Source organism: Variovorax sp. M-6 (assembly GCF_052114385.1).
GTDB lineage: Bacteria > Pseudomonadota > Gammaproteobacteria > Burkholderiales > Burkholderiaceae_C > Variovorax.
Genome location: NZ_JBFREQ010000019.1, coordinates 1 through 55,478, shown reverse-complemented (window position 1 = coordinate 55,478; position 55,478 = coordinate 1). Strand labels below are relative to the sequence as shown.

General features: G+C 68.5%; 54 protein-coding genes and 1 tRNA gene (1 of these 55 running past the window's edge). 29 read left to right on the top strand and 26 right to left on the bottom strand.

What is annotated here, in order from left to right; all coding sequences use genetic code 11:
* A protein-coding gene (locus AB4Z46_RS20770; protein ID WP_442285430.1) for an ABC transporter permease crosses the window boundary here: on the top strand, nt 1–1,004 show its end. 1,513 nt of this gene lie to the left of the window's left edge; 1,004 of the gene's 2,517 nt are visible here — the last part of the coding sequence; the start codon falls outside the window, past its left edge; its stop codon occupies nt 1,002–1,004.
* A gap of 11 nt (nt 1,005–1,015) precedes the next feature.
* A complete protein-coding gene (locus tag AB4Z46_RS20765) occupies nt 1,016–1,579 on the top strand; it encodes a GNAT family N-acetyltransferase (protein ID WP_442285429.1) in 564 nt (187 codons plus the stop codon).
* Here AB4Z46_RS20765 and AB4Z46_RS20760 read toward each other — a convergent pair.
* Nucleotides 1,559–2,581, bottom strand: coding sequence for an isopenicillin N synthase family dioxygenase (locus tag AB4Z46_RS20760; protein WP_442285428.1), 1,023 nt, complete (start codon nt 2,579–2,581; stop codon nt 1,559–1,561). The genes AB4Z46_RS20765 and AB4Z46_RS20760 overlap by 21 nt on opposite strands.
* 39 nt (nt 2,582–2,620) lie before the next feature.
* On the opposite strand from AB4Z46_RS20760, the gene AB4Z46_RS20755 reads away from it, so the two are divergent.
* Nucleotides 2,621–3,040, top strand: coding sequence for a group II truncated hemoglobin (locus tag AB4Z46_RS20755; protein WP_442285427.1), 420 nt, complete (start codon nt 2,621–2,623; stop codon nt 3,038–3,040).
* 12 nt (nt 3,041–3,052) lie between these two features.
* Here the strand turns inward: AB4Z46_RS20755 and AB4Z46_RS20750 are convergent, their stop codons facing one another.
* The 4 genes from AB4Z46_RS20750 to radC all read right to left on the bottom strand — a co-directional run bounded on the left by AB4Z46_RS20750 (nt 3,053) and on the right by radC (nt 7,019).
* Nucleotides 3,053–3,709 carry a Smr/MutS family protein gene (locus tag AB4Z46_RS20750; RefSeq protein ID WP_442285426.1) on the bottom strand — a complete coding sequence of 219 codons (657 nt, stop codon included), beginning with the start codon at nt 3,707–3,709 and terminating at the stop codon, nt 3,053–3,055.
* 21 nt (nt 3,710–3,730) lie between these two features.
* Complete coding sequence (locus AB4Z46_RS20745) at nt 3,731–5,671, bottom strand: sensor histidine kinase (protein WP_442285425.1); 1,941 nt, start codon at nt 5,669–5,671, stop codon at nt 3,731–3,733.
* Nucleotides 5,581–6,252: a LuxR C-terminal-related transcriptional regulator gene (locus tag AB4Z46_RS20740; RefSeq protein ID WP_442285424.1), complete on the bottom strand. Its 672-nt coding sequence runs from the start codon at nt 6,250–6,252 to the stop codon at nt 5,581–5,583. The genes AB4Z46_RS20745 and AB4Z46_RS20740 overlap by 91 nt, the downstream gene beginning before the upstream one ends.
* A gap of 89 nt (nt 6,253–6,341) precedes the next feature.
* The gene (gene radC / locus AB4Z46_RS20735; RefSeq protein ID WP_442285423.1) at nt 6,342–7,019 is read right to left on the bottom strand and encodes a RadC family protein; all 678 of its coding nucleotides are present in this window, start codon (nt 7,017–7,019) and stop codon (nt 6,342–6,344) included.
* Between the two features lie 63 nt (nt 7,020–7,082).
* Between radC and AB4Z46_RS20730 the strand changes: the two genes are divergently transcribed.
* The 3 genes from AB4Z46_RS20730 to AB4Z46_RS20720 are packed head-to-tail and all read left to right on the top strand — an operon-like array spanning nt 7,083 to nt 9,465.
* Nucleotides 7,083–7,541, top strand: coding sequence for an FKBP-type peptidyl-prolyl cis-trans isomerase (locus AB4Z46_RS20730; protein ID WP_442285422.1), 459 nt, complete (start codon nt 7,083–7,085; stop codon nt 7,539–7,541).
* Nucleotides 7,538–8,503, top strand: a complete 966-nt coding sequence (gene ispH, locus AB4Z46_RS20725) for a 4-hydroxy-3-methylbut-2-enyl diphosphate reductase (RefSeq protein ID WP_442285421.1) — start codon at nt 7,538–7,540, stop codon at nt 8,501–8,503. Before AB4Z46_RS20730 ends, ispH begins: the two co-directional genes overlap by 4 nt.
* Nucleotides 8,500–9,465, top strand: a complete 966-nt coding sequence (locus AB4Z46_RS20720) for a threonine/serine dehydratase (RefSeq protein ID WP_442285420.1) — start codon at nt 8,500–8,502, stop codon at nt 9,463–9,465. The genes ispH and AB4Z46_RS20720 overlap by 4 nt, the downstream gene beginning before the upstream one ends.
* Before the next feature lie 6 nt (nt 9,466–9,471).
* Here AB4Z46_RS20720 and AB4Z46_RS20715 read toward each other — a convergent pair whose 3' ends face one another.
* Nucleotides 9,472–9,888: a VOC family protein gene (locus AB4Z46_RS20715; RefSeq protein WP_442285419.1), complete on the bottom strand. Its 417-nt coding sequence runs from the start codon at nt 9,886–9,888 to the stop codon at nt 9,472–9,474.
* Nucleotides 9,889–10,032: 144 nt separating this feature from the next.
* Here AB4Z46_RS20715 and serS point away from each other — a divergent pair, with 144 nt between their 5' ends.
* Nucleotides 10,033–11,364: a serine--tRNA ligase gene (serS, locus tag AB4Z46_RS20710; protein WP_442285418.1), complete on the top strand. Its 1,332-nt coding sequence runs from the start codon at nt 10,033–10,035 to the stop codon at nt 11,362–11,364.
* Between the two features lie 47 nt (nt 11,365–11,411).
* Nucleotides 11,412–11,501 (top strand) — tRNA-Ser (locus AB4Z46_RS20705).
* Nucleotides 11,502–11,733: 232 nt separating this feature from the next.
* Here the strand turns inward: AB4Z46_RS20705 and pip are convergent.
* The gene (gene pip, locus AB4Z46_RS20700) at nt 11,734–12,687 is read right to left on the bottom strand and encodes a prolyl aminopeptidase (protein WP_442285417.1); all 954 of its coding nucleotides are present in this window, start codon (nt 12,685–12,687) and stop codon (nt 11,734–11,736) included.
* Nucleotides 12,688–12,729: 42 nt separating this feature from the next.
* Nucleotides 12,730–13,251 carry an Lrp/AsnC family transcriptional regulator gene (locus AB4Z46_RS20695; RefSeq protein ID WP_442285416.1) on the bottom strand — a complete coding sequence of 174 codons (522 nt, stop codon included), beginning with the start codon at nt 13,249–13,251 and terminating at the stop codon, nt 12,730–12,732.
* Nucleotides 13,252–13,342: 91 nt separating this feature from the next.
* On the opposite strand from AB4Z46_RS20695, the gene AB4Z46_RS20690 reads away from it, so the two are divergent.
* On the top strand, nt 13,343–16,933 hold the full coding sequence (locus AB4Z46_RS20690; RefSeq protein ID WP_442285415.1) for an indolepyruvate ferredoxin oxidoreductase family protein: 3,591 nt from the start codon (nt 13,343–13,345) through the stop codon (nt 16,931–16,933).
* A gap of 16 nt (nt 16,934–16,949) precedes the next feature.
* Here the strand turns inward: AB4Z46_RS20690 and AB4Z46_RS20685 are convergent, their stop codons facing one another.
* Nucleotides 16,950–18,188 carry an MFS transporter gene (locus AB4Z46_RS20685; RefSeq protein ID WP_442285414.1) on the bottom strand — a complete coding sequence of 413 codons (1,239 nt, stop codon included), beginning with the start codon at nt 18,186–18,188 and terminating at the stop codon, nt 16,950–16,952.
* A gap of 111 nt (nt 18,189–18,299) precedes the next feature.
* On the opposite strand from AB4Z46_RS20685, the gene gcvA reads away from it, so the two are divergent.
* Both gcvA and shkS read left to right on the top strand, forming a co-directional pair.
* A complete protein-coding gene (gene gcvA / locus AB4Z46_RS20680; protein ID WP_442285413.1) occupies nt 18,300–19,241 on the top strand; it encodes a transcriptional regulator GcvA in 942 nt (313 codons plus the stop codon).
* Nucleotides 19,242–19,424: 183 nt separating this feature from the next.
* A complete protein-coding gene (shkS, locus tag AB4Z46_RS20675) occupies nt 19,425–20,861 on the top strand; it encodes a surface-behavior sensor histidine kinase ShkS (RefSeq protein ID WP_442285412.1) in 1,437 nt (478 codons plus the stop codon).
* Nucleotides 20,862–21,134: 273 nt separating this feature from the next.
* Here shkS and AB4Z46_RS20670 read toward each other — a convergent pair whose 3' ends face one another.
* From AB4Z46_RS20670 to AB4Z46_RS20640, 7 genes are read right to left on the bottom strand one after another with little or no spacing between them, the layout of a single operon-like run.
* Nucleotides 21,135–21,731, bottom strand: a complete 597-nt coding sequence (locus AB4Z46_RS20670; RefSeq protein ID WP_442285411.1) for a response regulator transcription factor — start codon at nt 21,729–21,731, stop codon at nt 21,135–21,137.
* A 57-nt stretch (nt 21,732–21,788) separates the two neighbouring features.
* Complete coding sequence (locus AB4Z46_RS20665) at nt 21,789–23,114, bottom strand: tryptophan--tRNA ligase (protein WP_442285410.1); 1,326 nt, start codon at nt 23,112–23,114, stop codon at nt 21,789–21,791.
* 7 nt (nt 23,115–23,121) lie between these two features.
* Nucleotides 23,122–23,793, bottom strand: a complete 672-nt coding sequence (locus tag AB4Z46_RS20660; RefSeq protein WP_442285409.1) for a site-2 protease family protein — start codon at nt 23,791–23,793, stop codon at nt 23,122–23,124.
* Nucleotides 23,794–23,826: 33 nt separating this feature from the next.
* Nucleotides 23,827–24,462: an L-threonylcarbamoyladenylate synthase gene (locus AB4Z46_RS20655; protein WP_442285408.1), complete on the bottom strand. Its 636-nt coding sequence runs from the start codon at nt 24,460–24,462 to the stop codon at nt 23,827–23,829.
* A gap of 28 nt (nt 24,463–24,490) precedes the next feature.
* Nucleotides 24,491–25,426, bottom strand: coding sequence for a DMT family transporter (locus tag AB4Z46_RS20650; protein ID WP_442285407.1), 936 nt, complete (start codon nt 25,424–25,426; stop codon nt 24,491–24,493).
* A complete protein-coding gene (locus AB4Z46_RS20645; RefSeq protein ID WP_442285406.1) occupies nt 25,426–26,280 on the bottom strand; it encodes a 3',5'-nucleoside bisphosphate phosphatase in 855 nt (284 codons plus the stop codon). The genes AB4Z46_RS20650 and AB4Z46_RS20645 overlap by 1 nt, the downstream gene beginning before the upstream one ends.
* A gap of 46 nt (nt 26,281–26,326) precedes the next feature.
* Nucleotides 26,327–27,340, bottom strand: a complete 1,014-nt coding sequence (locus tag AB4Z46_RS20640) for a transporter (protein ID WP_442285405.1) — start codon at nt 27,338–27,340, stop codon at nt 26,327–26,329.
* A 147-nt stretch (nt 27,341–27,487) separates the two neighbouring features.
* Here AB4Z46_RS20640 and ppk2 point away from each other — a divergent pair, with 147 nt between their 5' ends.
* The 7 genes from ppk2 (at nt 27,488) to urtE (ending at nt 36,081) form a co-directional block, all read left to right on the top strand.
* Nucleotides 27,488–28,405, top strand: a complete 918-nt coding sequence (gene ppk2, locus AB4Z46_RS20635) for a polyphosphate kinase 2 (RefSeq protein ID WP_442285404.1) — start codon at nt 27,488–27,490, stop codon at nt 28,403–28,405.
* A 120-nt stretch (nt 28,406–28,525) separates the two neighbouring features.
* The gene (locus AB4Z46_RS20630; protein ID WP_442285403.1) at nt 28,526–29,578 is read left to right on the top strand and encodes an extracellular catalytic domain type 1 short-chain-length polyhydroxyalkanoate depolymerase; all 1,053 of its coding nucleotides are present in this window, start codon (nt 28,526–28,528) and stop codon (nt 29,576–29,578) included.
* 149 nt (nt 29,579–29,727) lie between these two features.
* Nucleotides 29,728–30,996 carry an urea ABC transporter substrate-binding protein gene (urtA, locus tag AB4Z46_RS20625; RefSeq protein ID WP_442285402.1) on the top strand — a complete coding sequence of 423 codons (1,269 nt, stop codon included), beginning with the start codon at nt 29,728–29,730 and terminating at the stop codon, nt 30,994–30,996.
* 124 nt (nt 30,997–31,120) lie between these two features.
* Entirely contained in the window at nt 31,121–32,701 is a 1,581-nt protein-coding gene (gene urtB / locus AB4Z46_RS20620; RefSeq protein WP_442285401.1) for an urea ABC transporter permease subunit UrtB, read from the top strand.
* The gene (urtC, locus tag AB4Z46_RS20615; protein ID WP_442285400.1) at nt 32,698–33,906 is read left to right on the top strand and encodes an urea ABC transporter permease subunit UrtC; all 1,209 of its coding nucleotides are present in this window, start codon (nt 32,698–32,700) and stop codon (nt 33,904–33,906) included. Before urtB ends, urtC begins: the two co-directional genes overlap by 4 nt.
* Nucleotides 33,903–34,781 (top strand): urea ABC transporter ATP-binding protein UrtD, encoded by an 879-nt coding sequence (urtD, locus tag AB4Z46_RS20610; RefSeq protein WP_442285399.1) that lies wholly within the window; start codon nt 33,903–33,905, stop codon nt 34,779–34,781. The genes urtC and urtD overlap by 4 nt, the downstream gene beginning before the upstream one ends.
* Before the next feature lie 607 nt (nt 34,782–35,388).
* Complete coding sequence (gene urtE / locus AB4Z46_RS20605) at nt 35,389–36,081, top strand: urea ABC transporter ATP-binding subunit UrtE (protein ID WP_442285398.1); 693 nt, start codon at nt 35,389–35,391, stop codon at nt 36,079–36,081.
* Here urtE and AB4Z46_RS20600 read toward each other — a convergent pair whose 3' ends face one another.
* A complete protein-coding gene (locus AB4Z46_RS20600) occupies nt 36,082–36,759 on the bottom strand; it encodes an anti-sigma factor family protein (protein ID WP_442285397.1) in 678 nt (225 codons plus the stop codon).
* Entirely contained in the window at nt 36,746–37,483 is a 738-nt protein-coding gene (locus tag AB4Z46_RS20595) for a sigma-70 family RNA polymerase sigma factor (protein ID WP_442285396.1), read from the bottom strand. The genes AB4Z46_RS20600 and AB4Z46_RS20595 overlap by 14 nt, the downstream gene beginning before the upstream one ends.
* On the opposite strand from AB4Z46_RS20595, the gene AB4Z46_RS20590 reads away from it, so the two are divergent.
* Complete coding sequence (locus AB4Z46_RS20590) at nt 37,431–38,642, top strand: YVTN family beta-propeller repeat protein (protein ID WP_442285395.1); 1,212 nt, start codon at nt 37,431–37,433, stop codon at nt 38,640–38,642. The two genes, AB4Z46_RS20595 and AB4Z46_RS20590, sit on opposite strands and share 53 nt — an antisense overlap.
* Here AB4Z46_RS20590 and AB4Z46_RS20585 read toward each other — a convergent pair.
* Complete coding sequence (locus tag AB4Z46_RS20585; protein WP_442285394.1) at nt 38,623–40,047, bottom strand: MFS transporter; 1,425 nt, start codon at nt 40,045–40,047, stop codon at nt 38,623–38,625. The two genes, AB4Z46_RS20590 and AB4Z46_RS20585, sit on opposite strands and share 20 nt — an antisense overlap.
* A gap of 70 nt (nt 40,048–40,117) precedes the next feature.
* Nucleotides 40,118–40,948 carry an urease accessory protein UreD gene (locus AB4Z46_RS20580; protein ID WP_442285393.1) on the bottom strand — a complete coding sequence of 277 codons (831 nt, stop codon included), beginning with the start codon at nt 40,946–40,948 and terminating at the stop codon, nt 40,118–40,120.
* A 144-nt stretch (nt 40,949–41,092) separates the two neighbouring features.
* On the opposite strand from AB4Z46_RS20580, the gene AB4Z46_RS20575 reads away from it, so the two are divergent.
* Nucleotides 41,093–41,494: an OsmC family protein gene (locus AB4Z46_RS20575; RefSeq protein ID WP_442285392.1), complete on the top strand. Its 402-nt coding sequence runs from the start codon at nt 41,093–41,095 to the stop codon at nt 41,492–41,494.
* Nucleotides 41,495–41,509: 15 nt separating this feature from the next.
* Here the strand turns inward: AB4Z46_RS20575 and AB4Z46_RS20570 are convergent, their stop codons facing one another.
* The 5 genes from AB4Z46_RS20570 to AB4Z46_RS20550 form a co-directional block, all read right to left on the bottom strand.
* The gene (locus AB4Z46_RS20570; protein ID WP_442285391.1) at nt 41,510–41,824 is read right to left on the bottom strand and encodes an EthD family reductase; all 315 of its coding nucleotides are present in this window, start codon (nt 41,822–41,824) and stop codon (nt 41,510–41,512) included.
* Nucleotides 41,825–41,887: 63 nt separating this feature from the next.
* Nucleotides 41,888–42,658 (bottom strand): ABC transporter permease, encoded by a 771-nt coding sequence (locus AB4Z46_RS20565; RefSeq protein WP_442285390.1) that lies wholly within the window; start codon nt 42,656–42,658, stop codon nt 41,888–41,890.
* Nucleotides 42,659–42,665: 7 nt separating this feature from the next.
* Nucleotides 42,666–43,520, bottom strand: a complete 855-nt coding sequence (locus AB4Z46_RS20560; RefSeq protein ID WP_442285389.1) for an ABC transporter ATP-binding protein — start codon at nt 43,518–43,520, stop codon at nt 42,666–42,668.
* Nucleotides 43,517–44,548, bottom strand: a complete 1,032-nt coding sequence (locus AB4Z46_RS20555; RefSeq protein ID WP_442285388.1) for an ABC transporter substrate-binding protein — start codon at nt 44,546–44,548, stop codon at nt 43,517–43,519. The genes AB4Z46_RS20560 and AB4Z46_RS20555 overlap by 4 nt, the downstream gene beginning before the upstream one ends.
* A gap of 108 nt (nt 44,549–44,656) precedes the next feature.
* On the bottom strand, nt 44,657–45,193 hold the full coding sequence (locus AB4Z46_RS20550) for a helix-turn-helix domain-containing protein (protein WP_442285387.1): 537 nt from the start codon (nt 45,191–45,193) through the stop codon (nt 44,657–44,659).
* Nucleotides 45,194–45,419: 226 nt separating this feature from the next.
* Here AB4Z46_RS20550 and AB4Z46_RS20545 point away from each other — a divergent pair, with 226 nt between their 5' ends.
* Genes AB4Z46_RS20545 through AB4Z46_RS20505 form a run of 9 tightly spaced genes read left to right on the top strand, consistent with a single transcriptional unit; the run spans nt 45,420 to nt 52,902 of the window.
* The gene (locus tag AB4Z46_RS20545) at nt 45,420–45,704 is read left to right on the top strand and encodes a DUF3311 domain-containing protein (RefSeq protein ID WP_442285386.1); all 285 of its coding nucleotides are present in this window, start codon (nt 45,420–45,422) and stop codon (nt 45,702–45,704) included.
* The gene (locus tag AB4Z46_RS20540) at nt 45,701–47,188 is read left to right on the top strand and encodes a sodium:solute symporter family protein (protein ID WP_442285385.1); all 1,488 of its coding nucleotides are present in this window, start codon (nt 45,701–45,703) and stop codon (nt 47,186–47,188) included. Before AB4Z46_RS20545 ends, AB4Z46_RS20540 begins: the two co-directional genes overlap by 4 nt.
* 22 nt (nt 47,189–47,210) lie before the next feature.
* Nucleotides 47,211–47,708, top strand: a complete 498-nt coding sequence (locus AB4Z46_RS20535; RefSeq protein ID WP_442285384.1) for a VOC family protein — start codon at nt 47,211–47,213, stop codon at nt 47,706–47,708.
* Between the two features lie 47 nt (nt 47,709–47,755).
* Nucleotides 47,756–48,160: a RidA family protein gene (locus AB4Z46_RS20530; protein WP_442285383.1), complete on the top strand. Its 405-nt coding sequence runs from the start codon at nt 47,756–47,758 to the stop codon at nt 48,158–48,160.
* Between the two features lie 13 nt (nt 48,161–48,173).
* The gene (locus tag AB4Z46_RS20525; protein WP_442285382.1) at nt 48,174–49,112 is read left to right on the top strand and encodes a dihydrodipicolinate synthase family protein; all 939 of its coding nucleotides are present in this window, start codon (nt 48,174–48,176) and stop codon (nt 49,110–49,112) included.
* Nucleotides 49,109–50,314 (top strand): NAD(P)/FAD-dependent oxidoreductase, encoded by a 1,206-nt coding sequence (locus tag AB4Z46_RS20520; protein WP_442285381.1) that lies wholly within the window; start codon nt 49,109–49,111, stop codon nt 50,312–50,314. Before AB4Z46_RS20525 ends, AB4Z46_RS20520 begins: the two co-directional genes overlap by 4 nt.
* Nucleotides 50,307–50,597, top strand: coding sequence for a (2Fe-2S)-binding protein (locus AB4Z46_RS20515; RefSeq protein ID WP_442285380.1), 291 nt, complete (start codon nt 50,307–50,309; stop codon nt 50,595–50,597). Before AB4Z46_RS20520 ends, AB4Z46_RS20515 begins: the two co-directional genes overlap by 8 nt.
* The gene (locus AB4Z46_RS20510; protein WP_442285379.1) at nt 50,590–52,032 is read left to right on the top strand and encodes an FAD-dependent oxidoreductase; all 1,443 of its coding nucleotides are present in this window, start codon (nt 50,590–50,592) and stop codon (nt 52,030–52,032) included. Before AB4Z46_RS20515 ends, AB4Z46_RS20510 begins: the two co-directional genes overlap by 8 nt.
* Nucleotides 52,033–52,074: 42 nt before the next feature.
* Nucleotides 52,075–52,902, top strand: coding sequence for a cyclase family protein (locus tag AB4Z46_RS20505; protein WP_442285378.1), 828 nt, complete (start codon nt 52,075–52,077; stop codon nt 52,900–52,902).
* Here AB4Z46_RS20505 and AB4Z46_RS20500 read toward each other — a convergent pair.
* Complete coding sequence (locus AB4Z46_RS20500) at nt 52,899–55,199, bottom strand: NADP-dependent malic enzyme (protein WP_442285377.1); 2,301 nt, start codon at nt 55,197–55,199, stop codon at nt 52,899–52,901. The genes AB4Z46_RS20505 and AB4Z46_RS20500 overlap by 4 nt on opposite strands.
* Between the last annotated feature and the right edge of the window lie 279 nt (nt 55,200–55,478).

Below are 55,478 nucleotides of genomic sequence, written 5' to 3'. Positions count from 1 at the left end.
GCTGGCGCAAGGCCACGCCGCCCGATGCGCCGAACCGCTTCGTGATCAACGTGATGCCCGACCAGAGCGAGGCCTTCCAGAGGAGCCTGCGCGCGGGCGGGGTGCAGAAGTTCGACTGGTACCCGATGATCCGCGGCCGGCTGGTGGCGATCAACGACAAGCCGGTCTCGCCCGACGACTACAGCGAGGACCGCGCCAAGCGGCTGGTCGACCGCGAGTTCAACCTCAGCAACAGCGCCAAGGCACCGCCGCACAACCAGATCACCGCGGGCGCCTGGAAACCCGACGCGGCGGGCGAACTGAGCGTCGAAGAGGGGCTGGCCGAAACGCTGGGACTGAAGCTCGGGGACAGCCTGCGCTTCGACATCGGCGGCCAGCAGAACGAGGCCCGCATCACCTCGCTGCGCAAGGTCGACTGGGGCTCGATGCACGCCAACTTCTTCGTCATGTACACGGTCGCGGCGCTGGCCGACGTGCCCGTCACCTACATGGGCGCCTTCCGCGCGCCCGAGGTGAAGGGTTTCGACAACGCGCTGGTGCGCAGCTACCCGAACGTCACCAACGTCGACATGAGCGCCACCATCGGACAGGTGCAGCGCGTGCTCGACCAGGTGATCCGGGCGGTGGAGTTCCTGTTCGGCTTCACGCTGGCGGCCGGGCTGGTGGTGCTGTTCGCGGCCGTGACCGCGACGCGCGAGGAGCGGGCGCGCGAGTTCGCGGTGATGCGCGCCGTGGGCGCGCGGGCCAGCCTGCTGCGGCAGGTGCAGCGCGCCGAACTCGTGGGCGTGGGGCTGCTCGCCGGCTTCCTGGCCAGCATCGTTGCTTCCGTGATCGGCTGGGCGCTGGCGCGCTTCGTGTTCGACTTCACCTGGACCGCCTCGCCGCTGGTGCCGATCGCGGGCGCGCTCGCGGGCGCCGTGCTGGCGCTCGCGGCCGGCTGGTGGGGATTGCGCGAGGTGCTGCGGCGGCCGGTGGTGGCGACGCTGCGGCAGGCGGCGGAATAGGGCATCCCGAGATGGCGGAATGCATCGAGTTCGACACCGAGCGGCTTCGCCTGCGGCAGTGGCGGGCGGCCGACCGAGAAGCCTTCGCGGCACTCAATGCGGACCCGCGGGTGATGCGGTACTTTCCCGCGCGGCTCTCGCGCGAGGAAAGCGACGCGATGGCCGAGCGCTGCGCCGAGGGCATCGCACAATGGGGCTGGGGCTTCTGGGCGGCCGAAGAACGCGCCAGCGGGGCGCTGGCCGGCTTCGTCGGCCTCAACGTGCCGAGGCCGGACCTGCCGTTCTCGCCCTGCGTCGAGATCGGCTGGCGGCTCGCGCATGCCTTCTGGGGCCGGGGCTATGCGAGCGAGGCGGCGCGCGCGGCGCTGCGCGTCGGTTTCGAGCGCCTCGACCTGCCCGAGATCGTGGCCTTCACGGCGGTGCCGAACCTGCCCTCGGAGGCGGTCATGCAACGGCTCGGCATGCGGGCCGACGGTGTCTTCGAACACCCGGCGCTGCCGGTCGGCCATGCGCTGCGTCCGCACAAGCTGTACAGGCTGCAGCGCGCCGCCTGGCTACAGGACCTCGTCGCCTAGCTGGGGAAAGACCTTCGACACCTTGGCGAGCAGGTAGTCGCCATAGCGGCCGTTGAAGGCGTGCACGTTGGCGCGGTCCCAGCGCTGGGCGCTGTCGTCCGCGGCCGCGGCACCCGCCAGGCCCTCGATGCGCCGGACCCGGGCCTCGAAGTTCGGGTCGAAGAAGAGCGGGAACGACAGCCGGTCGCGGCCCGAGGTGTTGCGCGTCACGCGGTGGGGGGTCGACTTGTAAAGGCCCCCCGTCATGCGGTCGAGCATGTCGCCGATGTTGCAGACGAAGGACTGCGCGACCGGCGGCGCCTCGATCCAGCCGTCCGGCGTGCGCACCTGCAGTCCGCCCACCGTGTCCTGGCGCAGGATCGTCAGCAACCCGTAGTCGGTGTGCTCGCCGACGCCCCACTGCACGTCCATGCCCTCGGGCACCGCCTGGGTCGGGTAGTTGAAGATGCGAAACAGGATCAGGGGGTCGGCCGTGTAGCGTTCGGCGAAGTAGCCGGCGGGCAGGCCCAGGCTCAGCGCGATGCCTTCCATCAGCCGGTGCCCGAGCTGCGTGACCGCATCGATGTAGGCCAGCACGGTGTCGCGCAAGCCCTCGGTGTCCGGGAACAGGTTGGGGCCGTGCACCGGCGTGCCGGCGCGCACCTGCGGATGGTCGGCGGCCAGCTCGGTGCCCAGGTAGAGGCCTTCCTTCCAGTCGGGCCGGCCCGAGGTCAGTTCGCCGGCGAGCGGGAAGTAGCCGCGCCAGGCGCGGCCGCCGAGGGCCATGCGCCAGCGCATCTTGGTCGGCTCGTCCTGCGCGAAGAAGCGGCGGCTCAGGTCCTCGAGCCGCTGCGCGAGGGATTCGTCGACGCCGTGGCCCGTGACGTAGAAGAAGCCGTGGGCCCGGCAGGCGGCGCCGATCTGCGCGGCCACCTGTTCGCGCCTGGCGCCACCGGCGACCAGGGCCGAGACGTTGATCACGGGCAACTTTTCGCTGCTGGAGGAGGGGGATGAATCGGCCATGGCTGCGATGGTGCCTCAAGTCTTGGGACAATGGAGCCCATGCAAATCCAGGACAAACCGCCTTTCGACACCCCGTTCGAATGGATCGGCGGAGAACCCGCGGTCCACGCGCTGGTCGAACGCTTCTACGACCTCATGGACCTCGAGCCGGCCTACGCGCAGTTGCGCGCGGTGCACGGCAGCTCGCTCGACAACGCCCGCCAGCGCCTGTTCTGGTTCCTCTGCGGCTGGCTCGGCGGCCCGCAGCACTACACCGACCGCTTCGGCCATCCGATGCTGCGCGCGCGCCACCTGCCTCAGAGCATCGGCGGCCACACGATCGGCATCCGCGAGCGCGACGAGTGGCTGGCCTGCATGGACCAGGCGATGGGAGAGACCGGGGTGCCGGAGGATCTGCGCGAGCGCCTGCGCGGGTCGTTCTTCCAGACTGCCGACTGGATGCGGAACAAAGGCGGATAGTCCGCCCCCGCATCAGCGCCGCGACGGCGCCAGCAGCACCACCAGCGCCCCGCCGCCGCCTTCGGATGGCTTGGCTTGGACGAAGGCCAGCGTCTCGTTCTTCTGGATCAGCCAGCGCTGCACCTTGGCCTTGAGAACGGGTTGCTTGCCCGGCGAGCCCAGGCCCTTGCCGTGCACCACGCGCACGCAGCGCACGCCCTGCTTCCAGGCCTCGCGGATGAAGCCGCCGAGCGCCTCGCGGGCCTCGTCGCTGCGCATGCCGTGGAGGTCGATCTCGCGCTGGATCGACCATTCGCCGGCGCGCAGCTTGCGCGTGACGTCGGTGCGGATGCCGGGCCGTCGGAAGCTCATCGCATCGTCGGCGTCGAGCAGGGTGCTGACGTCGAACTCGTCGGACAACGACTCGCGCAGCACGCGTTGATCGTCCAGCTGCTGCTGGATCGGGATCGGCGCTGGCGGCTCCGGCGCCAGGGGCACCGTGGCGCTCTTGCGCAGCGGCTGGGTCGCACCGATGGCGCGCGCGAACAGGTCCTGTTCGGCCAGCCGCTGTGTCCGCGCGGCGGCCTGCGCGGCCGCTTCGACGGCCTCGCGCTCGCGCTGCTCGGCGAGCGCGCGCTGCACCTTCTTGAGGTCGGCGAGGCTCTTGAGGCTGCTGGGTTTGGCGGGCATGGGTAGTCGGCAGAAACGGGTTCAGGCGGTGACCGCGGAATCAATGGGACAGCGCAGCTCCAGCGTGGTTCCGGTGGCCCCGGAGCGGATCTCGAGCGTGCCACCCAGGCGCGCGGCGCGCGTTCGCATGTTCTGCAGTCCCATGCTGCCGCCCTGGTGCGATGCGGCGTCGGCCGCGAAGCCCCTGCCATTGTCGCGGATCACGAGCGTCAACTGCCCGTCGATGGTCTCGATACGCACGTCGACCCGGGTGGCGCCGCTGTGCTTGAGCACATTGGCCAGCGCTTCCTGAAGCACGCGCAGGAAGTCCAGGTCGCGCTTGCCGCCGAGGCGGCAGCTCTGCAGGCCCTGGAGCTGCCAGCTGCATTCGATGTCGGCGGCCTCCAGCAAACGGGTGCTGCGGTGGCGCAGCGGCGCCAGCCGCTCGGCCAGTTCGTCGGTGTCGTCGAAGGCCGAACTCTCGATGATCAGGCGCAGGTCGTCATTGACCTCCTTGAGCGCCCACAGCGCGACGTCGTCGTCGCCTTCGGACCGATTGCCCAGCGTGTGGATGTGGCTGCTCAGGGTCATGCCGAGCCCGTCGTGCAGATCGCGCACCAGGCTCAGCCGCTCCGTCAGCCGGGTCTGCACCAGCTCGGCCGCATGCTGGCGGCTCAGGCCATCGGCCAGGCGCCGGGTGGCCTCGTCGACGCGCTGGCGCAGCTCGGCATTGAAGTGCTCCACCAGCCGCATGCCCTTGACCATGCGCCAGGTCAGTGCGAACGAGATGCCCAGCAGCGTGGCGCTTGACGACAGCGCGACGTAGTAGCGGGTGCCGGGCAGCCACTCGAGAAAGATCAAGGTGTCGTGGACGCCGGCTGCGACCGGCAGCAGCAGGCAGACCGCGAGCACCGCGACCTCGAGCCGGCGCGAGGCGAAGGCGTGCTTCACGATGACCGCGCAGCTGGCGAAGTAGATGAGCAGCGCGCCCAGCACGGTGGCGTCGCGGACCGGGCCCAGCCAGGCCGACGGCATGGCCATGACGGCCGCCAGCGCGGCGCCGCCGGCCAGCAGCACCCGCCGTTGCAGCCGTGGGCGTGCCAGCTCGCAGAAGTGGAGCGCGAACAGGAAGAAGCAGAGGATGCTGGCCAGCAGCGCCACGTGGTTGGCGCGCTGGAAGGCTTCGGTGCTGGCGAACGGCCAGGTGTCGAGCGCGACGTAGTTGCAGGAGTAGAGCACCCAGAGCAGCGAAAACAGGCTGAACCAGCCGTACGAGCGCTCGCTGCGGCGCATCAGCCACAGCATGCTGTAGAACACGCCCATGACCAGCGTCAGGCCGATGCCGAGCAGCGGCAGGGTCCGGCGGGTCAGGATCGACTCACGGAAGGCCGCGCGCATCGCGGCGGGCTCGCCGCGCGTGACTGCGCCGAGCCCCGCCTGATAGGTGGAGATGCCCGAGACACGGATCAGCAGCTCGTTGCTTCCGGGGCGCAGCATCGGCGCATCGAGCAGCCAGAAGTGAGGCAGGTTCCAGGACCGGGAGAGCGGCTCCAGGAGATTGGCATCGCGGCCGATCAGGCTGCCGTTGAGGTAGCTGGCGCCGGCCATGTTGATGTATTCGACCAGCAGCCCGAGCGGGCGCAGCCGGGTGGGGTCGGTGCCTTCGGTCCAGCGCAGCCGATACCAGACCACGCCGTCGAATCCGGGCCAGCGGGTCGACCAGCTGTCCGGCAGCGTCACGGGCGTCCAGCCGTCGGCGGGCGGAGAACCGGCGGCCCAGTCGGAGCGGACCGCCTCGATGCGCTCGAAGCCGGCGCCTGCCAGCGTCGGCTCGGCACCGTGGGCTGCGGTGACGATGAACAGGCAGGCCAGCAGCGGGCCCGTCCGGCGGATCAGGGCAGCAAGCCGTGCGCCCGCGCGCTGTAGACCGCGCCAGCGCGTGACCGCACCGCGAGCTTGCGGTAGATGTTCTTGGCGTGGCATTCGACAGTGTTGATGGACAGGGAGAGGCTGCGGGCGATCTCGCGATTGCTGTGGCCCTGCGCCACCAACTGCAGCACTTCCATCTCGCGCGCGCTCAACTCGGCAGGAGCCGAGGTCGCCGGCGCCGCGTGCATGTTAGCAAGGGGAGTCGGACCGGGTTGCGGCGCGGCCATGAGCTGGAGGATGCGCCGCGCGATCACCGGGTCGATCGGCGCGCCGCCTCGCTGCATGCTGCCCAGCGACAGCTCGAGTTCGACGTCGCTGCCGTTCTTCAGCAGGTAGCCCACGGCGCCGCCGCGGATCGCCTGCAGCACGGTGGCATCGTCGCCGAGGCTGGAGACCACCACGGCATCCACCTTCGGCGCATGGGCCTGCATCCAGGGCAGCAGGTCGAGGCCGCTGCCGTCGGGCAGCCCGATGTCGAGCAGGGCCAGGTCGAAGCCACCCTGCGCCAGCTGCTCGCGCGCCTCGGCCAGCGAGCCCGCCATGGCGCAGCGGGCCTGGGGGGCGGCCTGGACGGCCACGCGTTCCAGGCGTTTTCGGACTGACGGGTCGTCGTCGACGATCAATATGTCTTCCACGGGCACCTTTGCTTCGTTGGGTCTCGGCATTGTCGGCCGAGCAGGCCATTTTTACATTTAGTTTCTGATTCGTGGGTGGAACATCGTACTCAGACCAGGCCGCGCTCGGCCATCGACAAAGTGGCTCCGCGGGCCACGATCACGTGGTCGAGCACGCGCACGTCGACCAGCGCGAGCGCGGCCTTGAGCGTCTGGGTGAGCGACTGATCGGCGCGCGAGGGTTCCACCGAGCCGCTCGGATGGTTGTGCGCCAGCACCACGGCGGCGGCGTGATGGTGCAGCGCCCGGGTGACCACCTCGCGCGGATAGACGCTGGTTTGCGTCAGCGTGCCACGGAACAGCTCCTCCATCGCGATCAGGCGGTGCTGGGCGTCGAGGAAGAGGGCGGCGAAGACCTCGTGCGGCCGCGCCGCCAGGTGGAGCTGCAGGTAGTGCGCCACCGCGCCGGGCGAATCGAAGACGGCGCCTGCCTTGAGCTGCTCCGCCAAGGCGCGGCGCGCCAGTTCGAGCACCGCCGCCAGTTCGGCGCGCTTGGCGCTGCCGCCCAGGCCCTTGACGGTCTTCAGGGCGTCGAGGTCGGCATGGAGCAGGCCGGCCAGGCCGTCGAAGCGGTCCAGCAGCTCCTGCGAGAGCTGCAGCACGTTCTTGCCGGGCATGCCGGTGCGCAGCAGCAGCGCCAGCAGTTCGGCGTCGGCCAGCGCAGCGGGGCCGAGCGCCATGAGCTTTTCGCGCGGCCGCGCGCCGGCCGGCAGGTCCTTGAAAGACATGGCGCATCGGAGGCTCTGCCCCCACTCCCTAAAATAGGGGTCCCAGTCTATCGGGCTCTCACCTTGTCTTCGACCTCCACCGCCGCTGCCGTCGTCGCCGGCTCCTTTCTCACGCTGCACTACCGGCTGGCCGGCCCCGCGGGCGACATCATCAACACCTTCCAGGACAAGCCCGCCACCCTGTCGCTGGGCACCGGCGAACTCTCGCCGGCGGTCGAACTGCGCCTGATCGGCATGGAGGAAGGCGCGCATGCCACCTTCGAGCTGCCGCCCGGGGAAGCTTTCGGCGAACGCAATCCCGAGATGCAGCAATGGGTCGCGCGCAAGCTGCTGACGCAGATCGGCGATCCCGACGAACAGTACGCGGTCGGCGATGTCGTCCAGTTCCCCACGCCGGACGGCACCGGCAGCTATGCGGGCGCGGTCGTCGAGTCGAACGAGACCGCGGTGCGCTTCGACTTCAACCATCCGCTCGCAGGTCAGCCCGTGACCTTCGAGGTGAAGCTGATCGGCGTGCTGTGAGGGCGATCGAAGAAGTCATCCTCGCCGAGCCGCGCGGCTTCTGCGCCGGCGTCGACCGCGCGATCGAGATCGTCGAGCGCGCCATCGCCAAGTTCGGCGCGCCGATCTACGTGCGCCACGAGATCGTGCACAACACCTACGTGGTCAACGAGCTCAAGTCCAAGGGCGCGGTCTTCATCGAGGACCTGGCCGACGTGCCGCCGGGCGCCACGCTGGTGTTCAGCGCCCACGGCGTCAGCAAGGCCGTGCAGGCCGAAGCGCGCGAGCGCGGCTTCGAGGTCTTCGACGCCACCTGCCCGCTGGTGACCAAGGTCCACGTCGAGGTGGCGAAGCTCGCCAAGGAAGGCTACGAGTTCATCATGATCGGCCACAAGGGGCATCCCGAGGTCGAGGGCACGATGGGGCAGCTGTCCAGCGGCATCCATCTCGTGGAAGACGTGGCGGACGTGGCGCAGGTCGCGCCGGCCCAGACCGAGAAGCTTGCGGTGGTCACGCAGACCACGCTCTCGGTCGACGATGCGGCCGAGATCTCGGCCGCGGTGCGCGCGCGCTTCCCGAGCGTGCGCGAGCCCAAGCAGCAGGACATCTGCTATGCGACGCAGAATCGGCAGGACGCCGTGAAGCTGCTGAGCCCGCAGGTCGACCTGGTCATCGTGGTCGGCAGCCCGACCAGTTCCAACAGCAACCGGCTGCGCGAACTCGCGCAGCGCCTGGGCACCGAAAGCTATATGGTCGATTCCGCCGCCGAACTCCGGCCCGAATGGTTCGAGGGCAAGGGCCGCGTCGGCCTCACGGCGGGCGCGTCGGCGCCCGAGGTGCTGGTGCGCGAGGTGATCGATCGCATCAAGGCGCTCGGCGCGGTCTCGGTGCGCAAGATGGACGGCATCCAGGAGACCCTCAAGTTTCCGCTCCCCAAGGGCCTGAAGCTCGACGACATCCCCGCACCGGGGCACATCTCGTGAGCGGCGGCGTTCAGCACGACTGGCGCGGGGACGTCGAGGCGGCCGCGCGCCGGATCCATCAACGGGCGCCGCATTTCCTGCGCGAGACGCCGCTGTGGAAGCTCTCGGGCCGGGCGCTTGGCGTGGAGACGCCGGGCGTCGAAGTCTGGCTCAAGCTCGAGCATCTGCAAGCCAGCGGCAGCTTCAAGGCGCGCGGGATGATGAACCGGCTGCTGGCCAACGAGATTCCGGCCAGCGGCGCGATCATCGCGTCCGGCGGCAATGCCGGCATCGCCACCGCCGCGGCCGCGCAGGCGCTGGGCGTGCCCTGCGAGGTCTTCCTGCCCACCATGTCGCCCGAGGCCAAGCGGGCCCGGCTGCGCGCGCTCGGCGCCAAGGTGGTCGTCGGCGGCGAGGCCTATTCCGACGCGCTGGCTGCCTGCCTCGAGCGTCAGCGCGAAACCGGCGCCTTGCTGACGCATGCCTACGACCAGCCCGAGGTGGTGGCCGGTGCCGGCACGCTGGGGCGCGAGATCGAGCGCCAGGGCGGCCTGCCCGATGCGGTGCTCGTGAGCGTGGGCGGCGGCGGCCTGATCGGCGGCCTCGCGGCCTGGTTCGAACGCCGCAGCCGGGTGGTGGCGCTCGAACCCGAGCGCGCGCCGACCCTGGTGCGCGCGCGCGAGGCCGGCGAGCCGGTCGATGTCGAGGTCGGCGGCGTCGCTGCCGATTCGCTCGGCGCGCGGCGCATCGGGGCGATCGCCTGGGACATCACGCAGCGCCATGTGGGCGATGCGCTGCTGCTGTCGGACGAGGCGATCCGCGCCGCCCAGCTCTGGCTGTGGAAGGAGCTGAAGCTGGCGGTCGAGCCGGCTGCGGCCCTGCCGCTGGCGGCCCTGCAGAGCGGTGCCTATGTGCCCAGCGAGGGCGAGAAGGTCTGCCTCATCGTCTGCGGCGCCAACGTCGACCCGGCGACGCTGAACTGACGTCGATCAGGCCTGGGCGGGCTGCTGTTCGCAGTTGACCATCCAGGGCACGCCGAACTTGTCTTCGAGCATGCCGAAGCCGGTCGACCAGAAGGTCGGTGCATAGGGCATCGTGACCTTGCCGCCGGCGCCCAGCGCATTGAAGAGCTTCCCGCCTTCCTTCACGTCCTTGGCCTGGACCGACAGCGAGAAACCCTGGTAGCCCTTGAAGGGGTAGCCGGGCGGTGCATCGGACGCCATCAGCTGGTGGCCGCGCGCCTCCAGCGTGGCGTGCATGATCTTGCCCTTGTGGTCGGCCGGCGTTTCGGCGCCCATCGGGCTTTCGCCGAAGGTCATGCTGAAGAGGATCTTGCCGTCCAGGGCCTGGGCATAGAACGCGAGCGCCTCGGCCGCGTTGCCGTTGAAGGTCAGATAGGCTTGCATCGCAACTCCTTGGTGGAACGGTGGGGAGGGTGAACGATCCTACGCCCACGTCAATGCCCCCACGCTCCTCACTTCGTGTGTCGCTGCCCCCGAGGGGGCCGCAGGTCGGCTTGGGGCGGCCCGGCGCCGACCTAAAATCACGCGATGCTCGATATCACTCTGTTACGCAAGGACCTGGCTTCGGTCGTTGCCCGCCTCGAAGCCCGCAAGAAGAACCAGACCTTCCTCGACGTCGGAACGTTCAGCGCCCTCGAGGCCGAGCGCAAGACCCTGCAGACCCGCACCGAGGAATTGCAGGCCCGTCGCAACGTGCTCAACAAGCAGATCGGGCCGTTGAAGGCCAAGGGCGAATCGGTTGATGCGCTGATGGCCGAGGTCAATGCGCTGAAGGCCGAGCAGGAATCCTCGGCCGTCCGGCTCGAGGCGATCCAGCCCGAGCTGCAGGCCTTGCTGCTGGCCGTGCCGAACCTGCCGCACGCGAGCGTGCCGGTCGGCGAGGACGAGCATGCCAACGTCGAAGTGCGGCGCTGGAGCCCACAGGGCGGCGAGGGCGCCGCGGCGACCGCGCTCGGCTTCGCGCCCCGCGATCACGTCGATCTCGGGGCGCCGCTGGGCCTGGATTTCGAGATGGGCGCCAAGCTCGCGGGCTCGCGCTTCACCGTGATGAAGGGCCCGATCGCGCGGCTGCATCGCGCGCTCGCGCAGTTCATGCTCGACCTGCAGACCGAGAACCACGGCTACACCGAGTGCTACGTGCCGTACGTCGTCAACGCCGACTCGATGCGAGGCACCGGCCAACTGCCCAAGTTCGAAGGCGACCTGTTTGCAGCGAAGAAGGGCGGCCAGGACGGCGAGCCCGCGCCGGATCATGCGGCGCTGTACCTGATCCCGACCAGCGAAGTGCCGCTGACGAACTTCGTGCGCGACGAGGTCGTGGCCGAGGCGCAGCTGCCGATCCGCCTGACCGCGCACACGCCGTGCTTCCGTTCGGAAGCCGGCAGCGCCGGGCGCGACACGCGCGGCATGATCCGCCAGCACCAGTTCGACAAGGTCGAGATGGTGCAGATCACGCACCCCGACAAGAGCTACGAGGCGCTGGAAGCCATGACCGGCCACGCCGAAGCCGTGCTGAAGGCGCTCGAGCTGCCCTACCGCGTGGTGCTGCTGTGCACCGGCGACATGGGTTTCGGCTCGACCAAGACCTACGACCTCGAGGTCTGGCTGCCGGCGCAGGACACCTACCGCGAGATCAGCTCGGTCTCCAACTGCGAAGCCTTCCAGGCCCGCCGGCTGCAGGCTCGCTTCAAGAACGCGCAGGGCAAGAACGAGCTGGTCCACACGCTGAACGGATCGGGCCTGGCGGTGGGCAGGGCGCTGGTCGCGGTGCTGGAGAACCACCAGAACGAAGATGGCTCGATCAAGGTGCCGGCCGCGCTGCGGCCGTATCTGGGCGGCATCGAGGTGCTGCGCGGCTGAAAAAGCGCATTCCGGACTCTGCTATAATCGCAGGCTCGACAGACACCGGAGAGGTGGCAGAGTGGTCGAATGTACCTGACTCGAAATCAGGCGTACTAGCGATAGTACCGAGGGTTCGAATCCCTCCCTCTCCTCCAGAATGGCCCCGCAAGGGGCCATTTTTTTGTCTGTACTTGCCCGGATGCACGCGAGGGCCGGACCTTGTTCTCCACCGACCCCGTGGACAGCCCTGTGGACAACGGCAGGGGCAACCCCGGGAATCGGCTCCAGGCTTGCCTTCCAACGCGATGCCTCTCAAACAGGCACAGAGATCATCCGGACGGGCCGATGGGCAAGAGGGCGGGCGCGACGGCGTGTCGCCGTTCCGTGTCAGGAACGCGCGAAGCGATCGGTGGCCCGGATCAGCTGATCGAGGATGCCCGGCTCCGACCAGGCATGTCCGGCCCCTTCGACCAAATGGAATTCGGCGCCGGGCCAGGCCTTGTGCAAGGCATGGGCGTAACGCGCCGGGCACGGCATGTCATAGCGGCCATGCACGATCACCCCGGGGATGCCGTGGAGCCGGTGGGCATCGCGCAGCAGTTGGCCATCCTCCAGCCAGGCGCCATGCACGAAGTAATGGTTCTCCAGGCGGGCGAAGGCCAACGCGAAATGCCCGTCGCCGTGCGCGGCCGAAATGGAAGGGTCGGGCAGCAGCGTGATGGTCTCGCCCTCCCAGAGGCTCCAGGCCCTGGCTGCCTCGATCTGCCGTTCAGGGTCAGCGCCGGTGAGGCGCTTGCGATAGGCGCTGATCATGTCGCCGCGCTCTGTCTCGGGAATTGGTGCCTGGAAGCGTTCCCACTGGACCGGGAACATCTCCGACACGCCGAACTGGTAGTACCAGGCGAGTTCGGCTTTCGTGACGGTGTAGATGCCGCGCAGCACCAGCTCGCTGACTCGCTCCGGGTGCTTTTGCGCATAGGCCAGCGCCAGCGTCGACCCCCACGAACCGCCGAACACCAGCCACTTCTCGGCACCCACGAGATCGCGCAGGCGTTCGATGTCGGCGACCAGATGCCAGGTGGTGTTGGCCTCCAGCGCGGCGTGAGGCGTCGAATGTCCGCAACCGCGCTGGTCGAACAACAGCACGTCGTAGCGCGACGGATCGAACAGCCGGCGATGGTCGGGCGAGATGCCTCCTCCCGGTCCGCCATGCAGGAAGACCGCCGGCTTGCCGCCCGGCGTGCCCACTCGCTCGTAGTGGACGGCGTGCCCGTCGCCGACGTCGAGCAGGCCGCTGTCGTAGGGCTCTATCGGTGGGTAGAGTGAAAGATGAGCGCTCATGGTCAGGTGGTGTTGCTCGCTTGCATGCTACTGCCCGATCCCTCAGCGCCGCCGGCCGCGCGCCGCCCCGGCCGACGACTGCGGCACCTGCTCGATCGGCAGCGCCACCTCCGACTTGACCTGCCGCAGCACGATGCTGGATCGCACGTGCGTCACGCCGGGCAGGCTGAACAGGGTCTCGTGCAGGAAGCGCTCGTAGTGCTTCATGTCCTGCACCAGCACCGTGAGGATGTAGTCCGCCGGGCCGGTGGCCGACACGCAACTGGTGATCTGCGGGCTCGCGGCGACCGCGTCCTCGAAGCGCTGCACCTGCGATTCGCTGTGCCGGTCGAGGTTGACCTCCGCCACCGCGGCGACATGCAGGCCCACCTTCTCGCGGTCGATCACCGCGGTGTAGCCGCGGATCACGCCGGCCGCCTCCATGTCCTTGATGCGTTTCCAGCACGGCGTGGGCGACAGCCCGACGGCCTCCGAGATCTGCTGCACGGTCTGGCGCGCATCGCGCTGCAGCTCGAAAAGAATCTTCAGGCTGTGGGCGTCAAGAAGAATGGGATCGACATTCATGGCGGATTTTGAGAATCACATTCTCAAATTAGGGTGATTCGCTAGTGTATTGAAGAAGCATTTCCTCGCCTCGCGATGGAACAATTTCGCCATGAAAAGCACTGCCCGCGATCCGTCCGTCCTGCGTCCCGACTACCGCCTGGCCGACAGCCTGTGGGCGACATCGGGCGCCGTCTTCCTCACCGGCACGCAAGCGCTCGTGCGGGTGCTGCTGATGCAGCGCCAGCGCGATCTCGCGCGCGGCCTGGGCACCCAGGGCTTCGTCAGCGGCTACCGCGGCTCGCCGCTGGGCATGGTGGACCAGGCGATCTGGAAGGCCGGCAAGGGCTTCAAGGAGGCCGGCATCCGCTTCGTGCCGGCCATCAACGAGGAACTCGCGGCCACCCAGGTGCTCGGCACGCAGCGCGTCGAGTCCGACCCTGAGCGCACGGTCGAGGGCGTGTTCGCGATGTGGTACGGCAAGGGTCCGGGCGTGGACCGCGCCGGCGATGCGCTCAAGCACGGCAACGCCTACGGCTCCTCGCCGCATGGCGGGGTGCTGGTGGTGGCGGGGGACGACCATGGCTGCGTCTCGTCGTCGATGCCGCACCAGAGCGACCATGCCTTCGTCGCCTGGAGCATGCCGGTCGTGCAGCCCGCCTGCGTGGCCGAGTACCTCGAGTTCGGCCTCTACGGCTACGAGCTGTCGCGCTACTCGGGCGCCTGGGTCGGCATGGCGGCACTGTCGGAGGTGGTCGAGAGCGCCAGCACGGTCGACCTGGACCGGGTCGCCGCCCGCGTCGCCACCTGGGCCGACGCCGACACCGTGCGCGCCGTCACCGGCCACCGCGCGCCGGTCGACGGCCTGCACTACCGCTGGCCCGACCTGCCGTCGCTGCGCATCGAGTCGCGGCTGGCCGACAAGCTGGAGGCGGTCGCCGCCTTCGCTCGCGTCAACAGCATCGATCGCCACGTGATCGAGAGCCCGCAGGCCAAGGTCGGCATCGTGACCTGCGGCAAGGCCCACTACGACCTGATGGAAGTGCTGCGCCGCCTCGAGGTGACGCCGGAGAGCCTGGCGCGCATCGGGCTGCGGCTCTACAAGGTGGGCCTGAGCTTTCCGATCGAGCAGACCCGCATGAAGGCCTTCGCGGAAGGCCTGGACGAGATCCTGATCGTCGAGGAGAAGGGCGCGATCGTCGAGAGCCAGTTGCGCGACCTGTTCTACAACGCGCCGCCCGGGGCCCGCCCGGTGCTGGTCGGCAAGCAGGATCGCGAGGGCCGGCCGCTGGTGTCGGCGCTCGGCGAACTGCGGCCATCGCGGCTGATCGAGCTGGTGGCGCACTGGCTCGCGGTCCATTTCCCGGGCAACAGCGAGCTCGGCGACCACCTGCAGCACGTGCGCGACTTCACGCCGCCCGAGCTGCTGAGCAATGACGGCGACACGGTCAAGCGGCTGCCGTACTTCTGCGCCGGCTGTCCGCACAACACCAGCACCAAGGTGCCCGAAGGCTCGACCGCGCGCGCCGGCATCGGCTGCCACTTCATGGCCAACTGGATGGACCGCAGCACGGCCGGGCTGATCCAGATGGGCGGCGAGGGCGTCGACTGGGTCTCGCACTCGATGTTCACGCGCACGCCGCACGTGTTCCAGAACCTCGGCGACGGCACCTACTACCACTCGGGCTATCTCGCGATCCGGCAGGCAGTGGCGGCGAACGCGACGCTGACCTACAAGATCCTGTTCAATGACGCGGTCGCGATGACCGGCGGACAGCCGGTCGACGGCATCATCAGCGTCGACGCGATTGCGCGCCAGGTGGAGTCCGAAGGCGTGAAGCAGGTGGTGGTGGTCAGCGACGCGATCGAGAAGTACGACGCCATCAAGGGCAAGTTCCCGGCTGGCACCGAGTTCCACGACCGCAGCGAACTCGACGCGGTGCAGCGGCGGCTGCGCGAAGTGCCCGGCGTCACGGTGCTCATCTACGAGCAGACCTGCGCGGCCGAGAAGCGTCGCCGCCGCAAGAAGGGCGAGCTGGCCGACCCGGCCAAGCGCCTGTTCATCAACGAGGCGGTGTGCGAGGGCTGCGGCGACTGTGGCGTGCAGAGCAACTGCGTGGCGGTGCTGCCGCACGAGACCGAGTTCGGCCGCAAGCGCAAGATCGACCAGACCAGCTGCAACAAGGACTACTCCTGCGCCCAGGGCTTCTGCCCCAGCTTCGTCGGCGTGAGCGGCGGCGCGCTGCGCAAGAAGAGCGGTGCGCTGGCGGCCGGCAAGGATGCCTTCCTGCAGCACGTGGCGGCGTTGCCGCGACCGGCGGCGCACGGCTGGACGGCGCCCTACGACCTGCTGGTCACCGGCGTCGGCGGCACCGGCGTGGTGACCGTGGGCGCGGTGATCGCGATGGCCGCGCACCTGGAGGGCAAGTCCGCGAGCGTGCTCGACTTCATGGGTTTCGCGCAAAAGGGCGGTGCGGTGCTGAGCTTCGTGCGCCTGGCCGACACGCCGGAGCGGCTCAACCAGGTGCGCATCGACACCCAGCAGGCCGATGCCATCCTGGCCTGCGACGTCGTGGTCGGCGCCTCGCCGGACGCGCTGCAGACCGTGCGCCACGGCCGCACCCGCATCCTGGCGAACCTGCACGAGATCCCGGTGGCCGAATCGCTGCGCAACCCGGATGCGGATCTCAAGGTCGAGCTGCTCCTCGAGAAGATGCGCTTCGTCGCCGGCCGCGAACAGGTCCAGACCTTCGACGCCCAGACGCTCGCGGAGGAGTTCCTCGGCGACACGCTGGCATCGAACATTCTTGCGGCCGGCTATGCGTGGCAGTGCGGCCTCATTCCGCTGAGCCTGGAGGCGCTGACCCGGGCGATCGAACTCAACGGCGTCGCCGTGGCGGCGAACCTGATGGCGTTCTCGCTCGGCCGGCTGGCCGCGGCCGATCCGCAGGCGATCGAAGGGCTGCGCAGCGCGCCGGCGGCAAGGCCCGAAGACGAGCCGCTCGAGGCGCTGGTCGCCAGGGCCATGCGGCACCTGGCCGGCTACCAGAACGCGGCCTGGGCCCAGCGCTTCGAGGCCCGGGTGCTGGCGGTGCGACAACGCGAGACGGCGCTGGCCGGCGGCGACCCTTCATTGCCCGTCACGCGCAACGCGGCGCAAAGCCTGCTCAAGCTGATGAGCTACAAGGACGAGTACGAGGTGGCGCGCCTCTACAGCGACGGCGGCTTCCGCGCGAAGCTCGCCGAGCAGTTCGAAGGCGATCTCAAGCTCGAGTTCCACATGGCGCCGCCGTTCCTCGCACGGCCGAAGAACGGTCAGCCGCCGGTCAAGATCCGCCTCGGCGGCTGGATGCTGCCCGCGATGAAGTGGCTGGCCCGCGGCAAGGTGCTGCGCGGCACGGCCTTCGATCTGTTCGGCCACACCGCGGAGCGTCGGCTGGAACGCGAGCTGATCGGGCGCTTCGATGCGCGGCTCGACGAGTTGATGGCCGGCCTGTCGCGGTCCAACCAGCGGCTGGCGGCGCAGATTGCCGCGGTGCCGCTGGCGTTCCGCGGCTACGGCCACGTGAAGCTCGCCAATCTCGCGCTGGCGCGCGGCCGCGAGGCCGAGCTGCTGCACCGCTTTGCGCCGGAGCGCTATCCGCGGCCGGCGGCCGAGGCGAAGGCCGGGCAGATCCGCGGCATTGCGGTGGTGGCGCACTAGGCCTGTTCGGGCCTTTTCATGCGCTGCGAAGTGCGCCCCGCGGCGGCATCGCCAGCACGATGGCCGCGGCCAGCAGGTTGGCGACCACGCTCGCCAGGATCGACACCGTGTAGCTGCGGCTGATGTCGAATGCGAACCCGGCGGCGCTCGGCCCGATCAGCGTCCCGAAGGCCACGCTGGTGTAGAGGGCGCCGATGATGCCGCTGACATGCCGGCCGCCGAATCGGTCCATCACCACGGCCGGCAGCACCGCCACCCAGCCGCCGTAGAAGACGCCGTAGACGAAGGCGAAGATCGCCAGCAGCCACCAGCCCGTCGCCATCGCCCAGATCGCGAGGGACAGCGCCATGCCGATGAACATGGCGGCCAGGGCCCGGCCGCGGCCCATCCGGTCCATCAGGCCGCCGAGGAAGAAGCGGCCGGCCGTGCTGCCGATGCCGATGACGCCGAGCAGCAGCACCGCCGACGACGGCGCCACGCCATGGTCCATCGCGGAGGGCACCAGGTGCACGAAGGGCACGAAGACACCCAGCGAGCACAGCAGGCAGGCGCCATAGAGAACCGCGAACTGGCGCGACCCGAGCGCTTCGCGTACCGACATCCCGGCCGCACGCTGCGCCGGATCGGCCGGGCCCGCGGGGTCGCCGTCCGGGAACAGCCCGCGATCGTGCGGGTCGTTCTCGATCAGGAGCGCCATGCCCGCACCCACGACCATGACCAGGACCCCGAGGACGGCATAGGCGCCGCGCCAGCCCAGTTGCGCGATCAGCAGCGCGGCCAGCGCCGGCATCACCAGCGTGCCGACGCCGATGCCGCTGACGGCCAGCCCGGACGCCAGCCCGCGCCGCCGGGAGAACCAGCGCTGCACGGCCCCGACGGCGGGCACGTAGGCGCAGCCGACGCCCAGGCCCACCCCCAGCCCGTAGGCCAGGTAGACCTCGGCGAGGCTGCGCGCGAAGCTGGCTGCGACCAGGCCGGCGCCGGTCAGCAGCATCCCGGTGAGGGCCAGGCGCCGCGAGCCCCAGCGGTCGGCCAGCGGTCCGCTGACGCAGCCGAGCGCGAAGTACAGGAAGCCGGCGAGCGAGAACACCACCGAGGTCGAGCCGCGCGAGGCCGAGAAATCCCGCTGCAGCGACTCCGCGAAGGCGCCGAAGGTGTAGGCGCTGCCGAAGCCGACGAAGGTCACGGCAAAGGCGCCTGCGACCACCCACCAGCCGTAGAACAGGCGTCGAGGCACCCCCGTGGCATCAGTCATCGAATTCTCCTTTTGTCTTGATTCGGATCAGAATTGCTAAGCTTGATGGTCACGGCTTGGCATTGGAAAAGCAAACGATCAATGCACGCCGATTCAAGTTAGTAAATCTAAATGAACACGAAGCATCTCCCGCCGCTGGGCGCACTTCGCGCCTTCGAGGCTTCGGCGCGCCACCTCTCGGTCAAGAAGGCCGCGGAAGAGTTGTGCGTGACGCCCGGCGCGGTCAGCCAGATGCTCAAGGCGCTCGAAGCGAAGCTCGGCATCGCGCTGTTCGAGCGCGTGAACCGAAGCATCGTCCTGACCGGCGCCGGGCGCGACTACCTGCCGCCGATCCGCAATGCCTTGCGACAGATCGCCGAGGCGTCCGGGCGCATCGCGGCGGCGGCCGAGTCCGGCCTGCTGACCGTCAGCGTCACGCCCTTCTTCGCTGCGGCATGGCTGGTCCCAAGGCTGAAGGGCTTCCAGGATGCCCATCCGGACATCGATCTGCAGGTGGTCGCCAGCACCGCGCTCGTGAACTGGTCGCGCGATGGCGTGGACGTTGCGATCCGTCACGGCCTCGGGCGCTACCCGGGCCTGCACAGCGAGAAACTGGTCGCCGTGGAGGTGGTCCCGGTCGCGGCGCCGGCGCTGACCGCCCGGCTGGGACGGCCGGCCTCCGCGGCGGCGCTGCTGCGCTGGCCGCAGGTGCACGATGCCGAGCGCAGCGGCTGGCATCGGTGGTTCCAGGCGCAGGGCATCGACGAGATCGGCCCGGCCCGTGGTCCCGCCTACGACGACGCCGGCCTGCTGCTGCGGGCCGTGCTGGCGGGGCAGGGTGCCGGCCTGCTGCCGGCCGCGATGGTGGCGCCCGATCTCGCCGAAGGGCGCCTTCTGAGGCTCGCGGACGACGCCCTGCTCGAAGACCTGGCCTACTACTTGCTCGTTCCCGACGGCACCCAGGTCCGGGCCAAGGTGGCCGCGTTCCGGTCGTGGATCCTGGGCGAGGCCGCGGTCGAAACAGGCGCCGGAACCCCGATGGGCGTTGTGCGCACGCGACGAATCAGGGAATGATGGGACGGGGGACGCCCTGGCGGCCAATTAAGATCATGCGCTAGCGCCTGGCGCCCAGGGGCGCGTGGCATAGGGCGGCATCCGGCCGCCGAGTTTTTTCAATTGCGGATTGCAGTGCCGCATGCAGGGGCCCCTCGCGAGGGGCTTTTTTTTTGTGGCCTGGATGACAGGGGCGTGAAAGCCATGATGGGTAATTCGTCGTTCGCAGGGCTGGGCAACTCGTCCTTTGCAAGCCTCACACCGGCGCCTGCGTCTGCCGACGAGGCTGAGCCGTGGGTGCGCGGTGAGTTGATCCGCAGCCTGATGCGGGCCTCCCGTGGTTCCTACCTGCTGGCGGCGGCGCTGATGCCGGCCATGGTGGGCCTGAGCTGGGGCCACGTGCCGCCCTGGCAGCTGATGGCCTGGCTCGCGATCGGCATCGTGGCCACCGGCTGCCGAATCTGGGGCGAGCAGCTCTATGCCAGGCACTACGCCGACCGCGACTCGGCCGCGCAGCAGTACTTCGTCGAGCGCTACCGCTATCTCTGGAGTGCCAGCGGCTTCGCCTGGGGCCTGTCGATCCTGATCTTCTTCGAGCGCACGCCGCTCGTGAACCAGTTCATGAGCTGGCTGATCGTCGCCGGCGTGGCCACCTTCCCTCTGAACGGGCTCGCGCTGCATCCGCCGCTGCTCAGGCGCTACGTCAACACCCTGTTCTTCACGATGCTGGCGGCGATCGCCTGGCGCATGATCGAACTCAAGTTCGAGCGGCCGCATTTTCACTACGGCTTCCTGCTGCTGCCGGGCCTGCACTGGTGGCTGCTCCTGCGGGCCGGCCGGCGCATCCACGAGACCGCGCGCAACAGCTTCGAGCTGCTGTTCCACAACCACATCCTGATCAATTCGCTCACCCAGCAGCGGCAGGCGGCGGTGTCGGCCGTGGCGATGAAGAACCGCTTCCTGGCCAGCGCGGCGCACGACATGCGCCAGCCCGTGCTGGCGCTTTCGCTCTATGCCGACTGGCTGCGCAACGAGCCCGAGCTGGTGGCCGAGATCGCACCCAAGATCGTGCGGGCCACGCACGCGGTGAATGCCCTGTTCGATTCGCTGTTCGATCTGGCGCGTATCGATTCGGGGCAGGTGCGGCTGCACATCGAACGGGTCGAAGTGTCCCAGTTGCTGCACGACCTCGAACTGCAATACCGGCCAGTGGCCGAGGCCAAGGGTCTGACCTTCCGGATGCATGTGACGCCCGGCACCGTGCTGACCGACCCGATCCGGGTGCGTCGCATGATCGGCAACCTGCTGGCCAACGCGATCAAGTACACGGCCGAGGGCGGCATCCTGCTGGCCTCGCGGCAGACCCGCGACGGCCTGCGGGTCGAAGTGTGGGATACCGGAATCGGCATCGCGCGCGAACACCTGCGCGACGTCTTCCTGGAGTTCTACAAGGTGGCCGACCATGCCGGCACCTCGGACGGCTTCGGCCTCGGACTGGCGATCGTGGCGCGGCTGTCGCATGCGCTCGGCCATCCGGTCAGCGTGCGCTCGCGCCTGGGCCGGGGCAGCGTGTTCCGCGTCGCCTTGCACGACGCGGACGAAACACAAGCCCAGACACGCATCTCGGGCGCCGTGGGGTAAGTCGCTCGCCCCCAGGTTGCCCGGCACTTCGTGTCCGGGCGCCCACCCCCTGCCGGGGGCGCAGTCAGCGGCCTGGCAAAGCCAGTTCCGCGACTGCCCACAAATGGGCGCGCTACGCGCAGCCGAAGACCGACGACGGCGCTCGTATCTACATTTACTGGCCGGCGCAGCCAGGCCCGTCGGTGAAACACCGCGGAACCGGCTTTGCCGGGCCGCTGGTGTTGCCCCCCGGAGAGGGGGTGGGCGGCTACACGAAGTGAGCCAACCTGGGGGTCAGCCGGACAGCAATCCGTTGGTGCGGGCGTGATGGAGCGCCTGCGTGCGGCTCTTCACGCCCAGCCGACGGAACAGCCGCCAGAGGTGCACCTTCACGGTGTGCTCGCTGATGTCGAGCTCGGTCGCGATGTCGCGGTTGCTCATGCCCTGGTCGAGCATGGCGATCAGCTGGGTCTGGCGCTTCGACAGCTTGCTGTTGGCTGCGGCCACCGGCTCCTCGGCATCTGTGTCGGCCATCAGCAGGCCCCGCAGCGCGGCGGTCAGCTCGGCCGAGCTGGCCGACTTCTCGATGTAGGTGTCGGCGCCGGCTTCGATGCAGGCCTCTTCCATGTCGGCCGACGGCGAGGCCGAGTAGACCGCGATCGGCACGTCCGGATAGGCCAGCTTGACGGCCACGACGCCCGAGACGCCCGTGGTGTCCGGCAGCTTGAGGTCGAGGCAGAAGAGGCCCGGCGCCCCGTGCTGCTTGACCGCCGCGGTCAGCTTGTCGAGCCGCTCGAGCTCGACGATGTTCTCGGCCGGTCGCAGGCGCCTCAGCACCATCACGATGGCGTCGCGCATCAGGGGGTGGTCGTCGATGACATAGATACTCATGATTTACTCGCTGTGTCCGCAGGTCGGGCGCTGCCCTTCGCTGCGGGTGATTGACCCTTAGCCTTCGCTCGCCGCATCGGCTGCAGCAAGCGCCTCCAGTGCGGCAGAAGCCGCACGCATACCCTCATCGTCCATCGGCTCGAGCTGCGCTGCGAGCAGCGCCAGGGCCGCTGCCCGCTGCTGGCGCAGCGTGCCGATGGCCCGGCCGGCCTCCTGCGGCGAAGCGAACCCCCGGCTTTGTACCAGTTGCACCCCGTTGGCGTCGAGCAACTTGAAATAGAACTGTCCGTCGCGCTCGCGGTACTGCTTGAAGCTGGGCCGCGCCACCTTGGCCATCTTGCGCGTCGCCGCCTTGTCCTGGCTGGCGAGGTTGCGCAGGCCGACCGCGTGGCGCAGGTCGGCCACGAAGGGCCGCGACAAGGCGCGCGCCTTGTCGGCGCCGGCGCGCAGGATCGACTCGATCCGGGCCGGGTCGTTCAGGAGGGCGTCGTAGTGCTCCCGCATCGGCGCCACTTCGCGGTCGATGCGCTCGAACAGCACCTGCTTGGCGTCGCCCCAGCCGATGCCGTCGGCGAAGGCCTGGCGCAGGGTCTCGGTCTCCTGGTCGTCGGCGAAGGCCTGGTAGATCTGGAACAGCGCCGAACCCTCGGTGTCCTTGGGCTCGCCCGGCGCGCGCGAATCGGTCACGATGCCGTTGATCAGCTTCTGCAGCTGGGCGCGCGGCGTGAAGAGCGGGATCGTGTTGTCGTAGCTCTTGCTCATCTTGCGGCCGTCGAGGCCCGGCAGCGTCGCGACCGTGTCGTCGATCTCGGCCTCGGGCAACGTGAAGTGCTCGCCGTAGAGATGGTTGAAGTGCTGCGCCATGTCGCGCGCCATCTCGATGTGCTGCACCTGGTCGCGGCCCACCGGCACCTTGTGGGCGTTGAACATCAGGATGTCGGCGCCCATCAGTACCGGGTACATGAAGAGGCCGGCGCTGACGTCGGCGTCCGGATCCTCGCCCTTGGCCGTGTTCTTGTCGACCTGCGCCTTGTAGGCATGGGCCCGGTTGAGCAGGCCCTTGCCGGTGACACAGGTCAGGAACCAGGTCAGCTCCGGGATCTCGGGGATGTCCGACTGGCGGTAGAAGGTGACCCGCTCCGGGTCCAGGCCGCAGGCCAGCCAGCTGGCGGCGATCTCGAGCGTCGAGCGCTGGATGCGCGCCGGATCGCCGGTCTTGATCAGCGCGTGGTAGTCGGCCAGGAAATAGAAGCTCTGGACATCGTCGCGGCGGCTGAAGCGCACCGAATGGCGCACCGAGCCGACGTAGTTGCCGAGGTGCGGCGTCCCGCTGGGGGTGATGCCGGTCAGGTAGCGGACGGGCGTGTCGGGAAGAAGGGCCATGGGAAGTTCAGCGAATGAGGGCGGTGAGCGGACTCAGCAGCAGGGAGATGGCCTGGTAGCCGAAGGCCATCAGCGGGCTCAGCCACCAGGTGCTGACGACGCCGGCGATGACCAGGCCCATCACGATGAAGAAGCCGTAGGGCTCGATGCGGGCCAGGAACTCCTGGGCCGCGCCGCGCGGCAGCAGGCCGGCGAGCACCCGGCCGCCGTCGAGCGGAGGCAGCGGGAACAGGTTGAAGGCCCACATCACCAGGTTGACCAGCACGCCGCCCTGGGCCATCTTGATGAAAAAGGTTTCATTGATGCCGGCGGCGATCAGGCCAACGACGAACAGCGCCCACAGGATGGCCTGGACGAAATTCGAGGCCGGGCCCGCCAGGGCGACCCAGATCATGTCGCGCTTGGGGTGGCGCAGGCGGCCGAAATTGACCGGCACGGGCTTGGCATAGCCGAACAGGAAGGCCCCCGAGGTGGCGAAGTACAGCAGCAGCGGCATCAGGATGGTGCCGATGGGGTCGATGTGCTTGATCGGGTTGAGCGTCACGCGGCCCATCACGTAGGCCGTGTTGTCGCCGAAGTACCGTGCCACGTAGCCATGCGCGGCTTCATGGATGGTGATCGCGAAGATCACCGGCAGGGCGTAGATCAGGACGGTTTGTATGAGATTTGAAATATCCACCGCCGGGATTGTCTCAGACCGCCCGCGCTCGCCTCAGAGACCCAGCACGGCCAGCGGGCCGCGTCCCTGCCGCACCAGCAGCGGCTCGCCGCCGGCACCCATGGGCGTCAGGTCGACCACGGTGGTCGGCTCCGAGGGGCAGGCGCCGGCGTCGATCACGGCGCCGATCTGCTTCTCGAAGCGCTCGCGGATCAGGGTTGCGTCGTTCAGGGCCTCGGTCTCGCCGGGCGGGATCAGGGTGGTGGCCAGGAGCGGCTCGCCGTGCAGCGTCAGCAGTTCCAGCAGCACCCGGTGATCGGGCACGCGCAGGCCGATGGTCTTGCGCTGCGGATGGCTGACCCGCCGAGGCACTTCCTTGGTGGCTTCGAGCAGGAAGGTGTAGGGGCCGGGCGTGGCTGCCTTCAGCAGCCGGTACTGCTTGTTGTCGACCCGCGCATAGTTCGAGAGTTCGCTCAGGTCGCGGCAAAGCAGCGTCAGGTGGTGCTTGTCGTCGACCTGGCGGATCCGGCGCAGCTGGTCGACCGCGTCCTTGTCGTCGAGATGGCAGGCCAGCGCGTAGCTGGAATCGGTCGGCAGGGCGACGATCTCGCCGCGCGCGAGCAGGGCCACGGCCTGCTTCAGCAGGCGTTGCTGGGGGTTGTCGGGGTGGACTTCGAAGAACTGGGCCATGGGGCCGATTCTGCCCCGAGACTGCAAATCATGATTCGGCGGGCTCGATCGGAACCCGGCGCTCCCGCACGGTGAGCCAGGCGCCGGCCGCGCCGCAGACCGCGATCAACCCCATGCCGATCAGCGAAATCCGGTCCGGCACCTGGGAGAACATGATCCACCCGCCCAGCATCGCGAAAGCGATCTGCGCATAGAGATAAGGCGTCAGCGTGGAGGCCGGCGCGCGCTGGTAGGCCAGGATCAGGATGAAGTGGCCCACCGTGCCCATGAATCCCATCAGGCACAGCAGCGCCCACCAGTGCCAGGAAGGCAGCGCGGTCCAGACGAAGGGCAGCGCCAACGACGCCAGCAGCGTACCGACCCAGCCGGTGTAGAAGTGCATCGTGAGCGGGTTCTCGGTCCGCGCGAGCTTGCTGGTCAGCACCTGGAACCAGGCGTTGGTCAGCACCAGACCGATCGGCAGCAACATGGCCCAGCTGAAGGCGTCGCCGCCCGGGCGCAGGATCACCAGCGTGCCCGTGAAGCCGCCTGCCACCAGCGTCCAGCGCAGCGGCGACACATGCTCCTTGAGCGTGGTGGCCGCCAGCAGCGTGATCACCAGCGGCGCGATCAGCACGATCGAGGTGAACTCCGCCAGCGGCATGTAGCGCAGGCTGAAGAAGGCCAGCGTGCTGGAGGTCAGCAGCAGCGCGCCGCGCAGCAGCTGGTAGCGCGGATGGCGGGTGCGCAGCAAGGCCGGGCCGTGCCGGGGCAGCAGCACCAGCGTGGTCGCCACCGCCTGGAAGGCATAGCGGACCCAGACGCCCATCAGGATCGGAACCGCGGCGGTCGACAGCTTGGTGGCGGTGTCCAGCGTGGCGAAGCAGGCCACCGCGAGCAGCACCAGGCCGATGCCGGCCAGGATGCGCTCCGACGCGAGGTCGCGGGTGCTGGTTCTCGCGGCCGCGTCGCTCGCCGGCCCCATCACTGGATGCGGTGCTCGAGCAGTTCCCACACCGGCGTCAGCTTGCCGGGCAGCGGAGGCAGCTTGCCGAGGTCGCAGTGGCTTTCGTCGGGGCTGTGGAAATCACTGCCGCGCGAGGCGGCGAAGTCGAATTCGAGCGCCTTGTCGGCGTACTCGACGTACTCGGCCGGCGTGTGGCTGCCGGTCACGACCTCGATCGCCCGGCCCCCGTGGGCCTTGAACTCGACGAAGAGCGCGTACTCCTCGTTGGCCGTGAACTTGTAGCGGCCGGGGTGGGCGATCACGGCCAGACCCTTGGCGGCGGTGATCCAGTGCACCGCGTCCTTCAGGCTGGCCCAGCGGTGCGGCACGTAGCCGGGCTTGCCTTCGGTCAGGAACTTGCGGAACACCTCGGGGGTGTCGCGGCAATGGCCGGCCTCGACCAGGAAGCGCGCGAAGTGCGTGCGCGAGATCAGCTCGGGATTGCCGACGAACCTGAGCGCGCCTTCATAGGCGCCGTGGATGCCGACCTTGGCCAGGCCCTCGGACATCTCCTGGGCGCGCTTGCCGCGGCCGCCCCGGGTGTCGTGGAGGCCTTCGCTCATCGCGGCGTCGTGGGGGTCGAAGCCCAGCCCCACGATGTGCACGGTCTCGCCGGCGAAGGTGACCGAGATTTCGGTGCCCGTGAGGTACTTCATGCCGTGCTCGCGGGCGGCGGCGGCGGCCCGGTGCTGGCCGCCGATCTCGTCGTGGTCGGTCAGGGCCCACAGCTCGACGCCGTTGGCGGCGGCGCGGGCCGCGAGCGCCTCCGGCGTCAGCGTGCCATCCGATACCACGGAGTGGCAATGCAGGTCGGCGTTGAGGATGGAGGACACCGCACGATCTTATTCGTTCTCGAGATGGCCTGCGGCGGACCGCGATTCAGCGCTTGTTGCGGAACGCGACCCAGGCGGCCACCGCGGTGAAGCTCACCACGATGGCCACCACGATCCAGAAGCCGTGCGGGTGATCGGCCAGCGGAATGCCGCCCACGTTCATCCCGAACAGGCCGGCCAGGATGTTGATCGGCAGCGCCAGCACGGTCACCACGGTCAGCACGAACAGGCTGCGGTTGTTGTCCTCGTTGACGTCGGCGGCGATCTCCTCCTGCAGCAGCTTGATGCGCTCCTGCAGCGCGCCCATGTCGCGCAGCACCACCGAGAACTCCTCGGTCGAGCCGCGCAGCTCCTGGACGTCGGGCTCGGCCATCCAGGCGGGCGGGCTCTGCAGCAGCCGGAACAGTGCCGCCGGTTCGGGCGCCAAGAGGCGCTGCAGCCTTACCAGCACCCGGCGCAGCACGCCGAGCCGGGCCCGCTTGTGGTCGAGCCGGCCGGCCAGCAGCGCGTCCTCGATGTCGTCGATGCGCCCGGTCACGCCGCGCACGATGCGCACCAGCACGTCGGCCTGCACGCGCAGCAGGTGTTCGAGCAGCTCGGTGCTGGAGCGCGGCGCGTCGCCGGCCTTGACCGCGGTGCGCAGCGCATCGACCGAGCGCAGCGGCTGGGTGCGCGCGGTCACCACCAGCCGTGGGCCGACGCTGATCCACAGGGTCGAGATGTCCGAGGGCTCGAAGCTGAATTCGAAGTGCACGTCGTTGATGACCGCGATCAGCGAATCGTCGGCGCGCTCGATCCGGGTCGAGTGCAGCCCGTCCTTCAGCGTCTCGAAGAAGAGGTCGGAGAGGCCCGCGTGGCGCAGCAGCCAGCGCTCGGCCTGGGCATGGCTCAGGTTGAAATGCAGCCACAGGAAGGCGCCGGGCGGGGCGCCGGCCGCCAGCCAGCCGGCCGCCTGCGCGGAATCGACCGCGCGGGTCGGCTCCGGGGCGGCGGCATCGAACAGATAGCCGCAGATCAGCCCGGCTTCGTCGCTGCCGTAGGCGCCAGCGATCGAGTTCATCGTGCGAGGGGCATGGTGGCGTGTCGCGGGATCATGTGGCAGCCATGTGTCCGCCGTGTGACGACGGCGCGTCGGCGTACCTTCTGTCACATGACCGTCACCCGGGGGGCTCAGCATGGCGTCATCCCCCGCCATCCGAGTAGAACCATGACGCTGCCGAGCACCTTGAGCGACCACGACGACCTGATGGCGCGCATCGCGCGCGACCTGATCGACGCCTACGACGAAGAGATCGAACTCGAGCTCGAGGACCGCAACCTCGACGAACTGGCGTCGGGCACCGTCGGCGACAAGGCCGCACGCCAGGCCTACTTCAAGGAGCTGTTCCGGCTCCAGGGCGAACTCGTGAAACTGCAGGACTGGGTGCAGCACAGCCGGCAGAAGGTCGTGATCCTGTTCGAAGGCCGCGATGCCGCGGGCAAGGGCGGCGTGATCAAGCGCATCACGCAGCGGCTCAATCCGCGCGTGGTGCGGGTGGCGGCGCTGCCGGCGCCGAACGACCGCGAGCGCACGCAGTGGTACTTCCAGCGCTACGTGGCGCATCTTCCGGCGGCCGGCGAGATGGTGCTGTTCGATCGCAGCTGGTACAACCGCGCCGGCGTCGAACGCGTGATGGGCTTCTGCTCCGACGAGGAGTACGAGGAGTTCTTCCGCACCGTGCCCGACTTCGAGCGGATGCTGGTGCGCTCCGGCATCAAGCTGATCAAGTACTGGTTCTCGATCACCGACGAGGAGCAGCACATGCGCTTCCTGGGCCGCATCCACGACCCGCTGAAGCAATGGAAGCTGAGCCCCATGGACCTCGAATCCCGCCGCCGCTGGGAGGAATACACCAAGGCCAAGGAGACGATGCTGGACCGCACCCACATCCCCGAGGCGCCCTGGTGGGTGGTGCAGGCGGTCGACAAGAAGAAGGCTCGCCTGAACTGCATCAGCCACCTGCTGGGCCAGTTGCCCTACCACGAGGTGCCGCATCCGGCGGTGGCGCTGCCGGCGCGGGTGCGCAACGAGGACTATCTGCGGCACCCGGTGCCCGCCAGCATGTACGTGCCGGAAAGATACTGACCCGGCGCGTTCCGGTGCCGGCAAGGCCTTCCGCGGGTTGGCCGATCGTCCGATAGCTGGCCGGGGGCGAAGCTGCTACCGTGTTCCCGACGATATGCACGCCCACCCCGTCCCGCTCCCATGTCCCGCCGTTCGCTCTCTCCGCTGACACGTGCCTACGCGCGCAACCTGAAAGCGCTCACCAAGGCCACCAAGGCCACGCTGGGCAGCGGCAATCGGATTGCCCGCCGGGTCCGCAGCGCGGCGGCCAGCCAGCTCAAGCCGCCGCCGGGACGCGGAGACTGGATCGCGGGCGCGGCGCTGGGGCCTGCCGGGGCGCGGCGCTATCACCTCTACCGTCCGCCGGCGCTCGAGCTCCAGCCCGGTGAGAAACTGCCGCTCATGGTCATGCTGCACGGCTGCGGCCAGACCGGGCGCGATTTCGCGGTCAGCACGCGCATGAACCGCATCGCCGACCGCGAGCGCTTCCTGGTGCTCTACCCCGAGCAGGACCGGCTGGCCAACGCCCAGGGCTGCTGGAACTGGTATGAGCGCCGCTCGGGCAAGGCCGATGCCGAGGCCGCCACGCTGATGGCCGCAATCGACCAGGTGCTGCTGCTCTATCCGGCCGACCGCGAACGCGTGGCAATCGCCGGGCTTTCCGCCGGCGCCAGCATGGCGGCCTTGCTGGCCACGCGCTACCCGGCGCGCTTCAAGGCGATCGCGATGCACTCGGGCGTGGCGCCCGGGGCCGCCAAATCGCCTGCCACGGCGCTCGGCGCCATGCGCGGCCAGCACGTGCCGCCGATGCCGGCGACCGCGGTCGGCAAGGCGATGGGTGCCGCGGCGGTCTTCACCACGCTGCCGCCGCTGCTCGTGCTGCACGGCGACGCCGACAGCGTGGTGTCGGCGAGCAACGCCGTCAGCACCGCGACGGTCTGGGCGGTCGCCACCGGAGCGAAGCCCGGCGCCGCCCGCCTGCAGCAGCGAGGCAAGCGCCATCCGATGCGCATCACCGACTACACGCGAGGCGGCCGCACGGCGGTCACGCTGTGCGAGATCGCGGGCCTGGGGCATGCCTGGAGCGGCGGCGCGGCCAGCATGCACTTCAGCGACGCGGCCGGGCCGGACGCGTCGAAGCTGGTGTGGGCCTTCGCGGCGCGCCAGTTCCGGGAGACCGCGCCGCGGTCCTAGCGTCGACCTGCGCGCGGCTAAAAAAGGCGGGCCGCGGGGCGACTTGGGGGCGAGCAACACCCCATACGCCACCCGGCGTATTTCCGCGGCGCCGCCCGATCCGCAGACTCCTCTCCATCGTCCAACCACTCCAGGAGAAGGTAGTCACCATGCAACGTCGTTTCACCCTCAAGGCGCTCAGCGCTGCCGTCGCTCTCGCGAGCCTCGGCGCTGCGCCTGCGTTCGCGCAGGACACCATCAAGGTCGGCGTGCTGCATTCACTGTCCGGCACCATGGCGATCTCGGAGACCGTGTTGAAGGACACGGTGCTGATGGCCATCGACGACATCAACGCCAAGGGCGGCGTGCTCGGCAAGAAGCTCGAGCCCGTGGTGGTCGACCCGGCTTCCAACTGGCCGCTGTTCGCCGAGAAGACCAAGCAGCTGCTGGGCCAGGACAAGGTGTCGGTGATCTTCGGCTGCTGGACCTCGGTATCGCGCAAGTCGGTGCTGCCGGTGGTCGAGGAAATGAACGGCCTGCTGTTCTACCCCGTGCAGTACGAAGGCGAAGAGCTCAGCAAGAACGTCTTCTACACCGGCGCGGCGCCCAACCAGCAGGCGATTCCCGCGGTCGACTACCTGATGAGCAAGGAAGGCGGCGGCGCCAAGCGCTGGGTGCTGCTGGGCACCGACTACGTCTATCCGCGCACCACCAACAAGATCCTGCGCGCCTACCTGAAGAGCAAGGGCGTGAAGGAAAGCGACATCGACGAGAAGTACACCCCCTTCGGCCACAGCGACTACCAGACCATCGTCGCCGACATCAAGAAGTTCTCGGCCGGCGGCAAGACCGCGGTGGTCTCGACCATCAACGGCGATTCCAACGTGCCCTTCTACAAGGAACTCGGCAACGCCGGCCTGAAGGCCAAGGACGTGCCCGTGGTGGCCTTCTCTGTGGGAGAGGAGGAACTGCGCGGCGTCGACACCAAGCCGCTGGTCGGCCACCTGGCCGCCTGGAACTACTTCATGAGCCTGAAGAACCCGACCAACACGGCCTTCATCAAGCAGTGGAGCGACTACGCCAAGGCCAAGAACATCCCGGGCCACAAGGACAAGCCGCTGACCAACGACCCGATGGAAGCCACCTGGATCGGCATCCACATGTGGAAGCAGGCGGTCGAGAAGGCCAAGAGCACCGACACCGACAAGGTGATCGCGGCGATGGCCGGCCAGACCTTCAACGCGCCCTCGGGCATCGTCTCGAAGATGGACGAGAAGAACCACCACCTGCACAAGAGCGTGTTCATCGGCGAGATCAAGGCCGACGGGCAGTTCAACGTGGTCTGGAAGACGCCGGGTCCGGTGCGCGCCAAGCCGTGGAGCCCGTTCATCGAAGGCAACGACAAGAAGCCCGACTACCCGGCCGGCAAGTCGATGTAGCTGGCCCACCCCCGAATCTCGCTCACTTCGTGTAGCGAGCTCCCCCTCAAGGGGGCAACACCAGCGGACCGGCGAAGCCGGTTCCGCGGTGTTTCTGGAACAGAGAGAACGCCGTTTCACACCTATGCGCTTCATCATTTCCTGCGCGGCGGCGTTCGCGCTGCTGGCGGCTGCTCCCGGCTACGCGTTGACCGCCGACGAGGCGAAGGCCATCGCATCGGGCGAGTCGGAGGCCCGCATCGCGGCGCTCAACCAGGCCGTCGTCACGGCCGACGAAAAGACCGCGGCCTTCATTCAGGCGATGTCGGACGACGCGGTCAAGTACACGGCCGACAAGGTCTTCGTCCTCAAGGACGACAAGGCCTACGACCCCGTCAGCGGCGCCGAGCAGAAGCTGCCCGACGACGCCGAGGAAGTGGTCAACAACAACCTGATGCGCGGCGCGCTGGATGCCGCGCAGGCCGCGCTCAAGCTCACGAGCAAGGACGACGCGGTGCGCGCCGAGGCCGCGCGGGCGCTGTTCAAGGAGCCCGACGAGTCGCGCCTGCCGATGGTCGAGAAGGCGCTGGCCACCGAAGGCAACCCGAAGATCAAGGCGCAGCTCGAACTGGTGCGTGCCGCCAGCATGCTCACGAGCGCCGACAAGGGCAAGCGCCTGGCCGCCGCCAGCGACCTCGGCGCCAGCCGCAGCCCCGACACCAAGCTGCTGCTGAACCAGCGGCTCGCCGACGAGACCGAGGCCGACGTCAAGGCCGCGATCGCGGCCTCGATCCGCAGCATCGACGGTTCGCTGGTCTGGGGCGACCGCATCAACGCGATCTTCAGCGGCATCAGCCTGGGTTCGGTGCTGCTGCTGGCCGCGCTCGGCCTGGCGATCACCTATGGCCTGATGGGCGTGATCAACATGGCGCATGGCGAGCTGATGATGATCGGCGCCTACGCCACCTACGTGATGCAGGGCCTCTTCCAGCGCTATTTCCCCGAGTCCGCTTTCGGCTGGTACCTGGTGGCGGCGATTCCCGTCGCCTTCCTGGCCTCGGCGCTGGTCGGCGCGGTGCTCGAGCGCGGCGTGATCCGCTTCCTCTACGGCCGGCCGCTCGAGACGCTGCTGGCCACCTGGGGCATCTCGCTGATGCTGCAGCAGCTGGTGCGTTCGATCTTCGGCGCCCAGAACGTCGGCGTCGAGAACCCGTCGTGGATGAGCGGCGGCCTGACCCTGCTGAGCAACGTCACCTTGCCCTGGAACCGCATCTGCATCATCGTCTTCGCGGGCCTGGTGCTGCTCGCGATGGGCTGGCTGATCGGCCGCACGCGGCTCGGGCTGTTCGTGCGCGGCGTGACCCAGAACCGGCCCATTGCCTCCTGCATGGGGGTCAACACCGCGCGCATCGACACCTACGCCTTCGCGCTCGGCTCGGGCATCGCGGGGCTCGCGGGCTGCGCGCTGTCGCAGATCGGCAATGTCGGGCCCGACCTCGGCCAGAGCTACATCGTCGACTCCTTCATGGTGGTCGTGATGGGCGGCGTCGGCCAGCTCGCGGGTACGGTCTACGCGGCGATGGGCCTGGGCATCCTGAACAAGTTCATCGAAGGCTGGGCCGGCGCGGTGCTCGCGAAGATCGCGGTGCTGGTCTTCATCATCATCTTCATCCAGAAGCGTCCGCAAGGCATCTTTGCAATGAAAGGCCGGAGCGCAGAGGCATGAACGCAGTACTTCCTTCCAAAGGCCCGCTGCTCACCGGCAAGGGCTGGACCGTCTTCTTCGCCGCGCTGATCGTGGTCTGCGCACTGGCTCCGGTGCTCAACATCATGGTGCCCGCGGGCAGCGCGCTGCACATGAGCGACTACGCGGTGGCGCTGATCGGCAAGATCATGTGCTACGCCATCTGTGCGCTGGCGATGGACCTGATCTGGGGCTACACCGGCATCCTGTCGCTGGGCCATGGCCTGTTCTTCGCGCTCGGCGGCTACATGATGGGCATGTACCTCATGCGCCAGATCGGCCGCGACGGCAACTACAAGAGCGACCTGCCGGACTTCATGGTCTTCCTCGACTGGAAGACGCTGCCCTGGCACTGGAGCTTCAGCGACAGCTTCGTCGCCACGCTGGTCCTGATCGTCGCGGTGCCCGGCCTGATCGCCTTCGTGTTCGGCTTCTTCGCCTTCCGCTCGCGCATCAAGGGCGTGTACTTCTCGATCATCACGCAGGCCATGACCTTCGCCGCGATGCTGCTGTTCTTCCGCAACGAGACCGGCTTCGGCGGCAACAACGGCTTCACCGACTTCAAGCGCATCCTGGGCATCCCGATCCAGACGCAGGAGATGCGCATGACGCTGTTCGTGCTCACCGGCCTCACGCTGCTCGGCTTCTTCCTGTTCTCGAAGTGGCTGATCGGCAGCAAGTTCGGCCGCGTGCTGCAGGCCATCCGCGATGCCGAGACCCGCGTCATGTTCTCGGGCTACAACCCGCTGGGCTACAAGCTCACGATCTGGGTCATCTCGGCCATCATGTGCGGCGTGGCGGGTGCGCTCTACGTGCCGCAGGTCGGCATCATCAACCCGGGCGAGATGAGCGCCGCCAACTCGATCGAGATCGCGATCTGGGCCGCGGTCGGCGGCCGGGCGACGCTGATCGGGCCGATCATCGGCGCCTTCATCGTCAATGGCGCGAAGAGCTGGCTCACGGTGGCCTACCCCGAGTACTGGCTCTATTTCCTCGGTGCGCTGTTCATCGCGGTCACCTTGTTCCTGCCGAACGGCATCGTGGGCCTGGTGAGGCAATGGATGTCCAGGGTCAAGGCGCCGCGCGAGGGCCGCCGCGAGGCGCAGCGCGCCGTGGCGGTCGAGCAGGGCGTGGAGCCCGTGGCACTGCCACCGCTGGCGGTCGAAGCGAAAGGGGCCCGTGCATGACGCCCGACCTGATGGACGCCGGCGCCGAACGCGTTGCCCGCCACGGCGGCGCGGCCGATCACGCGTTGCAGACCGAGTCCGGCGGCCGCGCCGCAGGCTATGGACGACACGCCACCGCGGGCGAGGTCGACACCACGCACGGGCGCATCCTCTACCTCGAAGACGTCAGCGTCAGCTTCGACGGCTTCAAGGCGATCAACAAGCTCTCGCTGGACGTCGCGCCGGGCGAGCTGCGCTGCATCATCGGCCCCAACGGCGCCGGCAAGACCACGATGATGGACATCATCACCGGCAAGACGCGGCCCGACGAGGGCACGGTGTTCTTCGGCAGCACCATCGACCTGCTGCGCCACAAGGAAGCGGAAATTGCGCAGCTCGGCATCGGACGCAAGTTCCAGAAGCCGACGGTGTTCGAGCACCTGACCGTGTTCGAGAACCTCGAGCTGGCGCTCAAGACCGACAAGGGCGTCAAGGCGTCGATGCTGTTCAAGCTGGATTCGGCGCAGGCGGACCGGCTCGCGGAGGTGCTGCACACGATCCACCTGGAAGGCAGCGTGCTGCGCCTGGCCGGCAACCTGAGTCACGGTCAGAAGCAGTGGCTGGAGATCGGCATGCTGCTGATGCAGGACCCGAAGCTGCTGCTGCTCGACGAACCGGTGGCGGGCATGACCGATGAAGAAACCGCGCGCACGGCCGAGCTGTTCCTGAGCTTGAAGGGCAAGCATTCGCTGATGGTCGTCGAGCACGACATGAGCTTCATACGAACGATCTCGGAGATTGTCACGGTGCTGTGTGACGGGTCGGTGCTGGCGCAGGGGACGCTGGATGAAGTACAGGCGGATGAGCGGGTGATCGAGGTTTATCTTGGGCGATGAGTTGCCTTCCCTTGGTGGGGGCGGGGGCCGGGTCTCGCCCCGGCGGGCGACTCACTTTTCTTTGTCTCGCCAAAGAAAAGTAAGCCAAAGAAAGGCGACCCCACTGTGCGCGTCCCTCCGCTTCGCTCCGGGCAACCTGCGGTGCTCGCTTCAGGCGGGGTCCGCGCAAACTCGCTGCGCTCAAACACGCGCGGCCCTCTTTCCGCCTGAAGCTGCGCTCCTCGGCACGCACAGAGGGGATAGAACAGCAACGCGCCGTGGCGCGTCCTTGTTGCTTGGGTTGGCTGTTGGCTGCTTGTTTTGGCCGAGCGAAGCGAAGGCCCGAGGGGAGCCCAATCCCTTCTGTGGGTGCCGAGGAGCGGAGCTTTTTGCGGATCAGGGCCGCGCGTGTTTGAGCGAAGCGAGTTTGCGCGGACCCCGCGAAAAGCGAGCACCGCAGGTTGCCCGCAGCTTTGCTGCGGGTCGCCCACAGCAGGGTCGCCTTTTCTTTGCTTACTTTCTTTTGGCGACCCAAAAGAAAGTGAGTCGCCCGCCGGGGCGAGACCCGGCCCCGGCCTCAAGCAAATAGCAACGCTCGAAAAACCCACTCGAGCCGCAAGGACTCCCAATGCTCAGCGTCAAGAATATCCACCAGTACTACGGCGGCTCCCACATCCTGCGAGACGTCAGCTTCGAAGCCCGCCTGGGCAAGGTCACCGTGCTGCTGGGCCGCAACGGCGTCGGCAAGACCACCCTGCTCAAGTCCCTGATGGGGCTGGTGCCGATCAAGAGCGGCAGCATCGAGTTCGACGGCAGGCCGATCCAGAAGAAGACGCCCTACGAGCGCGCCCGCGCCGGCATGGGCTTCGTGCCCCAGGGCCGCGAGATCTTCGCGCGGCTCACGGTCGAGGAGAACCTGCGCATGGGCCTGGCCTACAAGCCGGGCGCGACGCCGATCCCGCCCGAGCTCTACGCGCTGTTCCCGGTGTTGAAGCAAATGCTGGGCCGGCGCGGCGGCGACCTCTCGGGCGGCCAGCAGCAGCAGCTCGCCATCGCGCGGGCGCTGGCCCCCAGGCCCAAGCTCCTGATCCTCGACGAGCCCACCGAAGGCATCCAGCCGAGCATCATCAAGGACATCGGCCGCGTGATCCGCATGCTGGCCGATCGCGGCGACATGGCGATCGTGCTGTGCGAGCAGTACTACGACTTCGCGCAGGACCTGGCCGACGACTACCTCGTGATGGAACGCGGCGAAGTGATTGCGCGCGGGCTCGGCAAGGACATGGAAGCCGACGGCGTGCGTCAGATGGTCGCGATCTGATCAGCGTGCCGCAGCTTCGGCCGACACCATCCTTTCGCTGGCGAGCGCGGCGAAGGCCCGCAGTTCCGTGGCGTTGAGGTCCGAGACGGCCCAGGCCTGCATCCCGCCCTGGGCCCAGTGCACGAGGTTGTAGCCGCGCCGCGCCAGCCACCGTGGCCCGATCGGCTTCGCGTCGGCTGCGGGCCAGACGAACAGGTTGATCACGTGCGGGCCCGACCGGTAGACCAGCGCGGCGACCGGGTGGCCGTCGACGACGTCGAGGCGGCCGCCGGCCAGCGGCAGGCCCTCGGCCGCGAGATCGATCACCGGAGGTGAAAAATCCAGCTTGCCGGCGAACCAGGGCTTGACGGTGTGCTGGTCGCTCGAGGCGACGTCGGCGAGGTGCGAGGCCATCAGGGAACGGACATGGCTGTCGGTGACGGCGTCGCTTGCCGAATCCTGCACGGGCGCCACCAGCAGCGCGAGCGCCAGGCCCCAGGCGGTGGCCGCGCCGGCGCCGAACAGCGTGATGGCCTGCAGCCAGCGACCGGACATGCCCGTGCGCGGGGGGCGAGCCCGAGGCGCCTGCGCTTCCTGCAGATCGGCGCGGATGCGCTCGGCCAGCGCCGCGGACGGCGCATGCCGGACGCCCTCGCGCCGGATCATCGCGCCCAGTTCGTCGTCATCAGTGGCTTGCATCACGCCTTCCTTCCCGTTGTCCGTGCGGCGCTTCCGACTGCAGCGCAGTGCGCAGCAAGGCCCGTGCGCGCGACAGCCGCGACATCACCGTGCCGATCGGAACGCCGGCGATGCGTGCGATGTCTTCGTACGACATCTCCTCCAGCTCGCGCAGCACGATGACTTCGCGGAACGGCGGCGCCAGCGCCTCGATCGCGGCGTTGATCCGCTGGCCGCGCGTACGCTGTTCCCAGACCAGCGCGGGGTCGCCGAGATCCGCGGGCGCGTCGCCGCCGCTGTCGCGCAGCTCGTCGAATTCGACCTGGTCGGCCAGATGCCGGTGCTGGCGCATGCAGTCATAGCAGGCGTTGCGCACGATGCCCAGCAGCCAGGGCCGCGCCTGCTCGCCGCGCAGGTCGTCGTAGAAGCGGAACGCGCGCAAATAGGCGTCCTGCACTGCGTCCTCGGCCTGCCGTTCGTCGCGCAGCAGCCAGCGCGCGAGGTTGTACGCGGCAGGCAGATGCGGCAGGGCCGCAGCTTCGAATCGACGGGTGCGATCGGTCAACAGCTTCCTTCCCCTGCTTGACGGGCCGGCGTCGCCCTTTATTCCGGTCTCGGGAATAGCCGGGGCGCGCGGGCCGTCATGCCTGGTGTCGATTTTGTTCCTTTCCCACTTGTTCAGGAGCCTCACCATGAAGCTGAACCCGATACTCGCCTCCGCGCTGGCGGCCTTGCTGCTGGCCAACCCCGCCTTCGCCGCCGGCGCCAAGGCCTATGTGGGCAATTTCAAGGACGACACGGTCAGCGTGATCGACACCACCGCCCAACGCCTCATCGCGACGGTGCCGGTGGCCGCGGGTCCCGACGGCATCGTGATCGCCCGCAACGACCGCCAGGTCTTCGTGAGCGGCGCCAGCGCGTCCAGCCTCAGCGTGATCGACACCGCGAGCGATCGCATCAGCGACACCGTGGAAGTCGGCAAGGGGCCGCAGGGCCTGGCCATCACACCCGACGGCCGCTGGCTGCTGGTGGCAGTGAACGGCGAGGACCGGGTGGCCTTCGTCGACGTCGCGACGCATGCGGTGGCGGCGACTGTGCCGGTGCCCAAGCCGCACACGCTCACGGTCGGACCCGATGGCAAGAAAGCCTATGTGTCCTCGCAGGCACCGGGCGCCTTCGCGCTGGTGGTGATCGATCTCGCGACGCGCAAGGTCGCCGCGAGCGTGCCGGTCGAGAAGACGCCGCGCGACCTCGAATTCGGCCCCGACGGCAAGATGCTCTATGTGACGATGGCCGGCGTCAGCGCGGTGCAGGTGTTCGACGCCGCATCGAACAAGCCGGTCGCGCAGATCCCCACCGGCATCTCGCCCCATGTGGCGCATCTCTTCGCAGGCGCCCGGTCCGGCGTCGTGGTGGTCCAGGGACCCGGCGAGCTGATGCTGTTCGACCCGGCGACGCAGGCGCCCACCGGCAGCATCGCGGTCGGAAAGCAGCCGCACTGGGTCGACATCCTGCCCGGCGGAAAGAAGGTGCTCGTGACCAACGAAGGGTCCAACGACGTCAGCCTGGTCGACCTCGCGGGCGGCCCGGTGGTCACGATCCCGGTGGGCAACGCGCCGCGCAAGGTGGCGGTGCAGCACCGGGCCGGGAGCGGCGCCAGGGTCTCGATCGAGAACTTCGCCTTCGGGCCGGCGCAGCTGGCGATCAACGTCGGCGACAGCGTGACCTGGACCAACGACGACGGTGCGCCGCACGGCCTTGCCTTCGCGGACGGTGCGCCCGGCATGGCGCTGATGCTGCCGGGCCAGAGCTTCAGCCGGGCCTTCCCGAAGCCGGGTGCCTACGACTATGTCTGCGCGGTGCATCCATACATGACGGCGCGGGTCACGGTGGGGGCGCAGTGAGCGGCGGCGCCACCTCCTCGAGCGGCTTGCGTTCCGCGTCGACCGCAAAGAACAGCGCCAGCAGCCCCGCGGCAATGACCAGCACGGCGCCGATCGCGTAGCCGATGGCGACCGCGCCGCGGCTGCCGGTCTCGATCAGGGCGCCGAACAGCCATGGCGCCGCGAAGCCGCCGGCCCCGGTGCCCACCGCATAGAAGATCGAGATCGCGATCGCGCGCATCTCGAGCGGGAACACCTCGCTGACCGTGAGGTAGGCCGAGCTGGCCGCGGCGGAGGCGAGGAAGAACACCGCCGACCAGCACAGGGCCTGGCTGCGCGCGTCGAGCCAGCCCTGCATGAAGGCCCAGCCCGTCAGCGCCAGGCCGATGCCCGAGAGCACATAGGTCAGCGCGATCATCCGGCGCCGGCCGACGCGGTCGAACAGCGGGCCCAGCAGCAGCGGCCCCAGCACGTTGCCGAGCGCGAACGGAAAGATGTAGAGCGCCACCTGGCCTTCGGGCACGCCGTGGAAGCGCGTCAGGACCAGTGCGTAGGTGAAGAAGATCGCGTTGTAGAGGAAGGCCTGCGAGATCATCAGGGCCAGCGCCACCATGCTGCGCCGCGGGTAGCGCCGCAGCAGCACCTGCGCCACCTCGCGCCAGCCGGGACCGGCCCGGCCGCCGAAGCTCACATGGCCGATCGCAGCAGGCAGCGCCCCATGCTGCGCCCTGACTTCCGCCTCGATGCGCCGCATGATGCGCTCGGCCTCGTCGGCACGGCCGTGCGCGATCAGCCAGCGCGGGCTTTCGGGAACGTCACGGCGCACCAGCAGGATCGCCACCGCGAGCAGGGCGCCCAGCGCGAAGCCGGCGCGCCAGCCCCACACCGGCCCGAGCACCCGGGCGTCGAGCAGCCAGAGGCTGAGCCCGGCCCCGAGCGCCGCGCCGATCCAGAAGCTGCCATTGATGGCGAGGTTCACGCGGCCGCGCACCCGCGCCGGGATCAGTTCGTCGATGGCCGAGTTGATCGCCGCATACTCGCCGCCGATGCCGAGCCCGGTGGCGAAGCGACACAGCGCGAAGAAGGCGAAATCGGGGGAAAAGGCCGTGGCGAGCGTCGCCGCCGCATAGACCGCGAGCGTGACCAGGAACAGCTTCTTGCGGCCGAGCCGGTCTGCCAGGCGCCCGAACGCCAGGGCGCCGATGACCGCGCCGCCGACGTAGAGCGAGCCTGCGCCGCCGATCTGCGCGGCGCTCAGCCCCAGCGTGTCGGGCCGTTCGAGCACGCCGCCGATCGAGCCGACCAGCGTGACCTCGAGTCCGTCCAGCACCCAGGCCACGCCGAGCGCGATGACCACGCGCCAGTGCCAGCGCGACCAGGGCAGGCGGTCGAGGCGGGCGGGGATGTCGGTGCGGGTCGCGCTCATTGGAGTCCCTTCGCGCAACCGCGCTTCGGTAGTCGCCTTGGGAGCGGCCCTGCGGCTCATCCCCGTTCGCCTACATCGACCAGATCCGCGGCGGCTGGCCGGCCAGGCCCCAGAGTTCGGCGCGCCAGGCCTGCCAGACCTGTCGCAGCAGGTGCATGGCGGGCTCGACCACCGGCGCCAGGGTGCGCAGCACGATGATCCCGGGATGGGGGCTGGTGGCGCCCGCGCTTTCGCCGAGCGCGTGGGCCTCGATCAGCGATCGGGCGGCCTCCAGCGCGGCCTCGCATCGCGCGCGCGCGATCGGCGAGCCGGCGACGAAGAAGATCGAGGCCAGGCAGCGGTGGCCGGCCAGGCCCAGCGGGCTCTGCAGCAGGCGCTGGTCGCGGGCATCGATGCGCCCGCGCTCCAGCCACACGCCGGGGGCCTCGATGTGCTGCTGCAGCGTGCCGAGTTCGAAGGGCTTGCCGGCATTCGGCAGGCCCAGCGCCGTGACATCCCAGCCGATCAGTTCGGCGCCCGGGTCGACGCGCAACGTCAGGCGGTTCTCGGCCCGGCAGCCGCTGTAGCAGATCGCCTCGAGCGGCAGCCATTCGAGCCGGGCGCCGGACTCGACCACCAGCTCGGATCGCTGCAGCGCGAGTTCGCCGTCCGAGCGATAGAAGCGCGAAGCGCCCGGCGTGGTGATCAGCCCGTGGCTGCCCGCCGCCGCTCGCACGCGGATGTCCAGCGTGTCGCCGCCGACCAGTCCGCCGGGCGGATGCACCAATACGTTGTGGCAGACGGCATCGCCTTCGGGGTAGAGGCTCTGCAGGATGCGCAGCGGCCCGTCGTGGCGAAAGCGCGCCACGCTGCGCTGGGCTTCAAGCTGGTAGTCGAGGTCGAGTCGCGCGTGCCATGGCATGCCGCAAGTGTAGAGATCCCGGCGCCGGGCATTTCAGGATTTCCAGGCGCCGACGTGGGCCGCCCCGGGCTCCGGTTTCTGCGGGCATGATCCGCATCGAGCGCCAGGACGGCGCCGAACGACATCCAACCAGGAGCACTTCCCATGAGCATCACGGTCCGGCGCGACGGCGTCACGGGCGCGACCCGCCACATCCTCAAGATCCGCGCCCACGAGATCGCGGTCGATGCCTCGCCCGACGGCGGCGGCGAGGACGCGGGCCCGACGCCGCACGATCTCTACGATGCCTCGCTCGCGGCCTGCAAGGCGCTCACGGTGCTGCTCTATGCGCGGCGCAAGGGCATGCCGATCGAGGAGATCGAGGTCGCGGTCGACCGCGACGACAGCGAGGAGCGGCAGGGCGTCTACCGACTCGACAGTTCGCTGCGCGTCACCGGCGAACTGACAGAGGCGCAGCGCGCCGAGCTGCTGCGCGTGGCGGGCAAGTGCCCGGTGCACCGCCTGATGACCGAAGTCAAGACGGAGATCGCTACCAGACTGGCTTGAACGCGCGGAAGCGGCTCAGCCGACGACCACTTCGCTGATCTGCATCACCGGCTGCAGATCGGTGTAGTTCGGGATGTCGCCCATGATTTCCTTCGCATGCGGCCCGAAGGCGGCCTGGAAGGATTCCACCGAGTCGCAGAAGATGTGGCACATGCCGACGTAGGGCGCGGGTGCGCCGGGCGCACCGCCCGCGATGCCCTTGTCGATCGTGTAGGACTTGCAGGCATCGCCCATCCTGCTTTTCAGCAGCGGCATGTGCTTGTCGCGGTAGTACGCGTGGTCGAAACGCGCGCCGGCGGTGTTGGGGTACATCACGCTGACCTTGATCATGGTTCGTCTCCAGAATTGTTGGCCCCACCTCGCGGCGGCCTGAACCTGCAAGGATAGGCGCTTTCACTCCCCCTGCGAACCCCGGTGCGCCCAGCCCGTGGTGTGCTTCTCGACCGCACTGAACAGCTCGTACATCCCCATCGCCATCGCCCCGACCACCATCAGCCCGGCAAAGGCCAGCCCCATCTGCATCGACGAGCCGGCCGAGATCAGCAGGTAGCCGATGCCCTCGTTGGCGGCGGTCATCTCCGACACCGTGGTGCCGACGAAGGCCAGCGTGATCGCCACCTTGAGCGAGGCGAAGAAGTACGGCATCGAGCGCGGGAAGCCGATCTTCACCAGCACGTCCCAGCGCTTGGCGCCGAGCACGCGCAGCACGTCCTCCAGCTCGGGTTCGAGCGTCGCGAGGCCGGTCGCGATGTTGACCATGATCGGGAAGAAGCTGATCAGGAAGGCCGTGAGGATCGCCGGACCGACGCCGATGCCGAACCAGACCACCAGGATCGGCACGAAGGCCGCCTTGGGCAGCGCGTTGAAGGCGGTCATCAGCGGGTACATCGCGGCGTAGGCCAGCCGCGAGCTGCCGATCACGAAGCCCAGCAGCACCCCCACCACGATCGCCAGGCCGAAGCCGGCCATCGTGACCCAGAAGGTGCGCCAGGCGTGGCCCGCGATGATTTCCTTGAACTCCCAGAACTGGGTCCAGATGCGCCATGGGCTCGGAAAGATGAATTCCGAGACGCCGAAGCCCGAGCAGATGATCTGCCACAGCACGATGACCGCGACCAGCAGCAGCCAGGGCGACCAGCGTTCGATTTGCTTGTTGTTTTTCATGGGTGGACTACTGCGCGATCACGGCCGGCGCCCTGGCGGCATCGGCGATCGCGTGGCTTCGGATCGCGCCGATGTGGCCGCGCAGCTCGAGCACGATGTCGGTGAACGCCTTGGTGTAGGTGAGTTCCAGCTCGCGCGGCCGCGGCAGCTCGATCTCGCGCTTGACGACGAAGCGGCCCGGGCTCTTGCTCATCACGTACACGGTGTCGGCCAGGAACACCGATTCGCGCAAATCGTGCGTGACCAGGATCACGTTGAACCGCTGCTCGGTCCAGAGGTCGCGCAGGATGCACCAGAGCTCCTCGCGCGTGAAGGCGTCGAGGGCGCCGAAGGGCTCGTCGAGCAGCAGCATCTTGGGCTCGTGGATGAGCGCGCGGCAGATGCTCGCGCGCTGCTGCATGCCGCCCGAGAGCTGCCAGGGGAACTTGTCCTCGTAGCCGCCCAGGCCGACCTTCTGCAGCAGCTTGCGGGCCCGCTCGACGTATTCCTTCCGCCTGGCCTTGAAGGTCGAGCGGTAGGGCTCGACGATCTCGAGCGGCAGCAGCACGTTGTCGACCGTGGTGCGCCAGGGCAGCAGCGATGGCGCCTGGAAGGCCATGCCCGAGATCTTCAGCGGCCCGGTGACCGGCTGGCCGTCGATGCGGATCTTGCCCATCGAGGGCATCCGAAGCCCCGTCGTGAGCTTCATGAAGGTCGACTTGCCGCAGCCCGAGGGGCCGACGATGGCGATGAATTCGCCGCGCGCCACCTTCAGGTCGATGGCCTCGACCGCGAAGTGGTTGGCGTGCAGCAGTTCCTCGTTGTAGGCGAGCCAGACGTCCTGGAAGTCGACGAAGGGCTCGTTCTGCGTTCCCGCCGTCACTTGCGCAGAACGTTGAGTTCGGCCGCCGGCGGCAGCATCGAACCGTTCCACACGGCTTCGGGGTTGACGCGGGTCTTGGTCGCGAAGGCGTCCGACACCTGCGAGGCCATCAGCGACAGCCGGCCGGCGTTGATCTGGCCGAAGCCCTCGGCGCGCGCGTCGGGCGTGTTGATCACGGTGTCGATCGCGAGCTTGAGACGGCGCGTTTCCAGTTCGCTGTTGACGATGCCGTCGCGCGCCTTGATCGACTCGATCGCGACCGCGGGGCTGGCGATCACTTCCTTGGCGCCCTTGGTGAAGGCCATGAGGAAAGCCTTCACGGCCGCCGGGTTCTCCTTGATCAGCTTGGGCGAGGCGATGATCGCGTTGCCGTAGAGCTTCACGCCGTAGTCCGGGTAGGGCAGGATCACGATGTCGGCCGCCTTGGCGCCGCGCGACTCCAGGTTCAGCAGCGAGGTGAAGGTGAAGCCCGTGATGGCGTCGATGTCGCCGCGCAGCAGCATGGTCTCGCGCAGGGTCGGGTCCATCGCGGTCCAGTTCACCGCGCCGATGTTGTTGGCCTTGGCGAAGATCGGGAAGGCGCGGCGGCCGGCGTCGAACACCGGCGCCCCGAGCTTCTTGCCCGCGAGGTCCGCGGGCTTGGCGATGCCGCTCTTCTTGAGCGCCATGACCGAGGCCGGCGTGTTGTTGTAGACCATCATCACCGCGACCGGCTTGTTCGGGCTGTCGGGGTTGTTGGCGTGGAACTCCATCAGCGCCGCCAGGTCGGCGAAGCCCATGTCGTAGGCGCCCGAGGCCACGCGCGTGACCGCGCCGCCCGAGCCGTTGCCGGCGTCGACCGTGACGTCGAGGCCGCCGGCCTTGAAGTAGCCCTTGGCCGCCGGATGGGTGAAGAAGGCGCCGGGCCCCTCGAAGCGCCAGTCGAGCTGGAACTTGATCGGTGTCGTCGTCTGGGCGTGGGTGGTTCCCAGCCCGAGGCCGAGGGCCGAGACAGCGAGGAAGGTCTGGAGCAGGTGGCGCTTGTTCATGCAGGATTCCGTGAAAGAGGGATGCACGGGATTCAAGCAAAAACAGTGCCGGCGCGCACTTGGTGCGAACCCTTTCGGCCGGCCCAGGCAGGTGCGCGGGCGAAGCGATCAGGGGATCGGCGGCGTCACCGACAGGATGATCTCGGCATCGACATGGCCGTGATTGACGTAGCGATGCGCGTGAATCGCATCGAAGGAGATGGCTTCTCCGGCCTGCACCTGATGCGGAACGCCGGCCAGTTCGACAGTCATCGTTCCGCGGATGACGTAGATGCACTCGACCGATGGGTGGCTGACCGTCTCGGCCACCGAATACTGGCCTGGCACGAACACGGCGCGCAGCACTTCCATCGGGCCGTTGCCTCGGGTCAGCCGCTCATAGCTGACGGCACCCTTGGGGCCGATGATCTGCGTGCGCTCGCCGGGGCGGCTGAGCCAGACCGATGGCGCCTCGGGATCCAGGAAGAGCGCGGCCATGGATTCGCCGAACACGGCGCTCAGCGCGCGCAGCGTGTTGAGGCTGGGCTCGGTCACCTCGCGTTCGATCTGGCTCAGCAGCGTGGGCGAGACGCCGGCATCTTTCGCCAGTGCCCGCAGCGAGAGGCCGCGGGCGACCCGCAATTCATTCAATCGTTTGCCAAGCACAGTGATCCAAGCGTGTGGAAGCCAAGGCGCAAAGCATAAGTGATCTGCTTGATGTGTAGCTTGACTACACAACAATGTGTGATGGATGCGAAGCTGAGGCAGAGGGTTTTCCTCTACAAGAATACGTATTGACTTGGTTTGATTGAAAACATATTCTTTTGCATGTGCAGTGAAAGTGCACAAAACTCGGTGTCCAGCTCAATTCCCACTCCTCTTCGAGGTCAGCATGACTACTCCAACCTGGAGGGCCGATATCGGCTCTGCCCCCAAGCGGCCGCATCTGGTGCTTCTTGTTCTGCCGTTCATCTGGCAGGTCGGCTGCATTCCGCTCGTGAACGAGGTGGCCCTGCGGCCCTTCGGCATGCCCTTCCCGATGGTTTGGCAAATGGCCGGCGTGGTGTTCGCCAGCTTGATCTTTGCACTGGTGTTCCATCTCGACCGGCGCGCCGGCCTCGAAGAGGAAGAGGCGGCCTTCATCGCCGCGACCGCGTCCACGAAGGCCGCGCCATGAAGTACACCGTTGCGGCACTGTTGCTGCTGGCGACAGTCGTGGGAGCCATCGGCTTCGGCCGTGCAGCGTCGCGCGGCAAGACGGTCGCCGACTGGGCCGTCGGCGGCCGGAGCATGGGAACCCTGCTGTTCTGGTTCATGAATGCCGGCGAGATCTACACCACCTTCGCCGTCTTCGGCATTGCGGGCTACGCCTGGGCGCTGGGGGCGCCGGCCTATCTCGCGTTCTGCTCGGTCTCGCTGTCGTTCGCGATCGGCTACCTGCTGATGCCCAAGATATGGCGCGCCGGGCGCAGTGCGGGCTTGCTGACGCAGGCGGACTTCTTTGCCTATCGCTATGACGCGCCCTGGCTGGGCGTGGTCACCGGCTTGATCGGCATCGCCAGCCTGGTCATCTACGTGCAGATCCAGCTGGTCAGCCTGAGCCTGATCGTCTCGCTCACCTTCGACCAGGCCTTGTCGCCCACGCTGTCGTTGATCGTTGCCGGCGCCTTGATGGTGGCCTTCGTTCTGGCCGCCGGTCTGCGTTCGGCGGCGTTCGCGGCCGGGGTCAAGGACGTGATGATGATCGTCCTGATGGTGATCCTGGCCGCGACGGTCGCCCACAAGGTCGGCGCCAGCTCCATGTTCGACATCTTCGACATGGCCGAAGCCATGCGGCCCGGCATCGGCAAGCTGCCCGGCGCGGACCCCGGCGCACCGACCACCAACGTGTGGCTGATCACCGCAGCCTTGAACGTCGCCCTTGGCAACTGGGTGTTCCCCCATCTGTTCCAGATCTCGTACTCGGCCCACAGCCCGACCGCGATTCGCCGCAACGCGATCTGGCAGCCGATCTACTCGCTGGCCTACTTCTTCATCATCCTGCTGGGCCTGGCCGCCCTGGTCGCGGGCACCTTGCCCCCAGGCAACAACATGAACGCCGCGCTGCTGCAGTTCGTGTCGACCAAGTATCCCGACTGGGTGGTCGGCCTGTTGGCGGGCACCGGCGTCCTGCTGGCGCTGGTGCCCGGCTCGGTGCTGCTGCTCACCGCCGGCACGATCTTCACGCGCAATGTGGTGACGCCGGTCTGCCCGGCGCTGAGCGAAACCAGGGCACTGCTCATCTCGCGTGCCGCACTGGTCGCATTCGCCGCGCTGGCGGTGTGGCTGTCGATGGACCAGAAGGGTTCCCTGGTGTCGATCCTTTTGAAGGCCTACTCCGCCATCGGCATGCTGGGCCCGGGCGTGTTCCTGGCCTTCCTGTGGAAGAGAACGTCGGCGATGGGCGTCGTGGCCGGCATCGTCGCGGGCTTCGTCGCATTGCTCGCTCCCTTCGCGCAGCTCTGGTGGAGCGCGCTGTTCCCGGGGTGGGAGGTGGGCTTGATCGCCATGGCAATCAATGCATTCACGGTGATCTGCGTCAGCCTGGTGACGCCGCGGCCCACGGCGGCTGGCGTGGCGCTGGGCGTGCGGCTGCATGCCCATCAACTGGCCAGGCCCTGAACCCGTCAGCGGAGTCAACACCATGAATGCCAACCCACTGGGTATCCGCCGCATCGACCATGTCGCCTGGACGGTCGCGGAACTGGAGCCGGTCATCTCCTTCTATCAACGCGTCTTCGGTGCGCAGATCCTCTACGGCCTGGGGCCGTTCGACGCCGCCGAGATGCCGCGCGAGGCCGACGGCCGGGACTGGATGGAGGCGCACATCGGCGTCGCCGGTGCACAGCTCGAACTGTGCCTGCTCGGCCTGCCCGGAGGCATTCGGCTCGAACTGTTCGCCTACAGGAATCCGCCGAGCAGCACGACCAGTCCGCTGCGCGGCAACCACATCGGCGCGCACCACCTCGGCCTCGAGGTGGACGACATGGATGCTGCGGCCCGGTGGCTGCGCGACAACGGTTGCACCGTCTTCGAACGCATCGCCTTTTCCGAAGGGCCGACCGCGGGGTCGCAGTACCTGTACTTCCTCGATCCCTGGCAGAACATGCTCGAACTGGTCGTGCACGGCCGGCCGTTCTGACCCCTCAACTTCCTTTTTTTTCCATTGCCTCATCGGAGCACCCCCCAATGACACGACAAGTGATCAATCCCGAGTCCATGTATCAGACGGTTCCGTTCGGCTTCTCCCATGCGGTCCTGCAGAACGGAGGACGCACGCTTCACCTGGCGGGCCAGGTCGCCTGGGACCGCGACTGCCATCTGGTCGGCGGCAGTGACGTGATCGCGCAAGCGCGCCAGGCCCTCGCCAACCTCAAGGAAGTGCTGGGCGCAGCCGGCGCGACGCCCGCCGACGTGGTGCGCTTGCGCACCTACGTGGTCAACCACACGCCCGACACGCTGGGGCCGATCTGCGCCGAGATCGCCGCCTTTTACGGCGACGCCTTGCCCGCGGCCAACACCTTCATCGGCGTACAGGCGCTGGCCCTGCCCGATTTCCTGATCGAAATCGAAGCCGATGCCGCATTGAACTGAGGAGAAAGATCGAATGAACCGCAACGACGTCGACTGGGCAGGCTACATCCCCGCCATCACGACCCCCTTCGCACGCAATGGCGACATGGACTGGGCCGCCCTGGGCGCCCAGCTCGAGTGGCATGTGCAGCAGCGCATGCATGGCGTGGTGCTGGCGGGCACATCGGGCGAATGGTTCAGCCTCAGCGAGGCCGAGCGGGCCCAGCTGTTCCTGGAAGCCGGCCGCACGATCGACAAGCGGATCACCGTGCTCGGCGGCTGCAACGCCTACACCGCGGCCGAGGCCATTCGCCATGCGCGCGCCGCCGAGCGCGCCGGGCTCGACGGCATCCTGCTGACGCCGCCGCCCTACATCGTGCCGAGCCGGCGCGAGCTGGTGCAGTTCTACACCGACGTGTCCGATGCCACCGACATTCCGATCTGCATCTACAACTGGCCGCGCGGCTGCGTGGTCGACATGGACGTCGAACTGCTCGACGAACTGGCCGAGATCGACCACGTGGTGGCGATCAAGAACTCGACGCCCAACTTCGCGACGTTCTTGCAGGGCGCCTATGCGCTGCGGCACAAGGTGCGCTACTTCAACATGCCGACCTCGGCCCTTGGCGCCGACTTGGCGTCACTCGGGATCAGCGATGGCCTGATGGGTGCGGGCGGCGTGCTGGGCGCGGACCATTCCGACTTCTGGCGCCGCGTCGCGGCCGGCGACAAGGCCGGTGCGGTCGCGCTGGGCGAGCGCGACCGGGTCATCATGAAGGCCTGGTTCAACAAGGACTTCGCGGGCAACTTCGGCAGCGCGCAGGCCATCCTCAAGACCGCGCTGCGGCTGCGCGGCGTACCCGCGGGTCATGTGCGGCGACCGCTGCTCGAACTGACGGCCGTCGAAGTCGAGCAGGTGCGCGCCACGCTCGAAGGGCTGGGCCTCGCCACCGTCGCGCTCGCCGACACGTGATCGCCGCGGAGTTCAGCGTGAAGGACCGGCCCGACCGCATCGCCACGCTGGTGGTGGGCGGCGGCCTGTTGGGCTGCGCAGTCGCCTACCTGCTGGCGGCCGCGGGCACCCAGGTGCTGCTGGTCGAGAAGAACCAGCTCAATGCCCAGGCCTCGGGCCAGAATGCCGGCAGCCTGCATTTCCAGCTCGAGTACCGGATGATCGAGAACGGCGAGTCGGCCGCGCGCAAGGCGGCCGAGGCCATTCCCTTGCACCTGGACGCCCAGCGCAGCTGGAGTTGGCTCGAAACCGAACTCGGCGCCGACCTGGGCGTGGTGCAGCATGGGGGCTTCATGGTCGCCGAAACGGCCGAACAGGTGGAGCGGCTGGCCCGCAAGATTGCGTTGGAACAAGCCGCGGGGCTGCAGACCGAGTTGCTGGACCGCGCCGCCGTGCGGGCGCGTGCGCCCTATCTGGGCGAGGCGGTCATCGCGGCGGCTTTCTGCGCCGCCGAGGGCAAGGCCGATCCGCGGCGCTGCGCGCTGGCCTACGCCCGCGCCGCGATGCGGCTGGGCGCGCAGGTGCACTCGCGAACCGGCGTGCAAGCGATGCGCCGCAACGGACGCGGATGGCATGTGGCCTTCGACGACGGCGGCGTCTGCCAGGCCGAGCACGTGGTCATCGCCGCGGGCGCGTGGTCCGGACGGCTGGCGCAGATGGCGGGCGTCGTGCTGCCGGTCAGTCCCGTCGCTTTGACCATGGCGGCCACCGCGCGCACGGCGCCGTTGATCGAGCACCTCGTCCAGCACGCCGGGCGGCGCCTGTCGATGAAGCAGACGCCTGAAGGCAATGTCCTGATCGGCGGCGGCTGGCCGGCCGCGCTGCGGCAATCCCGCGGCCTGGTCGATCTGGATCGCCGGCCCGAGCTGCTGCTGCCCTCGCTGGCCGGCAACATGGCCGCAGCGGCCGCCGTCGTGCCCGCCGTCGCTCATCTTCCGGTGCTGCGCGTCTGGACCGGCACGACGGCCCTGATCGCCGACCAGCTGCCGTTGATCGGCGAAGTGCCCAAGGCCGCGGGCCTGTTCATCGCGACGGGCGGCTCGGCCTTCACGCTCGGCCCGACCTACGCGCGCATCCTCGCCGACAAGATCCTCGGCCGGCCCGAGGCCTTCGACGTGCGTGCCTACGACCCTCAACGTTTCGGGAGCCTGACCCTTGCCTGATCGCATTCGCATCGATGCCGACGTGACCCGGCCCGCGCCGATCTGCATCTACATCAACGGCGCCGCCACCTCGTGCCACCCGGGAGAGACGGTGGCGACGGCCTTGCTGGCGGCGGGCATCGTCGCCTTCCGTCGCACGGCGTCGGGGGCTCCGCGGGCCCCGGTCTGCAACATGGGCGTGTGCTTCGACTGCCTGGTGACCATCGACGGCCGACCGGCGGTGCGCAGCTGCATGACGCGCGTGGCAGAACACATGCGAATCGAGGTGCCGCGCCATGACTGAGGAATCCGCATTCGATCTCATCGTCGTCGGTGCCGGCCCGGCCGGCCTGTCGGCCGCGCTGACGGCCGCCGAGCATGGCTTGCATGTCGTCGTCGTCGATGAACAGCACGACGTGGGCGGCCAGATCTTCCGCCAGCCCCCGCAGACCTTTCGCAGTCCGCCTTCGAGCGCATTCAAGAGCTACGCGTTCGGCGAGCCCCTGCTCGAGCGCGCGCGTCGTTCGAAGGCGATCGAATGGCGGCTGGGCCGCACGGCCTGGGGTGTGTTTCGATCGCCCGACGACGGCCGCGTGCGGCTGGCCATCTCGCAAGCCGACGACACCGAAGTGCTCGAAGGCCGTTCGCTGTTGATCGCCACCGGGGCCTACGATCTGCCGGTGGCGTTTCCCGGCTGGACCTTGCCCGGCGTGATGTCCGCGGGCGGTATCCAGACGCTGGCCAAGAGCCAGTTCCTGCGAGCCGGAAAACGCTTCGTGCTCGCCGGCTCCCATCCGCTGTTGCTGCTGGTCGCCGATCTGCTGGTGCAGGCGGGCGGCGAGGTTCTCGAGGTGGCCATTGCGCGGCCCAGGCCTGCCGTCAATGAACTGCTCGCCGGCTGGCCGGCCGTGCCGGGCCACTTCGGCCTGCTGGCCCAGACCGCGAAGGCATTGCGCAACCTCCAGCGGCATGGCGTCCCCGTCCGCTTCGGCACCCTCGTGCTGCGCGCGGAGGGCGACGACGCCGTGCAGCAGGTGACCTTGTGCGATGCCGACAACGAGTGGCATGCACGCCCCGGCACCGAACGGGTGCTTCAGGCCGACACCCTGGTCATCGGCTACGGACTGCTGGCTTCCAGCGAGCTGGCTCGTCAGGCCGGTTGCGCGGTTCAGTGGCGTCCCGCGGAGGGCGGCTGGATCGTCCGGCACGACGAGCGGATGCGCACCACCGTGGACCCCGTCTATGTCGCCGGTGAACCGGCCGGGGTCAACGGTGCCGAAGTCGCCTTTCTCGAAGGGCGGTTGGCGGCGCTGAACATCGTCGCCGCCAGCCGCGGCGAGGCGCCCTCGGAGCCGCTGGCGGCGGCCTTGCGACAGACGACTCGCGCCATCGCCAAGGCGCGGCGCTTCACCGACGTCGTGCTGYGCTTCTTCGAGCCGCGGCTCGATGCGCTGGCGCGACTGGCCACCGACGACACGGTGGTCTGCCGCTGCGAGGAAGTCCCGGCCGGGACCGTGCGCGAGTTCCTTGGCGACAACCCCCATGTAAGCGACGTGAACAGCGTGAAGCTCGCCTGCCGGACCGGCATGGGCTACTGCCAGGGGCGCTATTGCCAACACACCGTCGCGCACCTGCTGGCGCAGGCCCGCGGGACCGAGGTCGGGTGCCTGGGCGTCTTCGCGGCGCAGGCGCCGATCAAGCCGGTCTCGGTGATCGCGCTGGCCCATCTCAAGGCATGACGCGACGGCGAATGGATTTCACACCACGCACAGGAGCAACCCATGAGCATTCTGGAACAGCTGGCCGACGCGATGCGCAACAAGACGATCCGCACCGTCGACCTGACGCAGACCCTGAGCGAGGACTTCCCGCCACTCCAGCTGCCGGCGCAGTTCGGCCAGGTCAGCGGCTTCAAGATCGAGCGCATCTCGCACTACGACGCCGCCGGACCCGCCTGGTATTGGAACAACTTCAGCTGCGGCGAGCACACCGGCACGCACTTCGATGCGCCTGCTCACTGGATCACCGGCAAGGACCTGGGGGCGAACACCGTCGACACCATCGATCCCGGCCACTTCCTGGCGCCGGCCGTGGTCGTGGATTGCAGCCGGGAAGCGGCCGAGGACGCCGATTGGCTGTTGAGCGTCGACCACTTGAAGCGCTGGGAATCCACGCACGGGCGCATTCCCGAAGGTGCATGGCTGTTGTTCCGCACCGATTGGTCCAAGCGCCTGGGCGACCCGGTGGCGTTCGTCAACATGCGCGAGGACGGCGCCCACACGCCGGGTCCGACCCAGGAAGCGGTCGAGTGGTTGGTGCATGAGCGCAAGGTGCACGGTTTCGGCGTGGAAACCATCAACACCGATGCCGGCCAGTCCTACGGCTGGCCGATGCCCTATCCCTGCCATACGTTGATGCACGGCGCCGGCCGCTACGGCCTGCAGTGCCTGAAGAATCTCGACCTGCTTCCGCCCGTGGGGGCGTTCATCGTCTCGGCACCACTGAAGATCGAGCAAGGCTCCGGCAGCCCCCTGCGCGTCCTGGCTCTCGTGGAACAGGCAGGGGGAGAATCGCCGCTGCCGGGTCAGGGCGGCCCGGCGCCGGCCTAGCGCGGCGAGTTGGCGTCGGCCACGGCCAGCGCAGTCATGTTGACCACGCGGCGCACCGTCGAAGACGCCGTCAGGATGTGGGCCGAGCCCTGCGCACCCATCAGGATCGGGCCCACCGTGACGCCGTTGCCGCCGGTCATCTTCAGCACGTTGAACAGGATGTTGGCGGCGTCGAGGTTGGGGCAGATCAGCAAGTTGGCCTCGCCGGTGAGCGAGGTCTCAGGCAGCGCCTTGAGGCGCACGTCCTCCGACAGCGCGGCGTCGCCGTGCATCTCGCCATCGCACTCGATGTCGGGCGCCATCTTGGCGAACAGGTCGCGCGCCAGGCGCATCTTGCGCGCCGAGCCGCGCTCGGACGAGCCGAAGTTGGAGTGCGACAGGAAGGCCACCTTGGGCGGCAGGCCGAAGCGCCGCACCTCGTCGGCCGCCATCATCGCGATATTGGCCAGCGTCTCGGCGCTCGGGTCCTCGTGCACGTTGGTGTCGGCGATGAAGAGCGTGTACTTCTCGAGCGTCAGCGCGTTCAGCGTCGCGAAGCCCGGCGCGCCGCGCTTCAGGCCGAGCACCTGGTTGAGGATCTTCAGATGGCTGTCGAAGCGGCCGACCAGGCCGCAGAGCATGGCGTCGGCGTCGCCCAGGTGCAGCATCAGCGAGGCGATGGTGGTGTTGGAGCGTCGCACCATGGCCTTCGAGGCCTCGGGCGTGATGCCGCGCCGGCCCATGATCTGATGATAGGCCTCCCAATAGGTGCGGAAGCGCGGATCGTCCTCGGGGTCGACGCACTCGACCTCCTTGCCGAGGCTGATGTGCAGTCCGGCCTTCTTGATGCGGGCTTCGATCACGGCCGGGCGACCAATCAGGATCGGCTTGGCCAGGCCCTCGTCGACCGCCAGCTGGGCGGCGCGCAGCACGCGGTCGTCCTCGCCCTCGGCGTAGGCCACGCGCTTGGCGGTGGCCAGCTTGGCGGCCGTGAACACCGGGCGCATGAACATGCCGGTCTGGTAGACGAAGCGCGTCAGGTGCTGGCGGTAGGTGTCGAGGTCCTCGATCGGGCGGGTGGCCACGCCCGAGGCCTGTGCCGCCTTGGCGACCGCGGGCGCGATGCGCAGGATCAGCCGCGAGTCGAAGGGCTTCGGGATGATGTAGTCGGGCCCGAAGGCAAGCTCCTGGCCCGCATAGGCGGTGGCGACTTCCTCGCTGATGTCGGCCTTGGTGAGGTCGGCGATCTCGCGCACGCAGGCCAGCTTCATTTCTTCCGTGATCTTGCTGGCGCCGCAATCGAGCGCGCCGCGGAAGATGTAGGGGAAGCACAGCACGTTGTTGACCTGGTTCGGGTAGTCCGAGCGGCCGGTGGCGATGATGCAGTCGGGGCGCACGGCCTTGGCGAGTTCGGGCCGGATCTCGGGCTCGGGGTTGGCCAGCGCCAGGATGATCGGCTGGCTGCCCATGCTCTTGACCATGTCCTGCGAGACCACGCCTGGCGCCGAGCAGCCGAGGAACACGTCGGCGTCCTTCATGACGTCGGCCAGGGTGCGGGCGCCCGTGTCCTTCTGCGCGTAGCGGGTCTTGGAGTCGTCGAAGCCGCCCGGACGGCCGATGTAGATCAGGCCCTTGGAGTCGACCGCATAGATGTTGGCGGGCTTGACGCCCAGGCCGACCATCACGTCGAGGCAGGCGATCGCCGCGGCGCCGGCGCCCGAGACCGCGATCTTCACGTCCTCGATCTTCTTGCCGACCAGTTCCAGCCCGTTGATCAGCGCAGCCGCCGAAATGATGGCGGTGCCGTGCTGGTCGTCGTGGAACACCGGGATGTTCATGCGCTCGCGCAGCTTCTTCTCGATGTAGAAGCACTCGGGCGCCTTGATGTCTTCGAGGTTGATGCCGCCCAGCGTGGGCTCGAGCGCCGCGATGATCTCGACCAGCTTGTCGGGGTCGTTCTCGGCCAGCTCGATGTCGAAGACGTCGATGCCGGCGAACTTCTTGAACAGGCAGCCCTTGCCTTCCATGACCGGTTTGCTGGCCAGCGGGCCGATGTTGCCCAGTCCGAGCACCGCGGTGCCGTTGGTGACCACGCCGACCAGGTTGCCGCGCGAGGTGTATTCGGCCGCCAGCGAGGGGTCGGCCTGGATGTCGAGGCAGGGATAGGCCACGCCCGGCGAGTAGGCCAGCGACAGGTCGCGCTGGTTCAGCAGCGGCTTGGTCGGCGAGATCGAGATCTTGCCCTTGACGGGTGAACGGTGGTATTCGCGTGCGGCATCGCGCAATGCTTCTTCGGCGGGGGAAAGGGTGTTTGCCATCGGGGTCTCCTTGCTTTCTTGGCTCAGGGTAGAGGCTACCCCAAAGTGCGCTTTGGGAGGGGTCTGTGTTTTGGAAAGGGCAGCTGTGGGTGGGTAAGGGTGGTTGTGCGCTGGCGAGGGCGCCCGGCACGCGGTGCGGGCCCGTCGACCCCACTGCGCCGGCCCTTCGGGCTGCCTTGCGGTGCTCGCTTCAGGCGGGGTCCGCGCAAACTCGCTTCGCTCAAACACGCGCGGCCCTTTTTCCGCCTGAAGCTGCGCTCCTCAGCGGCGCAGAGGGGA

Bases quoted from the DNA above. Each gene is read 5' to 3' on its own strand.
- gcvA (WP_442285413.1), top strand. From the start codon at position 18,300: ATGAACACGAAGCATCTCCCGCCGCTGGGCGCACTTCGCGCCTTCGAG.
- urtE (WP_442285398.1), top strand. From the start codon at position 35,389: ATGCTCAGCGTCAAGAATATCCACCAGTACTACGGCGGCTCCCACATC.
- AB4Z46_RS20500 (WP_442285377.1), bottom strand. From the start codon at position 55,199: ATGGCAAACACCCTTTCCCCCGCCGAAGAAGCATTGCGCGATGCCGCA.
- AB4Z46_RS20640 (WP_442285405.1), bottom strand. From the start codon at position 27,340: ATGAACTCGATCGCTGGCGCCTACGGCAGCGACGAAGCCGGGCTGATC.
- AB4Z46_RS20750 (WP_442285426.1), bottom strand. From the start codon at position 3,709: ATGCCCGCCAAACCCAGCAGCCTCAAGAGCCTCGCCGACCTCAAGAAG.
- AB4Z46_RS20665 (WP_442285410.1), bottom strand. From the start codon at position 23,114: ATGGCCCTTCTTCCCGACACGCCCGTCCGCTACCTGACCGGCATCACC.
- AB4Z46_RS20690 (WP_442285415.1), top strand. From the start codon at position 13,343: ATGAAAAGCACTGCCCGCGATCCGTCCGTCCTGCGTCCCGACTACCGC.
- AB4Z46_RS20755 (WP_442285427.1), top strand. From the start codon at position 2,621: ATGCAAATCCAGGACAAACCGCCTTTCGACACCCCGTTCGAATGGATC.
- AB4Z46_RS20575 (WP_442285392.1), top strand. From the start codon at position 41,093: ATGAGCATCACGGTCCGGCGCGACGGCGTCACGGGCGCGACCCGCCAC.
- urtC (WP_442285400.1), top strand. From the start codon at position 32,698: ATGAACGCAGTACTTCCTTCCAAAGGCCCGCTGCTCACCGGCAAGGGC.
- ppk2 (WP_442285404.1), top strand. From the start codon at position 27,488: ATGACGCTGCCGAGCACCTTGAGCGACCACGACGACCTGATGGCGCGC.
- AB4Z46_RS20540 (WP_442285385.1), top strand. From the start codon at position 45,701: ATGAAGTACACCGTTGCGGCACTGTTGCTGCTGGCGACAGTCGTGGGA.
- AB4Z46_RS20670 (WP_442285411.1), bottom strand. From the start codon at position 21,731: ATGAGTATCTATGTCATCGACGACCACCCCCTGATGCGCGACGCCATC.
- AB4Z46_RS20590 (WP_442285395.1), top strand. From the start codon at position 37,431: ATGAAGCTGAACCCGATACTCGCCTCCGCGCTGGCGGCCTTGCTGCTG.
- serS (WP_442285418.1), top strand. From the start codon at position 10,033: ATGCTCGATATCACTCTGTTACGCAAGGACCTGGCTTCGGTCGTTGCC.
- AB4Z46_RS20535 (WP_442285384.1), top strand. From the start codon at position 47,211: ATGAATGCCAACCCACTGGGTATCCGCCGCATCGACCATGTCGCCTGG.
- AB4Z46_RS20695 (WP_442285416.1), bottom strand. From the start codon at position 13,251: ATGAATGTCGATCCCATTCTTCTTGACGCCCACAGCCTGAAGATTCTT.
- AB4Z46_RS20685 (WP_442285414.1), bottom strand. From the start codon at position 18,188: ATGACTGATGCCACGGGGGTGCCTCGACGCCTGTTCTACGGCTGGTGG.
- AB4Z46_RS20760 (WP_442285428.1), bottom strand. From the start codon at position 2,581: ATGGCCGATTCATCCCCCTCCTCCAGCAGCGAAAAGTTGCCCGTGATC.
- urtD (WP_442285399.1), top strand. From the start codon at position 33,903: ATGACGCCCGACCTGATGGACGCCGGCGCCGAACGCGTTGCCCGCCAC.
- urtB (WP_442285401.1), top strand. From the start codon at position 31,121: ATGCGCTTCATCATTTCCTGCGCGGCGGCGTTCGCGCTGCTGGCGGCT.
- radC (WP_442285423.1), bottom strand. From the start codon at position 7,019: ATGTCTTTCAAGGACCTGCCGGCCGGCGCGCGGCCGCGCGAAAAGCTC.
- AB4Z46_RS20630 (WP_442285403.1), top strand. From the start codon at position 28,526: ATGTCCCGCCGTTCGCTCTCTCCGCTGACACGTGCCTACGCGCGCAAC.
- AB4Z46_RS20525 (WP_442285382.1), top strand. From the start codon at position 48,174: ATGAACCGCAACGACGTCGACTGGGCAGGCTACATCCCCGCCATCACG.
- AB4Z46_RS20555 (WP_442285388.1), bottom strand. From the start codon at position 44,548: ATGAACAAGCGCCACCTGCTCCAGACCTTCCTCGCTGTCTCGGCCCTC.
- AB4Z46_RS20570 (WP_442285391.1), bottom strand. From the start codon at position 41,824: ATGATCAAGGTCAGCGTGATGTACCCCAACACCGCCGGCGCGCGTTTC.
- urtA (WP_442285402.1), top strand. From the start codon at position 29,728: ATGCAACGTCGTTTCACCCTCAAGGCGCTCAGCGCTGCCGTCGCTCTC.
- AB4Z46_RS20565 (WP_442285390.1), bottom strand. From the start codon at position 42,658: ATGAAAAACAACAAGCAAATCGAACGCTGGTCGCCCTGGCTGCTGCTG.
- AB4Z46_RS20505 (WP_442285378.1), top strand. From the start codon at position 52,075: ATGAGCATTCTGGAACAGCTGGCCGACGCGATGCGCAACAAGACGATC.
- AB4Z46_RS20745 (WP_442285425.1), bottom strand. From the start codon at position 5,671: ATGCCACGCCAAGAACATCTACCGCAAGCTCGCGGTGCGGTCACGCGC.
- AB4Z46_RS20580 (WP_442285393.1), bottom strand. From the start codon at position 40,948: ATGCCATGGCACGCGCGACTCGACCTCGACTACCAGCTTGAAGCCCAG.
- AB4Z46_RS20765 (WP_442285429.1), top strand. From the start codon at position 1,016: ATGGCGGAATGCATCGAGTTCGACACCGAGCGGCTTCGCCTGCGGCAG.
- AB4Z46_RS20600 (WP_442285397.1), bottom strand. From the start codon at position 36,759: ATGCAAGCCACTGATGACGACGAACTGGGCGCGATGATCCGGCGCGAG.
- pip (WP_442285417.1), bottom strand. From the start codon at position 12,687: ATGAGCGCTCATCTTTCACTCTACCCACCGATAGAGCCCTACGACAGC.
- AB4Z46_RS20585 (WP_442285394.1), bottom strand. From the start codon at position 40,047: ATGAGCGCGACCCGCACCGACATCCCCGCCCGCCTCGACCGCCTGCCC.
- AB4Z46_RS20715 (WP_442285419.1), bottom strand. From the start codon at position 9,888: ATGCAAGCCTATCTGACCTTCAACGGCAACGCGGCCGAGGCGCTCGCG.
- AB4Z46_RS20655 (WP_442285408.1), bottom strand. From the start codon at position 24,462: ATGGCCCAGTTCTTCGAAGTCCACCCCGACAACCCCCAGCAACGCCTG.
- AB4Z46_RS20530 (WP_442285383.1), top strand. From the start codon at position 47,756: ATGACACGACAAGTGATCAATCCCGAGTCCATGTATCAGACGGTTCCG.
- AB4Z46_RS20545 (WP_442285386.1), top strand. From the start codon at position 45,420: ATGACTACTCCAACCTGGAGGGCCGATATCGGCTCTGCCCCCAAGCGG.
- shkS (WP_442285412.1), top strand. From the start codon at position 19,425: ATGATGGGTAATTCGTCGTTCGCAGGGCTGGGCAACTCGTCCTTTGCA.
- AB4Z46_RS20650 (WP_442285407.1), bottom strand. From the start codon at position 25,426: ATGGGGCCGGCGAGCGACGCGGCCGCGAGAACCAGCACCCGCGACCTC.